This is a genomic window from Bacillus cereus group sp. BfR-BA-01355, from assembly GCF_022663675.1.
Classification (GTDB): domain Bacteria; phylum Bacillota; class Bacilli; order Bacillales; family Bacillaceae_G; genus Bacillus_A; species Bacillus_A thuringiensis_S.
The window spans coordinates 1-57671 of record NZ_JAKUFY010000016.1 but is presented as its reverse complement, the minus strand read 5'-3'; the positions used below and the strand labels follow the sequence as shown (position 1 = coordinate 57671).

The following is a 57671-nucleotide window of genomic DNA, read 5'->3' as shown; positions in this document are numbered from 1 at the left end:
AGCGACGATACGGATGAGCTTCCCTCTCTGCGTCAAAAGTTTTACAAACCAACTCTTCCCAAGAACAGTTACCAATATCTAAACGAAACGGCATCGTATTTATCATCGAACCAAGTACTTTTTCTGCATCTGGTTCCTCTGGCCTTCCACCGGCTACTACCCCTGTAACAACATCAGTTTGACCAGTAAGTAAGCTAACCACTTTTAAATGTGCTGCTAATACTACATCTTTAAGAGGTACCGATACTTTTCTAGAAAGGCGTATTAGTCCTTCAGAAACTTGCTGCGAAATTGGAAGCATCAACCTATTGTTTTCAGTTACTTTCGAAGCAGACGTTTTTAACCAACGTGGTACCTGCATAGTCGATACATCCTGTAGTTTGCTCTCCCAGAATTCATTGGCTTCTTTCGATTCTTTTGTCTGTTGTTCTAATTGTACATAGCGATTGAATTTAGCATTTAATTTTTTAGATTCTAATGTGTTAGGGTTTTCTGTCAAATCCCTATAATTGGTTAACAGTTCTGTAACCGTCGATGCAACACTCCAACCATCCAGTATAGGCTCACACATTGTAAATTGGAAGATTTCATCAGATAATAAGTGAACATGAAAACGGAATAATCCTGGTTTAGACCAATCAAATTTTGTGTGCTCCTCTTTACTCACAAAATCTTTTAAATACTTTTCTTGTTCTTCTCCATTCATATGACGAAGGTCTTGGACATTTAATTTTAATTCTGTATTCTCATGAACTAATTGTAGTGGTTTACTATAACTAGAAATATCAAATGAAGTTCTAAAAATTTCATGTCTTTTTACTAATCGATTAATTGCTTCGTTAAAAATATCTTCATTAAAATCAGCACGTAAACGATACGTTTCTAGATAAGATCTATACACTTCATTAACTTCACTGTGATAATAAATTGTCATTTGTATTGCTGGGATAGGATATGCATCCTCAATTCCATTAGGAATTATCCTTCTATCTTCTTCTGAGATTAACGAAAACGGTGGGACTGTTACGTCCTTATCTTCTATGCTGTTCTGCATATCTACTACTTTAGATAAATCTCTAATTGTTTGATATTTAAAAATTTGTTCTAAAGAAATATTTAGCCCTCTTTCTTTTGCAAGCGAACATATTTTAATACTTCTAATAGAGTCACCACCAATTAAAAAGAAATTATCATCTATTCCTATCTCTTGTATACCCAATACTTCTTCCCAAGTATCAGCTAAAATTTTCTCTATTTGTGTTTCAGGTTCAATATATTTCGCTCTTTCAACCGCAAACATGTCTGGAGCAGGTAATGCCTTTTTGTCTACTTTTCCGTTAATTGTTAATGGGAATTTATCCAATAATACAAAAGCACTTGGTACCATATAATCTGGTAGCTGTCCTGACATATAATTTCTTAGCTCGCCAATTGCAGTAGGCATCAAATTATCTCCAACAATGTAAGCTATTAGTTTTTTATCACCAGGAACATCTTCACGAACTAACACTATACCTTCACGAACTTTCGAGTATTGATTCAGAATAGCCTCAATCTCACCTAGTTCAATCCTAAATCCACGAATTTTTACTTGATCATCAATACGCCCTAAGTACTCAATATCTCCATTTGGTAAATAACGTGCTAAATCACCTGATTTGTATACTAGCCCTGCTTGCTCTAAAGATGGAATTTTCACAAAACGTTCTTCAGTTAACTCTTGTTTATTTAAATATCCTCTTGCAACTCCTGCTCCACCTATATACATTTCTCCAATTACTCCAATAGGTACATGCTGCAAATCTTGATTTAATATATATACCTGAAGATCGGGAATCGCTGTACCAATTACACTTGCTTGACTATCTAAATCAGCCTTTGATAAAGCTCGATATGTGACATGAACTGTTGTCTCTGTGATTCCATACATATTTATTAATTGAGGTTTTGCATCTCCATGTCTCTCAAACCATCCACCTAGACTCTGAATTTCTAATGCTTCTCCACCAAATATTACATATCGTAAATTTAATTCATGTGGCATATTTACTTTTTCATCTACGTGTATTAATTGACGAAATGCTGATGGTGTCTGATTTAAAACTGTTACTTTTTCTTTAATTAACAATTCATAAAATTGCTCTGGATCACGACTCACATAATATGGAACAACGATAAGTTTTCCTCCATATAATAAAGCTCCCCAAATTTCCCATACAGAAAAATCAAATGCATATGAATGGAACATCGTCCATATGTCCTTTTCATTAAAATTAAAATGGTTATCCGCTGCTTTAAACAATCGAACTACGTTCTTATGCGGTATTAAAACACCTTTAGGGTTACCAGTAGAGCCAGATGTATAAATAACATAAGCTAAGTTATCTTCTGTAATGTCTGAAATTAGATTGGTATCTTCCATCTCTCTAATCTCTTGCCAATTTGTATCCAAACAAACAATTTTTGTTAGGTCATTTTGTACATTATTAACTAAATTTTTTTGTGTAAGAACAATTGGCACATTTGAGTCTTCTAACATATACTGGATTCTTCCAGCAGGTGCATGTGGATCAAGTGGAATATATGCTCCGCCTGCTTTTAAAACACCTAGAATACCCACAATTAAATCTATGGAACGTTCCATGGCGATACCAACCATTACTTCAGGACCTACTCCCAAATTTGTTAAATATCTTGCTAATTGATTGGCACGTTTATTTAACTCTTCATAAGTTAAACTTTGATTCATATATCTCACAGCAACAGCATTACCATGTAAGTTAACTTGCTTCTCGAACAGTTGCGGTATTGATAAATGTGTAGAATACTCTACTCTTTTTTTACTCCAATCATTTAACTGTAGTAACTCTTTCTCAGTTAAAATAGGTATTAAATTTATAGAATTATCTGGGTTTTTTATTATACTGTCTATTAATATTTCAAAATGATTTATCATACGTTTTACTGTGAACTCTTTAAACAGCTCTGTATTATACTGGAAATTAATAATTAATCCCTCATCAGATTCTGCAACTGTTGTAGTGATATCAAATAACGATGAATTATCCTCAAGTGGAAATAGGCTTAAACTAGCGTTATCGAAATCAATCTTTGTAGTTTCACACCCTACAGTGAAAGGGGCGAGAGTTTTATTATAAACACCCACATTTTGCATTACGAAAGCAGTTTGAAAAACCGGTGGTCTGCTTGAATCTCTATCAATTTTTAAGTTTTTTATTAATGATTCAAAAGGATAATCCTGATTACGATAAGCTCCAATTACTTTATGATTTGTTCGCTCAATCATTTCATTAAATGTTGGATTCCCTGCTAGGTTTAATCGTATTGGAACAGCATTAGTTAAATATCCTACTAAATTAGCAAACTCTTTCTTCACTCGCCCTGCCATATAAGAACCAATGATAATATCATCTTGATTTGTATAACGATACATTAAAACACCATATGCTGAAAGTAACGTATTATATAATGTTACTCCTCTATTTTTAGAAATCTCTTTTAGCTTGTTGTGTATGGATTTATTTAAACGTAACCTTAAGTTTGCTCCTCTATTCGATTGTACTGGTGGACGTTTATAATCAATTGGTAAGTTTAAAATTGGTAACTCACCCGATAGTTCCTCTTCCCAATATTCCAATTTACTTGCACCTTCTGAACTATTAAGCATTGCATTCTGCCAATTTACATATGAGCTATAATCATAATCATTGGTTCTTAATGTACTTACATCCCCTACTATTATTCTTGTATATAATGTCTTCAACTCATTAAATAAAACATCGATTGACCAATAATCAATTACGATATGATGGAAAGACCACAACATTACATATTGGGATTCATTACGTTTAAGAACATATACACGCATAGTATTACCTTGTTCTAAAGTGAAATTACGACTAGATTCAACATTCAAAAACTCATTCAACTTTTCTGTTTTCCAATTACTTACATCCATTAATTGAAAAGATACATCCTTTTGCTTTGCTATATTTTGAATCAATTCACCCTCATATTCATAAAAAGATGACCTTAATATACAATGCCTATTAACTAATTCTTGAAAACTCTTCTGTAGGGATGTTATATCTAGCTTTCCTTCAATATTAAAAGCACGTGATACATTATAAGCAGAACTATTTGGAGCTAATTTATATAAAAACCATAATCCTTGTTGTCCACGAGACATCGGTATTTCTCCACTTTTTATCTGATCAATTTCTAGTTTAGTAGTCAAATATTTTTCTCTATACAATTGATTATTCATCTCTTGTGCTATTTGTAATATACTCGGACCTTCTAATAAAAAAGTTGGTTCTAGTACAATTTCTAAATCTGTCTCTATATGACTCTGTAATTGTATTGCTGTTATTGAATCTAAACCTAAACTATTTAGTGACTGATTTACACTAATATTAGTAACAGGTATCTTTAAAGATACACCTACTTTCTGAAGTAAGTATTTTTCTAATTTAATTTGCCTTTCTTCTTGAGTTAACTTTACTAGCTCTTGTCTATTAAAAAGAATTTCTTCAATTTCAAATTCTATATCTAACCCACTTGTTTTTTGTACAACATCTTCCCCAATTAATTTAAGTTCTTCGTTTAAATATCCGTTACGACAAGCGTGTCTTTGGATCTTTCCACTAGATGTTTTAGGTATACTTCCAAACTGTAGAAGCAATACTGAATGTACTTGTATTCCGTGCTCCGCAGTTACTGCTTGTCTAATTGCACTAGCAACCTCTTGAACATTAACATTACGGTATTGGCGACTAATTTCTTGTGCCACAATTAACCGTTCTTCACCTTCTTCTATAACAGAAAACGCAGCGGTTGCATTTTTCCTTAAACTTTCATGACTGTTCTCTACTATTAATTCGATATCTTGTGGGTAATAATTTCTGCCTCGAATAATAATTAAATCTTTTATACGCCCTGTAATATATAACTCTCCATCATATAAAAAACCTAAATCCCCAGAACGTAAGAATGGTCCTTTTTTATTAGGCAGAAAAGCTTGGAATGTATCAATTGTTTGTTCTTCTCGACCCCAATAACCTGTTGCTGCACTTTCGCCTTTAATCCAAATTTCACCGATTTCATTACTAGAACATTCTTGACCAGTATCTGGATTAACAATACAAATCTCTTGTTCTTCTGCTATAATCCCACTGCTTACAAGATTACGTACCTTCCCATCTTTACTTAAAATGGAAACTACATTATTTTTCATATCATCAATTGAAAAAGAATGTATTACAGGCTGGCTTTTACTTTTTGCACCAGAAACCAATAATGTATTTTCAGCTAACCCATAGCAAGGATAAAAGGCTTCTTTTCGAAAACCAGATACACTAAATACTTTTGAAAACTCTTCAATAACTTCAGCACGAACAGGTTCTGCACCGTTAAATGCTAGTCTCCAATTACTTAAATCCAACTCAGCTCTTTGCTCCGGTGTTGTCTTTTCAATTAAGAGTTCAAAAGCAAAGTTTGGCCCTCCACTTACAGTAGCTTTATACTTCGATATTGCTTCTAACCAGCGTATTGGTCGCTGCATAAAATCAATTGGTGACATAAATATTACTGGAAACCCTACAGCTAATGGCTGAAGCAATCCTCCAATTAATCCCATATCATGATATGGAGGCAACCATATTACCCCAATATCGTCTTCAGTGGTCTTAAATGACTGCTGAATTAATTTTGAATTGTGCAGTATATTGCCGTGAGTTACCATTACACCTTTTGGTGTAGATGTAGAACCCGATGTATATTGTAGAAACGCAATTGTATTTCTATCTACCTCTGGAAATACCCAATATTCCTCGCAACCTACAGGAACTTCATCTGTATTCAAATACTCTATTGCACAATTATTAAAGTACTCAGATTTTCTCATACGTGCACTAACTTTTGTCTGTGTCAATATATATTTTGCCTCTGCATCTTCTAAAATTACTTTCAAACGTGGCATTAACCTATTTGAAGATGGAGGATATGCTGGTACTGCAATAGCGCCTGCATATAAACATCCAAAAAAGGCAGCTAGATAGTCGATTCCAGGTGGATATAGTAATAAGACTCTTTCATTTTTTGCTCCTCTATCCTGTAACCATGCTCCTATAGCTCTTGCTTTCAAATCTAATTCGCCATAAGTTAATGAGATTTTATCCTCTTCACCATCTCTTAAAAATTGAAATGCAGTTACATCACCTTGTTCTTTAGCACGATATTGCAATAATTCTACAAGTGATGTCATTTCTAAAAGTAATGTATTTTGAAATAATTCCACAATTACTCCACCTTTCACATCTATTTACTTGGTTTAAGTTTTACTTTCATTTTGGAATTCCTATATTGTTCTGGTTTAAACTTTTGAATTTCTAATTGTTGATTCACATATAGTAAAGATTGATCGTCATACCAATGACTTAAAAAATTACCAGATTGCCCCGGCGCATTAATATCCATTCCCAGACAATCTTTCAAATCTACAACCATTCTCCATGGTGCACCATCAAGAATATGACCAGTTTTCCTATCATAAGATGCTAATGCTACCGTTACATAGCTACCTCCAATAGGAATTTTCCCCTGGGGATTTATTAAATTCCCTATAAATTTATTCTTCTTACCAAACGGGTGCTTAGTAATAAAATGATGGAACTCTCCCCACTTCCATTCATAAGGGTTATTTCCCTGTAAATCTATTATAGTAATAATAGATTTTTTAAAGCTTTCTATAATCACTTTCTCAAACCCGCCAGCATTATTAAACCACGTACTATCATTTCCTTGCGCCGCCTTGCGTATAAGCTCGTCAGTTATGTTCATCCGATCAACCATTTTCTCAAATAAAAACGTTCCCATTTTTTCTTTAAAAAGGGTACAACAAATTTCCCACCACCAAAAATGATAAATTAATGGCGCTGCGTTATATGAGGTATCTTTACAATCCCATTTTTGCAAGATCCTAATACATTCCGTTTCTAATTTGTTATGTTTAACAGAATACAATACCGGTAAAAGAATATTTAATAGCTGTACTGCTTGTAAATTTAACGTATCATCTTGCATTATTTTTACATCTTCAATTACTAAAGGTGTATTTTCAGCTATACTTTTTCTTAACATCTGGTTAATTCTTTTTGCACGATATGGGGCATCCCATGAACTTGCAATCATATATGGATAATGATCACCTATAACCTTATTGTTTGCTGAAACAATAAACCCCTGTTTAGGATTGACTACCTCCGGTAATTCTTCAAAAGGTATAAATCCTTTCCATTCAAATTCATCATCGCATCCTGGTACCGGTAATAAACCATTCCCTTTATTACGTATCGGTATTTTACCACCTACTCGATAGGCAATGGTTCCATCTTCTGAAGCAAATAAAAAATTTAAAACCGGTGTACTATATTTACGCAAAGAATTACGAAATTCTTCCCAATTTTTCGAACGATTAATATCTAATAGAGCTTCTAAATCACATGTAGGATAATTTGCATTCCATTGTAAGGCTAGATTTTCCTTTAACTTTATTTGTTGGTTATTACCAATAACATCTGAAATAATAGGTCCATGGCGTGTAACAACAACCGGAAACGCAACATCTGCTTGGCCCTTAACTTTAATTACTTCTTCTATAACTTCAGCTTCTTCCCATTTCCCTTTATATTGAAATTGATTAGGATTACTAGGATTTCTTTTTTCTATAAACAAATCTTGGACATCTGCACGATTATTTGTTACTCCCCATGCTATTTTGTCATTATGGCCAAGTATGATCCCACATACACCAGGTAATGTTACACCTATTACATCCATATTTTCTGTTTCATTGTTCACTTTTAAATGCGTTTGATACCAAGTAGATGGTGCTTGCATTTCAATATGTGGGTCATTGGCCAGTATTGGTTTTCCTGATTTTGTATGCTTACCAGATATAACCCATCCATTTGAACCCTTAGTTACTTCGCTTGATAAATTCAATAATTCTGCTAAATGATCAGAAAAGAAATCTATATTATTTATTGTTTTTTCTGATGTTTGTTGTTTTATCTTTACATTCTCACCCATCATATAATCAGAAATAGTAATGGGTCCATCCGAAGGATAATTTGGTTTTATTTCCTCAAATAATTCATCATCAATTTTCTTTTGCAATTCAAATCGAAAAATTTCATTTGTAAAATTATGACTTAAACTATAGGATAATAATCTCCCTATACTTAACATATCTAGAATTGACCAAGGTTCAGGTTCGTAATCTAAAATTGTAAATTCTACTGGTAATCTATTCAGTTTTTTTGCGTGTTCTATATACGTATTTACTCCATCACAATAACTTTGCATCCATTCCAAGGTTTCTTCTGAATAAAGACTAATAGATTTTTGAGCAGATCTAAATAGTGAAAATGAACGAAAAAGTTTATCATTGTTTATTAAATCTGGACCTAATATCTCAGATAATCTTCCATTTACTAAACGTCTACTCATATCCATTTGCCATAATCTATCTGTAGTAGTTATAAAACCTTGTGCTTTATATACATCATTAAAGTTTCTGGCCTCAATGTGTGGAATCCCTCTATTATCCTTATAAATAATTACTTCTTCACTAAGTCCTGAAATAACATATTCCTTTTCCAAAGAAATGAAATGCTCTCGTAATTTCCGATAAACATTTTGATTACACGCTCTAATTGATCCATAAAAAATAACCTTTCCTAAATTCATAACTTTTTTAATTTTCGGAAAAGGTTTATAAACTCTAGCGATCTTTGCCCTATTATTTTTTTGTGGCTTGTATTGTATATAAAGCACCTACCTTTATAAATAATCTAAAGGGAAAATTATGTATTCTTTGTAAAATAAACTGAAATTACTAATCATAATGAATAATCTGAATTTCAAACTTCCCCCTTCTCCATTTGGTATTTCTCATGCTATCTTAAGTTCAATTTTTTGACAATACTTTCAATAAAAGAGAACTTTTATAAATATTATTCAGAATTATCAAAATAAAATACCATAACCAATGTGGTTATGGTATTAGTTCTACATTATCTGACCTAAATGTGTATCTTTTTTTTCTTTTTTATTGTAAATTTGTTTTCCTCTGTAAAAGAAATAAATACCAAGAAGTGAGATTAAAGCCATAAATAAGAACATTGTTGTCCCACCGTACACTGCTAAAAGAATTCCACCAAACCATGGGCCTACAAAATTCCCGAATTCTCCCAAACTTTGTGCACCATAATATGTCCCTCTTAATCCAGATGGCGTAATTTCATCAACTTGAGCATACTCAGCCGGGATTACTAATATCTCTCCTACTGTAAATACAAACATTGAAATTATGAAAGCAACCCACAATGTTGAGAATGCAAAACCCACTTCTCCTACAGCAAACAAAATACAGCCAAATGCAATTCTTTGAAATAAGCTAAAACGTTCTGCCCATCTGGTTAGTGGTATCTGAATCATAAGCACCGTAAGCCCATTAACACTCATCAATATTGCAAATAATTTAATTCCATCTAAAATATTTTCTTTTAAATATTGCGAAAGTGTAACTGACATCTGACCATGGACTGTTGTTAATAAAATACCACCAATAACAAAAAACATTAACGGAACGTCGCTACGTACTGCATTCCATATAAGAGACATACTAACTTTTTCATCATTCGTAGAAACATCCCTTTGCTCATTATAATTAGTAACTTTCAACATAATAAATAGTATTATTGCATAAAAAATATAAATAATTGCTGTTAATACAAATGCTATTGTACTACCACCAATTCCAAAGAAAGCTCCCAACATTGGACCAATTGATAATCCTAAATTAAATGCTAGATAACGATTCGCAAACATTCTGTACCTTTTGTCATCTGGGGTTAAATCAGCCATTAAAGCTTTTGAAATAGTTCCAAAGAATGCATTTGAAAGTCCCCTGATAATACTAAAAAGTACTAATAAAACCGGATTAAATGTAGAAATAAATCCTAAAAAAGCAATACTTAATCCAATTAAAGAAAAAATCATTAATTTTTTTCTACCTATAAAATCTGATAATACGCCCCCTAAAAGCCCACAAAATGTACCCGCTAGTGGGCCTATCCCAATAATGAATCCAATCGTTGCAAAATTTAACTCTGAAGAGTTACTTAGATGGATTGCTAAAAATGGCATACTCATTGAACTTGTTAAAGAAATTAAGACAGTACCAAATACTAATACGTGCACAATTGGATGATATTCTCGTATATAAGCTTTAAATTTATTCATGAAAATTTTCTTCCCCCTCAAAAATTGCCATAAATTTATTATTAATTTTAGAAATAGCTTCTTTTCTCAAGCTATAAAATGCGGGAATAGAACTTCCAATAAAATGACTTCTTATAATTCCTTCACGTTTTAATTTTGTAATGTGGTGATGCACCGTACTCTTAGCTAAATTCATGTGTTTATGAATTTCAATTAAAGAACGAGGACCTCGAGATAAAAATATTAAAATATTTAATCTAGTCTCATCTCCCAAACATTGCATAACCTTAACTAACTCTTTTGTTCCATCTTCATAGAAAGTTTTATTGATGGGATATAGGCATGTAGCAATTCCATCAAAATAATCCAATATGGTACTAGGGCTACAGTGATATTGTGGTACCAAAATAACTTTTCTCAAGTTATCCTGCTGTTCAATTCTTAATCCATTAGTAGCAGTTTCTATAATATCTATCGGTCTACTAACACTTAATTTTTCATTCAAAGAAATTGCATCCTGTTTTAATTGCATTTGAATGGTAGGATCTATACTTTTAAAATAATATTCGTTCCATTTGTATAAAATATCTACACTTCTATCCCTAATCACACTTAGGTCATTAGATATAGATTCTACCCAAGGAGCTAATCTTTCATAAATCTCTCCCGCTGACAGATTTTCAAACCAATTTAAAAATTCTGGAATGGAAGATTTTTTTTCACATTGAGAAATTAATAACACTATCCGATGTAATACCTCCCATCTTTCATCTTGTAACTCATTGATAAACCTTTCAGGTAACCGTAATTTAGTCTCTTCTAACCAGTTTCCTTTCAAATGAACTTCCTTCATCTTGTCATTATTTATATAGTTGTACAAGCTGATAATAAGTTCATAAGCAGGAGAATGTTCTATAACTATAGAATATTCTCTATCCATTCGATCACCATCTAACATAATTTAAATTTAACTTTATTGTAAGCTAAAGAATTATTAAAAACAATAATTTTCCGAATTTTTCATCATTATATCTGTATTCCCTTTCATTTTTCTTGATAAATAGAATAAAAAACAATATTTATTACCTGAATTTATACAATACGTGATATATTGCATATTGTATAAATTCTTTTGGAGGGATATAATGAAAAAAAATATACACTGTAAAGTAACTGGTTTTTGTTTAATAGTACTAGGGGCTTTATTGGGAAGTACCTCTGGAGCTCTAGGTCAACAAATTTTTGTCCAGAGTAATCTCTCCGTTGAATCAATTGTTGCAGTAAAATTATTGATATCTGGAATTCTAATTTTATTTATCTCGTGCTTTGGCAATAGACGTCTTGATATACTAAATATTTGGAAGTCAGTCCAAGACGCTAATAAAATCATTCTGTTTGGCACAATTGGTGTACTGGGCACTCACTATACATATTTTTCATCAATTAAAGAGGGAAATGTTGCCGTTGCAACTTTACTACTTTATTCAGCTCCGGTCTTTTTAGGTATATACTTAATTCTGATAAATGTTAATTCTCCTAATAAAAAAGAGTTGTTTTCATATTTAATTTTCATAATTGGAATTTATCTTTTCTTCACAAAAAACTCAATTTACCAACTAAATGTTTCTATACTATCTATACTTTGGGGAATATTATCTGGCATGTCGTTTGCATTTTACATAAATCAATTAGATGATCTATGTAAAAGATGGTCATTACGTATAGTATTAGGATGGGGGATGGTAATTGGAGGCATTGCATTATTAATTTTAAATACGCTTTCGACAAGTGAGTTTATCCTGCTTTCTACTGTTAAAACTCTCTCAATCCACACTTTATTATTACTATTTATTATTGTTTTTGGAACTATTCTTACATCAATTTTTTATGTAAAAGGTACAAATTATATTACTCCTAAAGATATTTGCTTATATTCCTGTATTGAACCATTGACAGCAATTTTAATTTCCGTATTATTTTTTAATATTTCATATACAGCTTCTGAATTAATAGGGGCTTTTTGTCTAATTGGAGTTTTTGTATTATTAACCCAACTTAATCCACCAATTAAAAGAACCTTATCACTGGTTAATGGGCAACAAACAAAACTTAAATAAAAACAGTTTTAATACCTTTTACTTTTCCGTTTTGTTCGAAATTTTAGACATTATAAAAAGAAAGGAAGTGTATTATCCTGCCTATACCTAAAAACTATAATAAACAAACGAGATTTTCAGCAAAAACTATTGTTTTAAATCAACTACAAGATTGGATCATTGAAGGTGTTTTAAGACCTAATGAGAAAATTAATGATACTGAACTAGCACAAGCTTTAGGGGTAAGTAGAACACCCGTAAGAGAAGCACTTCAAGTTCTAGAACTTTCTGGACTCGTCGAAATGGTTCCAGGACAAAAAACTAAAATTTCTCCAATCAACGTAGCAGATGTACCATTAATTTATGAAACTATTGCAAGCATACATACCCTTGCGGGAAAACAAGCTATTAATAATATTAAAACATCTGATATTAAAGCACTTACGTTAATAAATAAAGAATTTAAACAAGCTATTGAGAAAATGGATACTAGAAATGCATTAACACTAGATCTAAAATTCCACAACCTAATTGTTGAAATTTCAAAGAATAAATACATTGAACCATTTTTAGAAAACTTACATCTTCATGCCCTGCGTCTTGAGTATATTTTCTTTCAAAACGTAATTCATGATAGTCGATCTATAGATGAACACACTAATATTATCAAAGCATTAGAAATTGGTGACTCATCATTACTAGAAAATACTATGTCTAATAACTGGTTGCGTCCAATGAAAGATGTTCAAAATATATTAACTTCTAAAAATTTATAATTAATTATGTGAACTACTCACCACCCAGCAAAGTTTGATGTGGAGCTTCTCAGTTCCACGACGAAAGTAACCTTTCGTCTCCTTGAGCGTTACTTCGGGGTGTTCTTCCCCTAGATCTCCAACGTTTGGACGCTCTTTTGGTACGGTTGATATTTTATGCAGGAACCGAATGGGTTGGTTTTTACGCTCTATTTTCTTCCTGCATCCTCCTATACCAAGTTATCAAAGAACTTCATATAACTAGTTCATCAAAAAATTTTGGCTATGCCAAACCGAAATTCATCTACCACCTACTGCTTTTCTATCACCCTCCACACAGTTGATGAAGAAGAATTATTTCGGTAAAAATACTCATTTGAGTACTTTTATATTTAATAAGTAAATTTAACTTATATAAAAATTTATCATTATGATAAAATCCAATAAATATATCTAGTGAGTTTTATTTTAAAGTCATCATTTTTAAAGCACGTAATATATTGCATTCAATATATATTTGAAATTCTTTTCTGAAATTTAATGGAGGTGTTTTATTTGAATAAAGTTAATAAGGATCGTATTAAAGGTATGATTATGGTTGTAATAGGTGCTAGCTTATGGGGGCTATCGGGAACCGTCGCTCAACAACTATTCCAGTATAATGGTATTACCACAGAATGGTTGGTTACAATCCGCTTACTGATCTCTGGGGTTACATTGTTACTTATTTCACTTTTTAGTAAAAATAAACTCGAGATTGTTGCAATTTGGAAAAATAAATATGATGCTACTAAACTCATTATTTTTGGGATTTTTGGTATGCTAGGGGTACAATACACTTATTTTGCATCTATTAGTGAAGGGAATGCTGCAGTCGCAACAATTTTACAATATTTAGCTCCAATTTTTATTACTTTTTATCTGATTATCAAATTTAGAGCTTTACCTACTAAAATAGATGTTTTAGCAATAACTTTTGCAACCTTGGGTACTTTCTTATTATTAACCAATGGTTCAATAAATAACCTAACTGTATCAATCCCTGCAATTGTTTGGGGAGTTTTATCTGGATTATCTTTAGCTTTTTATACTCTTTATTCTAAAACTTTATTAGATAAATGGTCTTCCGCAGTTTTAGTTGGTTGGGGTATGATTATTGGCGGAATAGGCGTTACAATAGTTCATTATTTTTCTAAAAAAGAAATAATATTTTTAAAATCAATTGAGAACATTGATCTAAATACGCTATACCTTATTGCCTTTGTAGTTATTTTTGGAACATTAATTGCTTTCTATCTATTTTTAGACAGTATTAGATACATTTCGCCTAAGGAAACTACTTTATTAGGCTGTACTGAACCACTTGCTTCAATCGTTTCATCTGTAGTTATTTTGCATATTCCTTTCTTATTTTTCCAAATCATTGGGGCCATATGTATCATAATTGTAGTGATCTTATTAAGTAGAAAACCTGTAGAAAAACAAAAAAATATTAATGTACTTACTAATGAAAACCTTAATGTCCATCCCAAGTAAAATAATAAAAAATTTTATCTATTAATCATTTCACGGTGAGAATTAATAATAAATTCTGCTGCATATCCTCTGTACACGTGGTCTAAAGCATAAATTTTTTATATTTTGGTGCAAAATGAAAAGTTTCCTCTAATTCAATATTCTCTTTTTTACTTTTAAATTTAAATATTCCAAAGGAATCCTCATTAAACTGCAATTATAAATGTAGGGTTCTACTTATATTTGTGATTTATATAAATAATCTGATTTATTAACTTATCTATATCTTGACTTAAACTTAGCACCTGCTGATGTCTAAATCCATATTTATTTACAAGTTTAATTAATTCTACTTTCTTGTCTTCAATTAGTTTTTGTAAGTTTCTCATCTCCATATCTATTAGAACTCCTTTTTTACGATTTAGCAGTTAAATTATAGTATAGATATAAAAATAAAGAAACTGGAATTTTTGGAAATTGAAAGAAAGAAATTCAGATGTGTCTAAAATACAATTAAAATCATATATATGCATAAATGCATTTAAATTCTTCTATGTTAATGTTATAATAGAATTAACCAAGAAGCATCCAACAAATTATGATTAATCACTACATTTTCTTTCAGAACTAGTCAACATATAAAAAGACACTATGTATATTATAGTGTCTTTTTATATACTCTATAATATTAATTGAACATAAATATGTTTATGCAAATTAAATTACTAAAAAAACTTTAACAAGGGGTTGTACCACATCCCTATGTAGCTAAGAAAAGAAAAATACACAAAAGGATATATCTTACCATATATGATGGAAACGACATATCCTTTTGTTAAAAACCTACTCTTATCGATTTCTGTTATCATTAAGTCTTAATTAAACTTAATACCACACTCTAATCGATCACTGTTATCCTTAGGATTTAATGTAATTGGCTTTACAATGTACTCCATTATATTCACCTCCTTTCACTAAAAGTATATCTCAACTCTTTTATTAACTAGATTGTTTAATAACCTCAGTTTCCGGTACTTTTTGTTTATCGATAGGATTTTTTATGTAATATCTATATAATCTATCTTTGATATTATATTTTAATTGATCACATTCAAAATCTTGTTTTTCTAAACTCAGTTCAGGGCATCTTCCTTTACAAAGAGGCATAATATTACATGTCTTGCATTTGTTTGGCAATTCCCAATTCATCCATTTTGTTAAGGTTTGTAACGAAGTAATGCCTTCTGCTAAATTCCCTACTCTTAATTTTTTATTTCCAACTTCATGCCAGCATTTAAATAAATCACCGTAGGCATCCACAACAAAAGAGTTATTATCTACAGCTTGACAAACCCAACCACCACGATTTTTAGGATAAAGATTTCCCATATTGAAGCCAATCTTATCAGCGTATTCAATCAAATCTGTCTCCCATTTTGCAAACTCCCTTGTTACTAGACAGGATTCACTAATAGATTGACAAACGTCATTGTATGCCCCTACTGGAGCAAAATACACGGAAACTTTGTTGTTTAATCCTTGATTCATTAGAATAGGAAAAAGCTTATACACATCTGCAACGTTTTCTTTTGAAACATTTACACGAATTCCGACTTGTATAATATCTTGTATTTCTTTAATATTATTTAAAATTTTATTGAAAGAACCTTGCTTATTTCTTAAGATTCTAGTCACATCATGCGTCTCTGGGCCACCGTCCAATGTGATTTGTACATATTTAACGTTATTCTCTTGGACCAAATGTTCTGCAATTTTTTTATTAAGTAAATATCCATTTGAAACCATTTTAGCTCTAAATTGAATATTTTTTTCTTTGCATATTGCTAATATATACTTTGACATTCTATCTATAAGATCTTTTTTTAATAATGGTTCACCACCATACCACGTAACAGAAAATTCAGTCTTATTTCCTAAGTTATTTTGAATGAAATTTTTCAAATCTTCTTCTTTTTGTCCCTCAATATATTCATCTACATGATTCTCATAACAATATGGACAGCGAAAATTGCATTGTAATGTAGTTGCTATGGTTAAACCTAAATATTCACTTCCAAAACGGCTTTTATTAGTTAAATAATGGTAAACGCCGTATTCATCTAAAGAATTCTCTACTATAAAACCAGCCCTAGTTAATTCTTCTAAATGTAAATTAGGAATCTCATTATAGTTTTTTTTGCTAATTTTTTTTATAGTATCCGTATACTCATCAGAAATTTTAACAAACGCCCCTGTATGGCTATTATATAGAAAATTAATATTATCTCTTTTGAAAGGTACATTAAATTGTGATACCTTATACAAAATTATTCCTCCATTCTATTCGTATCCATATTACTAAAATGATGCAATTACTTATTTCTTGTAATATTAATTAATTGTTAAAATCTATTTTTCACTAATAACTTAACACAGGTATAGTAGCAATTGAATTGAGAATATATATACTGAATGTTTAGTATAGATATATAAACCTATTATGATAGTGTAAATAATTCGTTTCTATTGGATTATGTTGCTACATTTTTAGAAGCAGCAAATAAAGTGAATGAGTCAGAAAATCCTAAGAAATCTATAGTAAAATCAGGTAACTTGCTTTGCAAGTCACCCGTTAATCTTTTAATAAATAGAAAAAATCCCTAACCATTGTTTTGGATATTGTTAGGGATTTTTTCTATTTATATTTTGTATTAATCCACGTTGTCAGTAAATTAAAGATCGCATGGTTTTACAAAACAAAAATATGTTGGAGTTCGTATTAACGGATAAAATTTTCATTTTTGGGGTATTTACTTTTGTTAACTTGATTGCGATGTGGTGATACCCCTAATAACGGTGTATATTGTCCCTATAAGTTGGAAGAGACACTCAGAATCCCCTTATTGTAGTGGGTATGATTTTTGTATATACAATTTGGTACGTGAAATTATAAAAACTAAGTTATTCCTTTACTTTTCTTTTAAAACTCTTATAGCATTCTATACGAATTTTATGTTATTATATATATAGAAAATTTGTTTCCATTGTTTATACTCTATTGTACGTAGCGTGAAGGACAAACCTTACGCCCTATTAACTTGGGCGAGGTTTGTCCTTTTTTTATTTTAAGGAGGAATATACTATGAAAAAAGTCTACAAAATTGGAGCAGTTATCACAACTTTATGCGTTGCTTGTATCGCAATCTTTACTTTAACTAAAAATGAATCAGTCAAAACAGAAACTATAACACCAGAAAAAACAATTGTATCTGCTGCAGATGTAAAAGGATCACCTGAAAATATAAAAGATATTTCCAAAGAAGAATTAAAGCAAAAAATACAATCACATAAAGAGTTCATTGCGTATTACTATCAACCAACCTGTCATTTTTGTAAAAAAGCTGCACCGGATATCAATCGTATGTCAAAAAAGCATGATAGAACCATCTATCATATTGATATCTCTACACCAGAAAATCAAAGTGTCTTTCAAGAGTTCGATATTCCAGGTACTCCAGTTATCGTAGCTTATAACAGAGGTGAAGAAGTTGAACGTCTAGAAGGAGCCGTTTCAGCTGCTACATATGATGGATTCTTTGCAAGACGTAATTCGAGCGCTAGCTAGTATAGTGCTCGTTTTTCTTTGTAAGAAAGGAGAATTAGCATGCAACAAAACGCCCGTATTCATTCTTTAGACATAATAAGAGGCATCGCCATACTATATATTCTATTTGCGAATCTACCCACTATGACGGGACTAGATCCCTTTAATCAGGCAGGTTACACTGGTACAGATAAAACGATTCGTTTTTTAGTAGATTTGTTTATACAAGCAAAGTTCTACACTATCTTCGCATTCTTATTTGGAGTAGGATTTTATATCTTTATGAAAAATACAGAAGCAAAAGGATATCCTATGTATAAGCTATTTACCCGAAGACTATGTATTTTACTAGTCTTCGGTTTACTCCACTTCACCTTTCTATGGTATGGAGATATTCTACATGCGTATGCTTTAGCTGGATTTATTCTATTATTCTTTTATAAGCGATCTACTAAGCTTATTTTTATAGCTGGTTGTAGTTTCCTACTAGTTAGTTATGTATTACATATTATTGTATTTTTACGAACAAGTTCTTCTATTCTAGAAGTGCCAAACTACTATCAATATATGTTTACAGGCAACACTACCAATCACACGGTAAATCTATTTACACATTATTCACATCAAGTAAAAGCACGTCTTTTCTTTCTAATAACCCAGGAATTTCAGCAACTACTAATAGGAATTCCGGAATATATAGGGTTATTTTTAATCGGTTTATGGGCTGGTAAGAAAAATATTTTTAAAAGGGTACCGGAATTAATAAAGAAAATTAGATTTTTACAGTGGAGTTCGTTATGCATTTCATGTCTTCTCTCTTGTCCTATTATCTACTACTTTATAAAAACGGATGTCTATTACTCTCAGGATGTGCAACTATGGATTCTATTTGGAGGGAAAACGCTAGCTATATTCTATATTTGTACTCTACTTAGAGTTTGTGAGAATAAAAAATATATAGAATGTCTGCACCCCTTTATGAAAGTTGGCCAGTATGCTTTAACGAACTACATCTCTCAAAGCATACTTACGCTTGTCATTCTTTCGTGGTGCTTTAAAGATGTCTCACACGTGTATTACTGGCAACTATGTATCTTCGGGATTTTAATTATTTTTGTACAAATTATATTCAGCAAGATTTGGAGTAAATATTTCCGTTATGGTCCTATTGAGTGGTTATGGAGAAAAGGAGTTTACAAGAAATAGACTATTTTTTACCCGTTACATGCAATTAACTGAAAAAAATGTCAAAATATTATATGAAAGATTAAAGATATATTTTTGGTTGTAAAATGATGTTATTAAAATTAAAGTGGTTCAAGTCGCAGGAAGGCACCTGCTTTTAAAGCTGGAAAAGAATTAAAAAAAGCAGTGAAATAATTATACATAATTAAAGGGAATTGATATTCATATCAGCCCTTTTTTAATATCGTCAATTCAGTTGTCAATATTTTTTCTTAATTTAATTTAATTTAATACACTATTCAGATTTAAAAAGGAAGCCAACCATTATGAAAGAATATACTTATACTAATGAGTACACTTTTTCATAACAGATAAAACAAATTTAAAGAGCCTTGCTACCATATAAACGTAGCAAGGCTCTTATATTTTTATATGAAAATTAAATCACTTTATTATGAATTTAAATATACACTTTCATCAAAATTAACAAAATAATGATCTTTCCTATATGAAACTGCCTCCATAGTCGCAATTAGATTCTGCCCATGTAAAATATCAATTCGGTAGAAACCCGTACGATAGTTTCGTCTTATTTCCGTAGCACGAGCAACTAGTTTATCTCCTGCTTTAGCTGATTCAATAAATTGAATCGTTGTGGAAAGCCCTAATGATGTCTTTCCATAAGCGTTACAAGCGACAGAAAAAGCATGATCTGCTAAGGCATAAATAACAGCTCCATGAACAGTTTCATGAGTATTTAACATATGGCTTTGTACCTCTAAAGTCGCTTCTGCAAAACCTACTTTAAACCCTGTTAGTTGAATTCCTAAGGATTTTGCATACGGATCGTTCTTTACTTGTTCTAAAATTTCTTCATAGTGTTTTTCGTGGATTTGAAGTTCATCAATTCTTTTCTTCATGACTAATTCCCCTTTAATATATATTTTAAATGATACCCTATCGCTTTAATAATATGGTTCAATGATGAGGATATCATTTATTGACTAGTGTAAATATTCAAAATAATAACTGTACTAACACCATATAGATAATTGTGCCACCCGCTATGGACAACAACATTTGTCTCTTCCATAAATGAAGTACCATTACTAACGCTACGGCAATCAATTCTGGAATACCATGACTACCAGTGAATAATTTTACATCTTTAAAACAGTAAATCACCAAAAGTCCTATGACTGCTGAAGGTAGTACTCTACCAAGGTACTGAACATATTGTGGCGTAGGTCTATCTGAGGGGAACAACACAAATGGAAGGAATCTTGTAAGCATTGTTCCTAAAACAACCATGGAAATTGTAATGATTTGCTGGAATATACTCATCGTCATACGGAAGCCTCTTTTCTTATTTATTTTCTAAAAAAATGTAACGATGATAGAAACTGTAGCTATTTTAAATGACTTCAAAAAGAATGAATAACATTTATATAAATTACTTTAAATTTTGGACTTATTAACTTAATAAAAGCGAGGAAGTATTCTACATATATTTATTATTCCTTTAATGGAATTTCACTCGAATTAAGTTTATTTTTCTTCCGTAATACACTAAAAATATAACCACTCAAGCCACCTATAATAGATGGAAGTAACCATCCTAGACCTATACCGTAAAAAGGAAGATATTGGTCAAAGAATTCGTTGATTATTACAAAATTTAAGCCTGCAGAATTTAGGCCATCAAATATACTAATAACAAATGTGAATAACAAACTAACCCTATATACATTGGGGTTTCCATTAAATATTGGATGTAAGAACGTTAAGAAAATTAAGGAAATAACCATTGGATAAAGAGCCATTAATACAGGGACTGAAATTTTGATTAATTGTGTTAACCCTATATTTGCAACTAGTGTGCTAAAAATCGATAGGATAATAGCAATTTTTCTATATGAAACTTTTGGGAATAACCCATGAAAGAAAGTAGCACAAGAAATGATTAGCCCTACACTTGTAGTCAAGCATGCTACAGTAATTAATAAGCCTAATAAAATTGCACCATCAGAACCAAAATAATAGTTTGAAACTTTCGCTAAAATTTCAGCACCATTATTTAAATGACCTAGTTTTTCGACACTAGAAGCCCCCATATAAGAAAGGGCTGTGTATATAGAAACCAAAAGTGTGGTAGCAATAGCAGTTGCTTTTGCACAAATAGTCATTAACTGTTTTTTAGTAGTAGCTCCTCTTTCTTTTATTGCATTCACTATAATCATTCCAAAGACAAAAGCTACTAAAGCATCTAGTGTTAAATATCCTTCTTGGAACCCTTTAAAAAATACATATGACGTGTTATATCCTCCAGAAGGAGATTGTAACCTGCCCATTGGTTTAACAACGGATACGACTATAAGTAATCCAATAAACGTCAATTTAATAGGAGTCAAGAATTTCCCTACTATATCGATAATTCTTGATGGATTAAGTGATAACAAGCATGCTACGGCAAAAAACACTACTGTAAATATGGTTAATATAGTGGGACTTGCCCCATTTGATACAAAAGGATTAATTCCAATTTCGAATGATACATTACCTGATCTAGGAATTGCAAAAAAAGGACCAATTGCCAGATAGAGAACAGTCGTAAATACAATACCAAAAAGTGGATGAACACGACTGGCTAGTGATTGTATATCACTTTTTCCTGAAAAAACAAAAGCTGTAATTGCTAATAGTGGTAAGCCAACTCCGGTAACTAAGAAGCCAGCATTGGCTAGCCATACATTATTTCCAGCCATTTGACCAAGCATAGGCGGGAAAATTAAATTTCCTGCTCCGAAAAACAATGCAAATAACATAAACCCTAGCATTAGGATATAGGAAAAAGAAACTTTATTTGTCATAATAAATCCTCCAACTATAAAGTGTTATATAGTATCTTAATTTTGTAATAAAGCTTCTGAAGAGGAGAAATCCAGTACAGATTAAACCGATGCATAGTGTACATTTTTTTAATGTTTTAAGACAAACAATGTAATTGTGATGATCCTTTGGAGCATACAAATTACTATGCGGAAGCCTTCTTTTCTTTCTCAATTGGCTTTTTTAGAACAGTAAGCATTGCTACAATCATAATCATGGCAGGAATAATAAAATTATTTCCACCAAAAATAATAAGACTACTTATAGAAAGGATGAGTCCTATAAGAGCACTATGATGTTTCTTTTGTTCCATCCACTGTTCTATAAAAATAACAACAAAAAGAGCTGTCATAACAAACTCTAAGCCTTTTGTATTAAATTGTACTAATGACCCAAAAATGCCGCCAATTGTTGCTCCTAGTACCCAATAAGAATGGTTGAGTAATGTAACAAAAGTCATAAACCACCCTTTATCCACATTTTTCGGAATATCAACAGTAGAATTAATAGAAAAAGATTCATCACATAATCCATAAATAAGATAGAATTTTTTTCTCCCGGTGCCTTTATACTTATCCAACATAGAAATACCATAAAATAAATGACGTGCATTCACTGTTAATGTTAGAAAAAGTGCATTAATTGGATCAAACGTAACTAGTAATAAATTTGCTGCAATAAACTCCATTGATCCTGCGAATATAGCAAAACTCATTATAAATGGATATATTGCACTGAAGCCTAATGAGTTCATATAAATTCCATAAGCGATTCCTAAAAATACAAAACCAGCAAGAATCGGTGCTGTATAGGGAAAAGCTGCAAGAAATGCAATTTTTATTTGCTTACTATTTTTCAAATCATTCACATCCTTATCCAAAGCTTTATTGAATGTAAATTTAACACAACAAATCCATACAATGAACGAATTTATTGTATGGATTACAATTTTCATAAGAAAATGTGTGTTATTCTACTGATAGAAAATGTGAGAGTAATCTATTTTCATATTTGTTATATAGTTTGTACAAAATATAACCATCGAGGTGTAACATGCCAATAAATTCATTTGATAATTATTTTATGTCTTGGAAACCAGATAAAAATTTATTAAAGCGTCCTTTTTATTCCTCAATCGCCGCACTACTTGAACATGATATTATAAATGGTTTATTAGCCCCAGGAACAAAGTTACCACCGCAACGAGAACTGGCGGATTTTCTGGATTTGAACTTTACGACTATTACTCGCGCTTATAAAATTTGCGAAGTTAAGGGCTTAATTTATGCAATCACAGGAAATGGAACTTTTGTAGCGCCTAATGCTGCACGGTCAATTACCATATCAACAGAACAAATGACAAACAGTATCGACCTTGGCTTTGTAGCATCCTTTGAGAAATCTAATAATATAGTAGCCGAAGTTATTCAAACGGTCGCAGGTAAAAGTTATTTGGAACAGCTACTCAATTACAATGATCCAACTGGTCTTCCTCATCAAAAAATGGCAGGCTTAAATTGGCTGCGTTCTTTTGGCATTAATGTAACACAAGAACATATGGCAATAGTTTCAGGTGCGCAAAATGCCTTGGCCATTACATTGACTGCTTTATTTAAACCTGGCAATCGCATTGCAACCGATTTATATACATATTCAAACTTTATTGAATTAGCAAAAATGCTCCATATTCAATTAGTCCCAATTCAAGGGGATGAATTCGGAATGCTCCCAGATGAACTTGATAAGCAATGTAGTCAATTAGATATTCACGGGATTTTTCTAATGCCCTCTTGTTCAAACCCTACTACGATTATGATTGCAGATTTTCGTAAGCACGAATTAGCAGCTATCATTCGAAAACACCATTTAATTTTGATCGAAGATGATATACATGCATTTTTGACAGCTGGTATTATTTCTGATTATCAACAACCTATGTTCAATTTGCTTCCAGAACAAAGTGTTTATATTAGTGGAACTTCTAAATGCATTTGTTCTGGACTGAGAGTTGCTTATATGACTTTTGGAGAGCCGCTGCGCAATAATATTTTGCAGGCCATCTTTAATGTCAATGTTAAAACGTCTTCTTTAGACGGGGAGGTTATAACTGAGCTGATATTGTCGGGAAAGGCTCATGAAATCGTTAATCAAAAAAAATACCAAGCTCAAGCTGCAAATGAACTCTATTCAAAATATTTCCCTGACATCCCGTCTATTGGACATCCTCTGAGCTTTTACCGTTGGCTTCCTATCACAACTCATTCTGATGCTTTAAAATTAGAAACTGATTTACAAACGTTTGGTGTTCGAATTTTTCATTCTGATCGTTTTATTAGTGGGCAGACTACTCCTAGTAAATATTTACGTGTTGCTCTTTCTTCTACAAACTCATTAGATGAATTAGAAATAGGTTTAGAAATATTAAAACAATACCTCAGTTAATCCAATAGAAAAAAGGTCTATAGTATATACTACAGACCTTTTTCATTAATTAGATAAGAACCAGTTTTATTCTCCCAATTTTGTCCCCATATATTTTTCACTCCACTCTCTCATAATATCTAATAGAGGTCTAAAACTTTCCCCTTTTATTGCTAATGAGTACACTACTTTAGGAGGAACTAACTCATATACTTCTTTGTGAACCATGTCATTCTCTACAATTAAATATCTTAAAACTTTTCCATTACTATCTTTTTTTACTTTTAATTCCTACATATTTTCATGTTTTATCCTACAACTCTTCTCTCATTTGCAATATGTGGTAAATAGTGTACCAAAAGTTTTCTAGTACACTGTTAAACTCCATTCTTTATAAGCTAAAAAAAGCAAACCACTTTCTTTAGCTTACTTTAGCATAACAGAACGTTGTTGGGATATCACCAGCATTTCGAAAGATACCACGCTAAGCCAAAAAATACAATAAGCTGCCCATATGGACAGCTTATTTACATAATTATCGTTATTGGGAGTTACTTTTCAAGTATTAATAGACGGTCAAGTTCAGTTTCGTGATAACTCTACAAGCTTAAAGTGTTCAACTGTTGGAAATGGATCATAAAAGTGATGCAATAATGCTTTCCACTCTTGATATTGTTCAGATTGACGAAATCCTATCGTGTGGTCTTCTAAAGTTTCCCATTGCACAAGGAGCAAATATTTTCCTTTCTGCTCCATACAGCGTTGTAATTCATGACTTATGTATCCTTGCATGGAAGAGATGATTGAGGATGCTTGCTTAAATATTAATTCATATTCCGTCTCCATACCATCTTTTACTTGCAACATGACTGCTTCTAAAATCATTTTGAAGTTCTCCTCCTTTTCTTAATTGTACCATGTGGGAGGAACACTGATGAGGAGTTTTGATATATAACATATACACGTGAAGTTAACATAACGTCCTATTATTAGCAATCGTATATTCGTTAAAAGCTTTTTGGGATAGTTACGATCCTATTGGGAACATTAAATTTTATGAAGGTGATTGTAATGAATAATAACAAACAACCAAACAAAACTTCTGCAGGAACAAACGCTGCATCTAACAAATTTGGAACGGAATTTGCTAGTGAAACAGATGTACAAGCAGTAAAACAACAAAACGCTCAAGCGGATGCTAAAAAGAACCAACAATCTAGCCAACAATAAAGAGTTAACAAACAAAGAATATTTTCTATAATTGTGGAAAATACCCTTTGAGCAAAAACTATTCAAGATGCGATAAAGCATCATTTATTGAACCCAATTTGAACTGAACCCCAAAAATTAGACAAATATATTAAGCAGCTACTAAGGATTGAACTCTGTATTGCACAGGGGACAACCCTTTTAGTTTTGTTTTAATTCTTTTGTGATCGTAGTAATGAATATAAGTTTCTAGTTCTTGCTTAAATTGTTCCATACTTTCAAACTCTTTAAGATAAAGTAATTCAGATTTTAATAAGCCAAAGAAATTTTCCATGACTGCATTATCTAAGCAATTTCCCTTACGGGACATACTTTGGATAACGTTATGTTTTTTAAGCGACTGATGATATTGTCGCATTTGATAATGCCAACCTTGATCCGAGTGTAAAATAGGAGTTTCCTTATCATTCAAACGTTGAAACGCCTTATTTAACATTTTAGAAACAAGGGAATAGGCAGGTCTATGTTCTATATTGTAAGCTATAATTTCTCCGTTATATAAGTCTAAAACAGGTGATAGATATAGTTTTTTACCATGTAAGTGGAACTCCGTCACATCTGTTACCCATTTTTCATTTGGTTTTGATGCGTGAAAATTACGTTTTAAAATATTAGGAGCAAATTTCCCGACAGTCCCTTTATATGAACGATATTTTTTTAATCGAACAAGACATTTTAATCCCAGGATATTCATTAAACGTCGAACGGTTTTATGATTTAATACATGGCCTCGATTACGTAATTCCAATGTAATACGACGATAACCATACCTCCCAAAATTCTCACTAAAGATCTCTTTAATTAATTCTTTAACTTTCTTATATTTATCTGGACGTTTCGCTTGTTTCATCCAGTAATAATACGTACTACGAGCGATATTAGCGACTTTCACAAGGTCAACGACCTTGTATTTATGCCTTAATTCATAAATCAATTGCGCTTTGTCTTGGTCTGTGATGTTTTCTTCTTTTGAACTAAGGCATTCAACTTTTTTAAATAGTCATTTTCCATACGCAGACGTTCATTTTCTGCTTGTAGCGCTTCTATAGAACCTTCAAGAGATACTTCGTTTTGTTTTAAATGTTGTAGTTTAGCTTTTTCTTTGGCCATGGTTAGACGCCCCTTTTTCTTTGATTTTAGGGCATCTAATCCTTCTGTTTCATAAGCTACTTTCCATTTTCGGAGTGTTTCGCAAGAAGGAATATTAAAAAAAGCAGCTGTTTCTCTCAGAGATGTCCCATTTTCATTCATATAATGAATTACATCTAGTTTATACTCGAGAGAGTAAGTTGTATAGCGTTTTTCAAACGCCTTTTCCCCTGAAAATTCAAACCGTTTAATCCATTGATAAAGTTCTCTAGGATGAACCCCTATAGAATTAGCAATGGTTTTTCCACCTTCCGTACCTTCTAGATATCGTTTTACTGCTTGTATTTTATCTTTTGAAGAAAATTTAGCCATAAAAAATACACCTCCAATTGTTAATTATGTGTCTAACAATTGGGGTGCACTTCAAAAAGGTAGTCTTTTTCTGTTTTTAAGATGTATATTCTATTCATGTGAGGTTAACATAACGTCTCATTATTGGTAGCAAGGAAAAAGGAGGAACCTTACTCTCACAAGGGAAGCTCCTTTGGTGTCCTATCTACCTATACAATTTTTTATACATCCCTATTATAGTGCGGTTTTAGGTTTCTTGTTTGTTACTGAATCAGTCAAAAAACTGTATAAAATTGTTTATAATCTTAACGTGGAGGTTTTTAAAAATACTGGCGGTATTCTTTTGATTATAAAACAAAAAGTATCAATCGAAATATACAACTTAATATATTTAAATTTTAATATATTAAGATTTAAATTAGTGTTATACTTAGATTAACCAAGAAGCATCCAAGACTCTTTGATTAATCACTACATTTTCCTTAAAGCAATATCAACAAGAAAAGACACTGTATAGTGTCTCTTTTTTTATGTTTTGTGCCTTTACCAGTAATAAGAGGATATATATCTATGCCCTCTTATTACTGATTGGTGTTAGAATTTCTGCCCCCACAAGCAGAATATCTGAAAGACACTCATATAAGAGTGTCTTTTCTTTATGCAAAAATTATTTTTAAACAAAAACTCTTTATAAAAGAACGCAGGTTCGTATATAATGAGAACAAACGTTCTTTTTTTATTTAGGGAGGAATAACAGTGTATGACTATTCTATCTTACCGAATAGAATCATCTTATGTGTTGATTTACGTAGCTTTTACGCTTCAGTAAGTTGCATCAAAATGGGGTTAGATCCTATGTATACAAAATTGGCAGTAGTAGGTGATGTAAATAGAAATGGTTCAATCGTTCTAGCTGCCACTCCACCATTAAAAGCATTGGGTGTAAAAAAGATGGCCAGATTATACGAGATTCCTCGCAGAAAAGACATTCTTGTTGTAAATCCGATTATGGGAACATACATTAAATGTTCTAATTACATAACAAAGTTAGCCTTACAGTACGTTCCTATTGAGGATTTTCACCAATATTCCATCGATGAGTTCTTCATGGATATTACGGATAGTATTCATTTATTTGCTAACGATCCCTATGAATTTGCGTTGAAATTTAAACGTGAAATTTATACGAAAACACGGATTGAATGCACAATAGGAATTGGCCCTAACCCTTTAATGAGCAAAGTGGCTTTAGATGTGGAAGCGAAGAAAACTAAAGATTGTATAGCATACTGGAAGTACGAAGATGTACCCATAAAATTATGGCCAATACGACCACTTAGTAAGTTTTGGGGAATTTCAGGTAAGACAGAAGCGAAGTTAAACCGAAAGGAAATTCATTCAATTGGAGATTTAGCACAATATCCACTTAAATACTTAAAACAAAGCTTCGGCGTTATTGGCGAAGAATTACACTTACATAGTAACGGCATTGATTTTAGCCGTATATCAGAAAAATACGTTCCAACAACAACTTCTATTGGTAAAAGCCAAATACTTATGCGTGATTACACTATAGAAGAGTTTCCAATTATTCTACTGGAGCATATAGAAGAAGTTTGTTATCGAATGCGAAGGCAAAATAAACTAGCTCAAACTGTCCATTTTTCCATTGGTTATAGCAAAAATTATGCTGGTGGCTTCAGAAAAACTCACACTATGAACCGACCGACCAATTTAACAATGGATATATATAAGATTTGTACATATTTTTTACACGAGTTTTACACTGGAGAACCTATTAGATCCATAAATGTTTCTTTAACTAACTTAATCAATGCAGGCGAAGAACAAATCTCACTATTCGATAATGTAATACAACGAGAAAAAGAAATGAAACTAACGAAAGTAATGGACGAAATACGTACTAAATTTGGTAAGAACAGCATATTAAGAGGAATTTCGTATACAAATAGCGCCACAGCTAGATACAGAAATACACTAATAGGAGGACACAAATTATGAACAACGCTAATATGCCAAAAGGGCGCGGAATGGTGAAATGGGCTCCATTCGCAGCATTAACACCCCAATTTGATGAGAGTCGTGAAATCATTAGGGAACAACACAAAGTCACCCGTCCGATTTTAACAACTGACGAAAAAGAACGAATTGAAAATATGCTATTATGTTCCTTAGTATCAGAAGAAGAAATAATGATTACATTTTATGAGGACGGTTATTTGCTCTCTAGTTATATGACCGTTGTTGATATTGACCCGTCTAATAGCGCTGTTGTATGTACAGATGCTTTTTATAACAAGATGAAACTGCAATTCTCTAATATAATAGATGTTAAATAGAATAAGTTGATGTTATCAAGTTTAGTTCATTTAAAGGAGTGTAAAAATGCAAGGGAATCAGGTAAGAAAGAACGTAGCAGGAGCAATTATTCATAATGATATTAATAACTATCCCTTTCTAAATATACCTATGATTATTAATGAGGAAGACGGCATAATCTACGAAGTATTTAGCGTAGGTTTTCACACTAATAATTCACTAGGAATAATAACAACGGATGATTTTGCTACAACTAGGGTACATACACCAATCGCAACAGTAAAAAATGATGATTGCAGTTTTCAAACATATCGCTTACCCTTAGAACTGGAATATTGGGTGTTTTCTTGTTTACAAGCTGCTTCAGCAGGAAAAAATTCATTCCCGTGTAAAGTTGCTTTTGGAATCATTGACAATAAATTTTATGTAGAATTTATGTAAAAAGGAGCAAATGATAATCCGTACCCTTTGTAAAGGACATTTTGAAAAAAGTTAGGCAACATCAAGAAGATGATTTCTGTATCCAACAGGAGTCATCTTTTTTAAATCCCATTGATATCTATAATGATTATAATACGTCATATATTTCTTAATCTCTTGTTTCAATTCATTAAAGGACACGCAAGGTTTTATATGAGCTTCATCTTTCAGATGACCAAAAAATGATTCTTGTGGGGCGTTATCCCAACAGTTTCCTCTTCTTGACATGGATTGTCCAAGGTTTAGCTTTTGATAGGTAGGGCTTGTGTAGTGGGATCCTTGATTTGAATGAATATAAGCACCTTCAGTCAATCGAATCCGCGGATTCCTTTTTAGTTTATGGAGAGTTGTCGTTACGAGCTCTAATGTCATCTGTTCTGAAACATGGTAAGCTAAAATTTCATTAGTTGAGCCGTCTAAAATTGTAGATAAATAGGCCCTTTGATTCTTACCGTAAACTAAATAGGTGATATCTGTAAGAAGTGTTTTCCCTGGGGTATTTTGTTTAAATTCCCGATTTAATTGATTCGGTACTATTCGATGTTCTTTTGTAGCTTTAAGCATTCTTTTATAAGGATTCGCTTTAAATTGTAGACAACTTGAAACTGACCCGCCAATGTCATCTTTATCTGACGAGCCCCCTTGTTTCTATTTCTAAATCGAAGTGCTTTTAATATGGTTTCCTTCAAGATTTCATCTCGATCACTCTTTTGTTTCCGTTGTTCTTGAGATGAAACTGAAAAGTAATTATAGTATCCCGAACGGGATACACCAGCTACTTTACACAAATGACTGACCATATTCCTTAAGTTGTATTTCATGATGACAGAACGAATCAAGATAAATTTCTGACTAGGTGGTAGTGTTATTTCCTTCTCCTCCTCCCTTCCATAAGTTTGATTTTTTTTAGCAATTCGTTTTCCGCCTTTAGTAAGTTTCGTTCGGCTTCTAAACGGGCATACTTTTCTTCTAACGTAAGCTCTCTCTCAAGAGTTCTGCCAGCGTTTTCGATACGTGTATCCCTTAAACCCAATACACCATTTTTTCTATAAGCAGCACGCCATCTACTTCCCGATGACATAACTCGTTTCATTCCAATCATATCTATATCAAAACCACATTCTTCAAAAATATTTCGAGGTAGCTTTCCTTTTTCATTTTCCTCAATAAAAATATGCTTAAATTCCTCTGTATAAGTGATACCTTTCTGACTTACAGATTTTACGTATAGGTTATTTGATAGAATTTGAATTTCTCTTTCTGTAAATAGTTTTTTTGTCATTTTCAACATTCTCCGATCCGAATTTTCCTTTTATTATACAAGAAATACCCTATAGAATAGACTTTTTTCAAGTGTCTATTCTATAGGATATACTCCAATAGGAAAGGATGGCGTTTTTTATGTCTGTTTCTAATGAATTACAACAATTTGCTGAAGAGATTCAAAGTTTTTTATCTCCAAATACCTTACGGGATCTTGCTAGAGATGTTGGCTTTGTACAACGAACTAGTAAGTATCAAGCAAAAGATTTAGTAGTAACTCTCAGCCGACTTCACCTGGCTTCACACACTATTTAACTACCATTTATTAATGCATGCAGGATATTAAGAGAGAAGTTTCAACTCAACATGACGGTTTTCATTCCTTTTCTCGACACTTTAGTTCTCCTTCTGTATTCAGAAGTGCTCGTTTTCACGTTGTTAAACGCTTATACGAGAACGCGTCGCACACACATGGACATGGGTTATTCATCCCGATCATATCCCTTTTTCGTTGGAACATTTGCTAATGATTGTTTTCTCCCTTCTGCGGCTCCATCCCGATCAATTGTGCAAACATCTGTCTTTCCATTTGTAATCGCATCTTTAATATGTGCCACTGTTTCTGAATACTTATTTGATAGAAGCTCTATCACTTGTGCAATATTTTGTGATCCACTCGCTTGTTTTACAGAATTCGAATTTTGCATTGTGGAACATCCTGTAAATAATAAACCCACCGCTAAAAAGTTACCTATAATCCCTTTGAATTCCATTGTCCCCCCTTTATACTTAATTTTTTGGTACAACTTAAGCAAAATTTCCTAACTTAATTTGTGAAAATTTTAGAAAAAAGAAATGAAGAGCAGAATATTCACCGTTTTCTGTGTAATATTTAGAAAAGAATAACATTTATATAAGTGGTATGATGTATTCAATGAACTGTCCCTTCCATACTCTTACTGTTCATGCAAATGAGATAGATAACACTGATATTTCAAAAGGGGAAGCAGAAAAACATTATATGATATTTACTGCTTACTCTAATGTTAAAGTTCTTAAAATCCTTTTTTAAAAATGGGGGTCTTATTATGAATAAGAAAACATATTTAAGTGTATTTAGTTCTTTAGTAATATTGGCAAGTGGATCTATAGTAACATCGGCCGAAACTATTGGGAAAACCTCTTTAAATGTAAGTCAAGATCCTTCAAAGTTTTTGCCGACCTTACAATTTGACGGAACAGATTGGGCTGATTCAGGAGAACAAAATTTCCCACAAGCTTTTAGATTTCAATCTTATGATGAAAATATAGAGCACAATAAAGAAAATTTAATTAGATTTAAGATTGGGGAATCTGTATCAGGAATTGGTTCAACAGGTTGGCAAAATAGAGGACCCAATGATCAAAGGCCTGCTGTATATTTTCATAGTGTTACAAAAGGGGATTATGAAATATATGAGTATTGGCTATATTATGCAGATAATGATTGGATAAATGATCATGAACATGATTGGGAAAAGTATTTTGTTTATTTAAAAAATGGAGAACCTACGCATTTACTTATATCTAACCACAATAGTTATAAAATGAAATCGTGGTCAGATGTTCCTAAGGATGATGGTCATCCTCTGATTGGTGTAGATGGTGGTTCACATGCAATGAAGTGGAAATTAGAAGATGGTGTGCAAATTCGTTATAGCGGGGAAATCTCTAAAAATAATGGTCGTTTAGATGAGGGAGATAATTCCATTCAGCCATGGGTTATATATAGTAACGACTCTTTAAAAGAAACAATACCATTTTTAAATAAGCCAGATATTTTTTATTATGGTGATCCAGAGTATAAATTGAATTCTAATGAAAATGGTGATCCAAGGGATGCTCCATGGAAAAGAAATGAATGGAATAATCCTCCACTTCCATAAATAATTTATAAGGATTTTGTTTTATTTATATTACATGAAAATTTTTTACTTTCTTTTATTCTACTCTTTAGATTCATTTACCCTATTAGAGGGTAAATGAGGTATGGAATAAAGGTAAATTATAAGACTTTCATCTTAATAATATGCATTTACAACTATTTGAATCTGTTTAAACTATAACTCATTGAGCCTTTTAATAAATTATGGTTAACTTTAAAAAAAGCAGATGCTCACCTGGACATTAATCAGGGGACATCTGCTTTTTAAATAGAATTCTCTATTGTCTTTTCATAGTTTCAATTGCATTAATAACCTCTGAAGTTATTCGTGCAGCTCGGTTTTTATTATAGTTTCCATCATACCCAACATGGATAGCATATACCTCTCTTCTATAATCGTATACTGGAGCACCGCTTTGTCCTCCAAACGTATCTACATTATGATATGCTATATTACCAGTTGACCATTCAATTGAACCTACACCTGTCCACATTTGACCATAACTTTTATCACCTGGGTATCCTGTGACAGTAATGCTACCATTAGGTAATCCTGAGTTATATCCAAACCAACTTGTTTGATCTCCTAAATTTCGATTAATATTTATAACCGCCCAATCATCACCCGGATTTTCAGTATTAATATAGTTTGGGGAGATATATACTTGGCTTATTTTTGCTGTTCCGTAAGGATTACTACCTCCATTTTTACCTGGTGATACGGTCATTGATGTTGTACCTCCATTAACACAATGTGCAGCCGTTACTAAAGTTTTGGGACCTACCATCCATCCTGTACAGCCATATTCACCAGTATTAGATAATACCCCATCCAAATGAACAATAGCACTATTTGGATAAGATGCAGTATTTGTTACCTGTGTTCTAATATCTGAACCTAAAACTTTTGCAAAAGTGCTAACACTAAAACTAGTTGCAACTAAAATAGCAGTTAAAAAAATAAATAGATATTTTCTCATAGCTTTCCCCATTTTTATCCACCTCATGTGTAAACTAATTTGTATAAGGATTAATTAACGAAATGATAATATAGATGTAGTACGTTTATTTGTAGAGAGCATAAACACTAACATTAAAGTCACTAAATGCACCTGATGGATTTGCAATATAATAAGACCTAGAAGTTGGATAGGATGTTGTTGTTCCGTCAGAAACATTAGAAAATACAACAGGGTCTTTACCACCTGATACATCTCTCATCACATTAAAATATATTCCTGGTGGTGCAGTCCATCTCAATGCATATGTTCCAGATGGTAAACTCTCAACAGAAAAATTACCGCTTGAACGATTTTTTTGTCCTCCTTGAGGGCGAGCCTCAGAAGTTACAGTAGCGATTAACCTTGAATTTTCAGCTAACGTAGGGATTAATTGATTTGATTTACTTTTGTCTAAATAAATGATACCAGAAGACATTTTTTGTTCGCTTTGAATTAATTGATCCGCGGCAAAAGTGGATGCTCCTCCAGTTAATACAATCCCGGTTGCCAATGCGCCTACTACTAATTTTTTGAACATAAATCCATCCCCTTTATTCTTTGTTATTTTTTGATGCAACTTAAGCATATTCTCCCACATTAATTATGTAAACATTTAGAAAATTTAGAAATAAATAACGGAATATTCACTGTTTTCTGTGTGTTATTTAGAAAAAAACAACATTTGTGGGATTGGTATAATATATAAGGTTCTGATGCAAAGTTTTTTAATAGATAAAAGGTTGGTATACTTGCAGTTGGATTACACTTAAAAATATATGTTTCAAATTTTCTCCAACTGTATCGACATGTGTCAAATGTAAATAAGTTGTATTTTTGAAATGAAAAATTCTACATTTTTAGCTGTGTCACAAAGTACACTTTTTGACATTACGTTTAAATTTCTTATGAATTAAACTTATTCCCCTTTTTGGGGGGATGGGCAAAGTTACCCAAGTAGGGGATAAATTTGCCTTCCAGCCGTTTTCCTTAATCGTTCCCACATGATAAAAACCCTCAAGACCTTCAGTCAACATTAAATTCGAAGAAACGATGGGAAATACGAGATTTTTTAAGACCTGGGGGAACTACTCATTAAGATAGAGGAATAAATAAGGGGATGGATGGTAGAGTAGGCCTTATTGCTGAATTTGGTTTTATACATTGGATATAGTACGTGAAATTTTTGATGTAGAGATATAACGATGATCAGGAGTTTCTGTTATAATCAATTGTGCACAAGTGCAAAATCACATGGAACTCACCTACGGAAATAGGTGGGTTATTTTATATTGGTGAGTTAATACAAGTATGATAGAATAAGAACAACTGTATATTGTAGGGTGGGCGGTTGCGATCCTTTCTCTTATTTAGAGGGAAAGGAGGTGACCGAATGGACATTCTTTTTCAAATATTATTAGAAGTATCCAAAACTATTGTCCGAGAGATTATAGTTTTTGGATTTAAAAAAATTACTTCTAAAAAACAGAAGAAGACCACCCGTCAGCCGGCAAAGCGTGGGCGGTCTTCTAAGAAACGAAGAAAATAAATCTTAGTAACCACTCACCTTGCGGTAGCAGTTACCTGAAGAGATGTTAGTAGCATCTCTTCTTTTATTATATACGTACAGAAACATTGAAATACCTTTAAGGAAATTATAACAAATGTAAAAACAAAAGAAAAGCCCACTGAATTTCCGTAACAGTGGGTTGTTGGTTGGGTATTTCTATCTCATTGCACAAAAGGGAATTTCTATTAAAATTATAGCATGCATTTATAACTCTTATATTGAGAAAAAGAAAAGACACCCTAAGGTGCCTTCCTCCGACTTGATAATTATATTTTATGTATGAAACCATCACTGTAGTATCTAAGATGAGAGTAAGCAGTTTATGCTTTCTTGCTTAGGACGGTAAAGAATTACTTGTTGATAGTAAAAATTTTGCTTTGATAGAAGTTGCCGTCGATATTAACAACAGCAATATAATTACCTGGCTCGTATGCTGATGTGATATCAGCGTACCATACAGCTTCATTAATTGTGCCATTGTGAGCTGGGAATGGATACATAGTTTTGTAGCGAACTAATGAGTTATTATCCATAACACGATAAATCTTCATTGGATTACCGTCTACTCCGTTGTACCAACCCATTTTAACTTGGAAAAAGCCACCTGTCTTGTAACTAGATTGAACATCATCTGCTAAGTAATGTGGGAAATCCCAAGCAAATTGTGCTAAATCAAATAATGAAGTTGGATCGCTCCAAGTTGTTGATGCTGCTTGTACTTTTTCAGCTGCTGCCGCTGGCTTTGCGTCTAATGATGCAAAACCTGCTAAACCACCTAATGCTAATGCGCCGGCTAATGCTAATTTTCCTAATTTCATAAAAAAATCCCCCTAAATATTTTCATAATTATAATTAATTACTATACAATGATATGTTATTTTGTATAATATTTCAAATAATTTCAAAAAAGTTATAAATACAAAAGAAAAGACACCCTAAGGTGCCTTCCTCCGACTTGAACCACTTTAATTTTAATAATATGTATTGGAATCCCATCCAAGTATTATTTTACCACATTAAGTAATTTCATTTATTGAGAAATAATAAAAGCACTCTTTCGATTAATTACAAATAAAGGCACCATTTTCCCCGAACCATATCTTTACGCACATTATATATCGGCAAGAACCACTATAGACCTTGCTGATATATTTATTGAAGAACCAATACGCAACTTGGGGTTAGGAAGCATATTAATGAAACATTTACTACAAATAGCAGTAGAATCTCAGGTAGACAAAGTAACCGGTCATATGGTTAGTGACGATAGTCAACATAAAGCCAAACAAATTAATTTTTATATGAAACATGGATTCCAGATATCTGGTAATCTTCTTTTATGGAAGCAAAGCACATAAAAATCAAAAATAGTAAATTTACAAAAAGAGGATGCTATACCTTTTATTGAGTATAGTATCCTCTTTTAAAACATCCTATTTCAATGTCATGTGTGCAAGCACAACATTTTTATCAAGAAATCTGAAGTATGACAACAATTAAGTTCATACTAGCATGAACAACAAATGATACTAGTAACCTATTGGTACGCATATATACTACAGCAAGCACAAGTCCTATTAAAAAATATCCAAAAATAAATGGAAAATCAAAATGCATGATAGAAAAGAACAATGAGCTTATTAGTATGCTCCAAGTTTGCTTAAACTTAGACATTAAAATGTTTATGGCCGCATAACGAAAAACAAACTCTTCTACTAAAGGCGCAAGAAGAACAATTGAAACAAGTGCCACAGGAGATATTGCTGCAGCAACGACTGTACTAGACGTATTTGCTGATTGCGTAGTTAACTGAAATACACTCTTATCTAAAACACTACCAACCATCTGCGCAAGAAATACTACTATGATCCCAACTAAAATCCATACAAATGAATTTCTTGATAATTTAATCGATAACTTGGGATCATTCATTAGTTCTTTACTATATATAAGAAAAATGATTATTAATGTAAGTGAAAATCCAATTAGTTCCCAATGCACAAGAAGTTGTTGGATTGCTTGCTGTTGGTTTCCCTGGATATCATACCAACCTGTCTTCGCTAACAATTGTACACCTATTATCCCTACAAATTGTGTCATAACAAAATAAATCAAAATGACGAAACCCGATTTATATCTAATACCACTACTCATATTCTTTTTTTCCATCCTCCACTTTCATTATGTTCTCGCTACTGCTGATTGTAGTAGCAATAAATACAAAAATACTTTTATAAGTGTTTTTGTATTTTTCGTAACCTTTTTTAAAAAAATTCATAGTCTATACTGGGCGGGATGATAATACACACATACACCTACTTTATTCGATCAACTCTACACACTCCGAGAAAGAGCGTTGTTCAATAGCGCTCTTTTTTACTTGCCCCAAAAATATCCGTTCATAAGGTAAGAATATTTCTTTCATTATGATTTTTACATCCGCTATGCTAACAGCATTTCTAATATTTATTTCTCAATATCTGGAACCTAGAATTAAATTACATTCATTGATAATATATAAATAGTCATTGTTTTCCTCTTATGCACTTTTGTAGAAGGGCCTGTTGTCCATTTCAGGTCCTTTTAATTTTTATTAGTATTTCAAAATCAAAATATCGCATTTTCATATTCATTTCTAATGGAATTTTAAAATAACAATAAACTTCTGACAGATAAAGTAATCTATAGTCAAAAAGGAGTAAAACTTGAGAATTATAAAATATATCGCTCTAATAGTTGGTTGGATTATATTAGTTGCATTTTGGTATGCAATATTCTTTTTATAATCATTTTTCGGCTTCCTCTGCATTACAATAACACTCTTCTTCCACCTCATTCCTCCTTTTCGATTAAACTGTTACTTCTTCCTCCACCCTTTTTAATGGTATATATTGATTTAACAATTACACTTCCACAGATATGTATCAAACCTCATGCAACCTTCAAATGCTTTAATCCCATTTCAAGCGCACCAGTTCCACCAAATCCCGGATTAAATAATAGTGGGACATCATACTTCTTTGCATACTCTTTTGCTACATCAATAGATACATGGCCACATGCACCTTTTTGAATGACAATAACATCGCATTTTTTTATAACACTTCGAAAGGTTTTCTTTACGCCTCCGTGATTTTTCCCATCATGGAAAATAACCTGGCAGTCTCTTTTTTTGGCCAACTTCTCTAGCGTTCTTCCATTTGATCCACCTAAAACTAGAATTGTACTCATTCCCACTCATTCTCCTTATTTTTCTTCTTTATATACGTACTTGGTGATGTTAATAACACAAGTGTACAAGCAACAATATTCATTAAAACGAAACAAACTATTATTAAAATAATAAAAATCGGGGACAACAAGATAAAAATAAAGCCATTTACTACCAAACAGATAAAAATGAAGCCGTTGCTCATGTCTTCGTAACCATCTAGCCCTTGTACAATATTCAAACTATGCATCCATACTGTAATACTATCCCAATTTTCTATTAACAGATAGCCACCACCCAACAGAAAAGCCCAGCCAAGCAACGTTCCTAATAATCCAGAATTTCTTCCTATATAATACCCCGAAACAAAATTCGCAGCTGTTCCAATTAACATCCTCATTTGTATTCCCCTATATCTATATCATTTTAGCGTTATATGCAAATTTCATTTAACTATGTTTTTATTACACTAGAAAATTATGAATATTTAATAAATATTTTTAGGTACTCTTTATTTTTTTATAAAAGGGGTGTGTTTTTTCTTCCACAACCCTCATTTCCTTCTTAATCCACAGGTACTTCTTCTTGTCCATGTGGAATTTGTGCAATTGGTGTTACAATTTGTGCATATTTATTTACCTGCACTTTAAATTGTCGTGGTTCTAAGAAGTTTACCTGTTGAATTAAAACTTCAATATGAAACGTATCTACTTTTTTCCCACGGTCAATTTTAGTAATTCGCGCATTGTAAAACTGATCCCCATTTAGGAAGTATCGTTGTACAGCTTCTGTAGCCAGCATACGCTCATTACTTGTCATTTTCATTGGTTCAATACCAAATCCAGCCTTTGTAAACAAGTACGGTACATCATAACTACTATTAGAAATTTTTCGTAGTAAATCCTCTACAGTTTTTGTCTTCGCGATATATTCCTCTTCTTTTGTATCAAATCCCTTCGGCTTATCTCCAAGCATCTCGATTTCATCTTGATTTACTTGCTCTTCCTCTTGTACTTGAGATTTCATCATGTAACGATGAATCGTATTATAGGTAGCAACACCTACTACTAACACTATAATTCCCAATATAACTAAGTACTTACGAGGCAGATTCGCTAACACATTCATGACTTTCTTCATTTCTTCACATCCCAAATCAGTCTATAACATTACGGATTTGCGTCATATGTTGTCCTCTCGCCGTATAGTTTAGACCTGTAATTTGTACACCCTTATTATCACCAATATGAATCATTTTCTGATTTCCTAAATAAATAGATACATGGTTCGGATTTTCATAGAAAATTAAGTCCCCTGGCTGTGCACGACCGATATCGGGTACCTGTTTTCCCTGTCCAATTTGAGCACCTGTCCAATCTCCTAGTTGGACACCTATACTGGTTTTAAACACGTATTGTGTAAATCCCGAACAATCGGCACTACCTGCAGCTGGATTTCTAGCACCGGATACATAGCTCACTTTCCCTTGTCCAAGCCATTTTTTCGCTTCTTCCAGTACCTTTTGTCGTTTAGCATTTGTCATTGTAGGAGAGCCACCTGATGATAACCCTGGATCATCATTTTTCTTAAAGAATTTCATTGGATCCATTGGTTGGTCGTTTATACGAATTTGGAAATCTAAATGGACAGCGTATCCAAACATATTAAGAACACCACCAACATAGTTAGAACCACCCATTTCCCCTATAATCTGTCCTTTTGTTACCATAGTTCCTGGTGCAACTAAGATTTTACTCAAATGTAAGTAACGAGATACAACGCCATTTCCATGGTCAACATAGACCCCTAAACCACCGTTGTTTACATTTCCCGTTTTATCCGTAACCATACCAGCTTCCATCGACCATACGGGGTCTCCTGGTTTTCCGGCGGTCATGGCCCCAATATCTACAGCATTATGCGGTTTGCTAGCATGAATTTCATCAAATGTACCTGTAATACGCCCGCTTTTCGTTGGCCATTTCCAACCTTTATCAGAAATCCATTCTCCAGATACATCCGCAACACACCCCAAATCCTTGTAATATTTCAAAACTTTGGAAACGTAAGTGTAGAGTAAACATCCAGCGCCTTATTACATTCCTGTGATAGGTTTCCAAATGTTCCTCCCCGAACCGGACTTACATCTCTCAATGTATCCGGCTCTCCATCTGTCTTCTGCATTTTATATCTCGCCCTTGTGTCTTTTCATATGACACTCTTTACAGAGTGCGATAGTCTTTCGATTTCTCGCTATCATTTGTTGTTCAAGATATGATTTATTTGACTTTGCTCGTAGATTCTTTAATCTCTTAATGTGATGCATATGTATCACAACATTGCTAGCTCCGCATAGTTCACATGTTTCCGCCTTGATTCTATCTGACAATTTAGTCGTACTCATTACATGCCGAGTATTTGGTAAAATGTCTTTTCCTTCTAGCGATAAATTTCTTGTCATTGGAAACTTTCTTTCAATGAAATGAACTTTATTCATTCCCTTCTTTGTCTCATACTGTACAGTAAATTGTCCGTCCTTTTCGTATTTCTTTCGAATTTGTTTCGTACGTGTTCTGTATTTTGACGCAAAAGTTTTTAACATTGAGTAATACATGAAATATGCAAAGCGGTGCATGTGATTGCTCACATTTTCAGCTAGTCGATAGTAATTATATAACCCTCGAATTTCGCTATTATATTGCGTGATAATCTCTAAATCTTCATTGTGTTGGAAATATCCTCTTGGCTGAGGTTTCCAAGTGCCATCGGCACACATTTTAATAGCTTGATACTTTTGAAGTTTCTTTATCCATGCCTCATGTGGCATTTTTAATTGAATTTTACCGTTAAGAACCCTAGAAGCTCTCCCAAGACTGTTAATGCGTGTTGCTTCACTTTTAAACACTTTAATTTCAAATCCCAGAAATTTAGCGTGTTTCTTGAAGGCATTTGTTATCAGAGTCTTTTCCATAGATAATTCTAGTTTTAGCTCTTCTTTCAAAAATGAAGCTATCTCATTTTTAATAAGAATTGCATCCTCTTTAGAACCTATTACTCCAATAAGAAAGTCATCCGCATATCTTACATATTTGAGCCTTCTATAATTTTCATCCATTGGATTATTATAAGGTGTTTGTAACAACTTCCTTTTCAAAACTTTTTGTTGTTCTTTTAGTTCCGTAATTCGTGTTACTTCTCCATTTAGATAAGCAGTATCGATTTTCTCTTGAATCTTCCGTACTTTATACTGTAAATTACTATACTCTTTATTTATTTGTCGCTTTTTCCCTGATCCAAATCTATCTTGATACTTTTTCATATAAGCATCTAATTCATTTAGATAAATATTAGAAAGTATTGGACTAATGATTCCACCTTGAGGTGCTCCACTATAGGTATTATGAAATTTCCATTCTTCTAAATATCCAGCCCGTAAGAATTTCCAGATCAACTCTATAAACGCCTCATCCTTTATTCTTCTTTTAAGAATTGTAACTAGAGTATGATGTTCAATATTGTCGAAAAATCCTTTAATATCTCCTTCGATAAACCATTTACTACCTGTAAATGTGCGCTTTATCTCTAATAACGCACTATGGCATCCCTTGCCTTTTCGGTATCCATGTGATGAACTAGAAAAGCTTGAATCGTATATTGCTTCTAGTATCATACGTATAACTTCTTGGACTAATTTATCATAAAAGCTAGGAATTCCTAATGGCCTTTTCTTGCCATTTTTCTTTTCAATATAGGTTCTTCTAGATGGATATGGTTGATAGCTTTTACTTTTTAAAACACTTATCAAGCCTTCCACTTCCTTCATAGAAAAACCATCAATAGACCTTTGGTCTACTCCTATTGTTAATGCGCCATCATTTTTACTTAGATTATCGTATGCTAATAAAAAGAAATCTGGGTTATATAAATTACGATAAAGTCTTGTATATTGATATTCCTTATTAAGACTCTTCGTTCGCAGATTGCTTAGTACTATTTTTGGACATTGCATAGTGCCTTTCGCACCTCCCCAATTTGGTAATAAGCTAACAGACTGCCTTCCTTCGCCCTGTACTAGGCTTTCCCTAGCTCTGACTACTACGAAGGCTCCGTTGTCATATTAGATATTCATGAGCCATACTTCTTGACTGTTACATCTTGAAGTTATCCTCAATAGCCTCGCAGGCATTCTAACTTAGACAATCCCCATTTAGTAAACAAGGAATTTGCATGTATAGTGTCGGATGTGACATTCACACGTTTCTTCCATATAGAAGTGGGCAACAAATAACCCTATTCATATAAGATGACTCACACTATCTTTATGATATCTGTTGAATCTCGTTTATAAACATCTTTCGAGACTAGTTACGGTGGCCTCCCTTGTGCTATCATTCAAGCAGTTTAGCCTTCATCCTTATCTATACTTTATATCTTGCCGCTCAGTCTTGACTTGATGTTTAGCCAACTTACGGCTTTCTTGGCATGCTGTTGTCCCCCTTCAGTTTCCCTCCAAGGTTAGCCAAGTGATACTAGGTCTTTTAGGGTTGACCTAACAGCTTGCAATCACTGTGTTTCCTTGCTCCCTTATGGGCGCACGTAATCCCCATAGCACGCATTAACCTTTGTCCTGAAGTTATTCGGATCCTTACAACCATCTGGATTTAAATGATTCTTACTTCTTGAGAACTCAATAGCTGTTTCTTCTGAATAGCCACCCTTTGCTAAAGCATAACTAATAAAACCTTCACCAAAATTGTAAGACTGTAAGGCGAGAGCAATGTCACCATTGGCCTTTCCTAGTACATCTTTAAATTCCCGTACACCTGCTTCTATAGAAATATTGGGATCTTTAATACACCCTACACGAGCATTTCCCTTTACACCTATACAAGATGAGCTCATGTCTCCATATTGCCCCTCTGAAGCCTGCATCGGGTCATTTCCTGCTCCACCTGATTCCTGCATCATTTGGGCAGCCAAAATACCAACATATTGAGCAACACCATGTTTTTCTGCCATTTCTTTAATTTTAGGAAGGTATCCTGTAACTTTTGCATTAAGGTTAACAGGCTCCCCGCCAGGACTCACATTACCTACACACATACCACCAATAAATCCACCAGTAGTAGGAGCAAGATGTCCATACATTCCTTCTAACATCCCGGCTTCTAATATCTCACGCGCACGCTCTTTTTGACTTTTACTAAACTTTGCGAGTTCCATAGCTTTCTCTAGCCCATGAGAAGATGTTGTCACTTTTTTGCTTCCACTTGCATTAATCTCATCTATTTTTTTCTTAAAATCTGTATCTCCTAATATCTTTTTTACATCTGGTCCGGAGTAACTTTCAGATTTTGTTTTTTGCATCTCTTTTTTCTTTTTTTCACAAGGACCATTCGGTCCCGCCTCACATACCTCTTTTTCCGTATATTCTTCATATTGGATATCCAAGAAATATGATATAGCATCATGCGGATCTTTACCAGTTAAATCATTATCATATCGTGCCATGTCAAAGGCGACAACCTCTTTCCAATCCACATTCAGAGCCATTGAGACTTCCATATATTTTTTTACTTGTTCCTCTGTCTTATCTTCATCATCGGTAAAAGGTACAAAAGAGACTAAAATCACACACACAGCAATAATTACTCCCATAATCAAAGCGGCAGGTACTCCAATCACTGCCACAACAGCACCCACAATTTTTAATATACCTGCTTTTAGCATTTTGGCAGCAGCTTTCGCTGCCGCCCTTCCTGCTTTTCCTGCCAATTTTGCCAGCTTCCCGCGCGCTTGCATCCCTTTTTTCTTAATAAAGTGGGAAGCTACATCTTTTAAAGGGTTACTTTTTTTCTGTTCGTTTGGATCGTTAGGGTTTTGACTCATAGACTAATCACACCATATTTTCCATTTTGAGAATTTCTTCCTCTTCGCTGTGCTAAGCGAGGATTTGGCGCAAATGGAATCAGATTTTGCGGGTCATGTTCTGATAAATTCAGATGTGTCTCTGTACGAACAACTTCGTCCTGTGTATGTGTTACTAACATTTCTTCTCTTGGCTTAATACTACTGTCTTTCACTTCACAAGCTCTTTCAATCCTTTGGTTTGCTTGTAAACGCGTATCTCCTTTTCCGAATGGCGAAATACGTGACACTGTACCGTCTGTTGTTGTCGCAACCATGTAACTGCGATCTCTTTCTACAACCATTTGTACATTCTTATAGCCACCTTGGTCTAAATCAGACATATAGAAGTGACCATTGTCTACCTTGTGATTTACCGTAAGTGGTGGTTCATTAAATACCGGTTTCTGTTGTAACGGTCTTTGATTTTGGTTTCCTACTAATTGATTTGGATTTACATTGATCGAGCGATTGATATTGATTTTGCTACCACTTGAATCTTGTATATAGGCTGGAGATGCTTTCGTACCATTACGATACTGCGTTAATTGTCCGTCTGAAATATTTAAGTCCTGATATACCACTTGTCCAGAGCGTATACTACTATCTCCACTACCATAACGAGATACCACTTGCGTCATACCACTCGAATCTTTTGCTTCAATCCAAGATTTATTATTTGTCGTCACAAGACGTACTGCACCTTTTACAACCGATTGCGCTCCTGTATGATCTGTTGTCGTCGGTACCATCTGTTGAATTTCCTGAATCTCTTTTGCTTCTGTACGAACTGCACTGTTATACGGATTATGTTTACTTACCATACGTGCAGTCGCTTGATAAGCACCTGCACCACCAATCACACCTGCGGCGTAACTTAAGCCTTTTGTCACATTATAATGACGCTCTGCTGCATTCCCACCTAATGATGTATTAACAGCAGCAGTAGTCCCACTTATCACTCTTTGTACTGCATTCCCTCCGGATTGTTGTACAGCACTCGCGGCACTAAAGTATGCATTTGATACCGTATCAATGCGATCCGCAAGCATAAGGTGTTTCGTACCTTCCATTACACTCATGCCAAGTTTTGTACTTTGCTGCGTCATACGTCCCACTGCAGATGTTGGGATAGACATTTTCCCAGCACTTTGTGCAATGTTCGCTACACTTGTGGATGCATCTGCATAAGAGCGTTCAATTTCCGCAACGGAAAGATCTCCTGCACGTGCGATACTCGCTTGCGTTTGTGTCGCTGCATATACAGCTTTATTGATTGCGCCACCTGTTGCAACGCCATGTGAACGAACACCTTGAATCGCACTAGTAATTCCAGAACCTACTTGCTGACTCACCGTTCCAAGACTTGCATGGCTTTGTAATCCTTTCGTTAATTGCGAAGAAAAGGCATCTTTATTAATATACGATTGATTATGTAGACTCTTACCACTCGTATCTTTTGCCTGTACAGGCATCGCTCCCGCTTGTACTGCCGCTTGTTGTGCGACTGCTTTAAATTCATTTCCTTTTTCATTCAGGTGAGACTGCCAAGCTTGCTCTTTTTGTGGTTGAGACATAGTTGGGGACAAGTTTTTCATAAAGCTTGCCTGTTGTTCTGCTGCATAGCCTTGTTTAAAGGATTCTGTAGAGGCTTGTACCAGGTTCCCAACATTACTTACTGGTTTTGCTTGCTGACTTCCTGTTCCACTTGTCAAACCGTGCGTTTTCACACCGGTGACTGCCTGCTGAATGCCTGCTGTACTGGATATCCCCATTGCATTTAAGCCAGGATTTTTTTGTAACTGTTGTGATAAATGAGAAGCGAAAGCTTTTTTATTCGCATAGTTTATACCGTCTTTTTGCTGTACAATACCAGCTGATTCCGCCGCTTGTTGCGCATGATTTTGAAATCCTTGTACTTTTTGATCCAAATGCTTATTCCATGCGGCTTCTTTTTCTTGTTGCGGCATATCTGCAGGGAATTGTTTCATAAATCCTGCCTTATGGTCTGCACTATATGCTTTCTTAAATGCAGCAGTAGAAGCACCGACAAGAGCACCGACTTGTCCCATATTTTGATGGCCACTTTCTAACGTTTCTCCTTTTACATCCTCGACTGCTTTTCCGACTTTTCCTAATGCAAGCCGAGAAGCAAACGCATCTTTATTCACATAGGACTTATCAAACAGATTGTTCCCTTGTTTGTCCTTCGCATCAACTGGCATAGCTCCTGCTTTTGTTGCCGCTTGTTCTGCGTGGTTTCTAAATCCTTGTACTTTTGTGTTCAGATGGTCGTTCCAGTGTTTCTCTTTCTCTTCCGCTGACATATTTTCTGGTAACTGACTCATAAACGTATCTTTATGGTCTCCCTCATATCCCTTTTGGAATGCATTCGTTGCAGCGTTAACTAAGTCTCTAGCGTTACCATATGGTGTAGCGGTTTTCTTCATATTTTGTAAATCTTGTTTCCGCTGATTTGAGAAACGAGACATTTGATCACTATTTGTTTTCGCTACTTTTTTAGCAATCTCTGCATCGGAAGCACCAGGGAATGCTTGTTTTAAACGACTTGCAACTGCAGAATCAGGATTATCTGCTTTCCAATTTTCAAAGTCTTTTGTAGCTAAATCCTGTGCGATATCTTCATCGGTTAATTCCGGATACGGTTCGCCATTTAGATTTGAATAGGTATCCGCACCCTTCTTTACACTCGAACCAATATGTTTTCCTAAGGCTACAGCCCCTTCACCAACTGCAGCAACACTTCTACCAGCCACTGCACCTGGAGCACTACCTAATGCACTTCCAACTTGAGATCCTGCTACCATCGCTCCCGGTCCAAGACCAGCTCCCGCTGCCATACCTGCAAGTCCTGTCGCTGCTTTACCAATTGAACTTCCAATTTGACCAGCTTTTAACATACGAGCTGCACGAGATGTTGTACCAACATCTGTCCCTAAATTCGCTCCTAATGCATCTTTCGGGTTATCAGCATCTTCTTTTGTCTTTTCTTTATCCCCTTTATCGTCAGGTTTTACTTTTGAATTACGGTAGTCATCACGAACACCTTTAACCAGTCCAGCCACACTTGCTAAAGCACCCATACCCATCATCGTACCCGCTCTATGAATACCCGCAGATGCATTGGTGCTAAGTCCAATAAAACTTTTCACGATTTCACCAACTGGGATAAACATCGCAAGTAATATTAATTTTATAATAGGATTTTGCGCACCCCCAATAAGTGTAATGACTAACCATAGGGTAATTGCGTGAATCGCTTGAATTAATACTGCACCCATAAGTTCACGAATCCAATATAACGTCTGTTGTTTCTTTTGTGGGAACATCCACATTCCTACCATTACAGGGCCTAGTAACATTAATACATATAGTGTCACAGCACGCATTAAATAATAAAAGTTTGCCCATATCATTAATCCAGCTTCAATAAATAGTCCGAATATGATAAACATATAATCATTTTTATGGTCTTTCATTGAAAGTTCTGTAATCGTCTTATTGTCTGCCAGTCCATTTTTTAATAGAGGTATTTGCTGATCTGGGTTAAAATTCCCTAACGCCTCTTTAAACTCTAATATAATCCAAGAATTTAGATCAAAAATAAAATTATAAAAGAAATCTAAATGCCAGAGGCAAATCGAGATAATCATTAAGTCTTTTGCATATTCAATTAATGCCGTGCGATTATTTGGATTCAGAGTCGTTGCTGAATATTTTGCTGCTGTAATCACTACACTGATGAGGACACAAAAAGCAACAAGTTTAAACATGACAGGCATACCGGTATCTAATACATTCGTAACTGCATTCTTTGCATATAAAAAATCTAGATTAGATTTATCTCCACCAAAGACTAGAACTGGAATAGTATCCATAAATCCATAAATAGGCGCTAGTAGGGCCTTTACCATATGGATAACAAGGCCACCGACCCAATCTATTATTTTCTCAAGCATAATTTCACCTTCCTTTACAAAGGTACGCTACTATCCTGCGTACCCTTGTACTTTCTTCATATTGTTTAGAAGCTCTTGAAGTACCGCTTCATTCGATTCAATAAACATCATTTCTTTATCTGATGGATCTGTTTGAATCCAAACCGAACTATCTCCGACACGGAAAATCCCTTCTCCTTTTCCTGGATTGTTGAGAATAATATCAAGCTCCCCAGCAGTTAAGTTAAAGTTCTCCTGGATCTTTTTCTTATCAATCTTATTTTGTTCTAAGAAGAAATAAGAGAAAGTAGATTGCAAGATACCACGCGCTTTCACATTTTCTAAAATACGAACAAAGTCCTGACTCGCCCAACACATACCAGCATTTCTTTTACGTGAACGACGTGCTACTTTTTCTAAGAAGTTAACCGTTTGTTCATAATCGATAAACTGCCACATCTCATCCACATACAGTACTTTTCGTTTGATAGCGTGTTCTGGACTCTTGATCCAATGCTCCCAGATATAGTTCAAGATAACGTGGAAGGCGATTGGTTTTAAGAACCCTTCTTCTAAATGACTAATGTTAAAGTTAACAACACGTGATTCATTTAATTGTGTTTCTACACCACGACCAAAATGACTTTGTCCATCAAATAATGGTTTTGAACCATCACGTAAGAACGGACGAATCGCAGCGATTAACTCTTCTGCCTTCACATCGTCTCCATGATGTTCTACTATGACATCGTAGATTTCTTTTAACTCCAGCTCTGGCTTTCTTACTTGAGACTGAATTAATTGTCCATCCACCTTCTTCACTTCATCTGTATATAAAGAAGAAGGATGTGAAGTAATACCATGTTTATCAAACACTTCACGGATTGCATCTTCTAGCATCGTACGTTGGAATACATTTAATCCTGGTTGATCAAAGTCTTGCCCACGAATAATAATGTCAAAGAATCCTAGTATTTCATTGATTTTCTCTAAAATCGGTACAAATCTTACATACTTCACGCCATCACGCTCTACAAGTTCTTTCTTATCATATTGTTCAAGTGCTTCTAGCTCTTCATCTTTATCCGTAATCTGAAGTTCTGTTACAGCGATTGCACAAGGGTTGATAATGATATTACTTTCAGGTGAAATATTTAAATTAATGCCACCTAGACGTTTTGTAATTTTTACGAATTCTCCTTCTGGATCGATAATCATTGCATGCGTATCTGCAAGTGACGTTTCACGAGCAAGCTTCATTTTTAAAAGTAAACTTTTTCCGGAACCTGAGATCCCTGTTACACCAATGTTATAGTTTGGCGGGCGATAATCTGCATTCCCGAATGAATTTAAAAATTCTACTTGCCCAGTAATTTTGTTCTTTCCTATTGGTATACCACCGTTAAATCTCCCGGATCCTGATACAAAGGGTGCAAATGTACATAGAGCACGTCTATCGATATTTCGATAGGTATCTTGTAAGGTATTTGGTGCGCCTAATGGCATAACCGCTTTCAAACCACTCTTCACACGGTTCCAAGTACTCGCTATCTTAAAGTGAGATGCTTGCATTTCATCTTCAAGATATTCACATAAAACGTCTAATTCTTTCTTTGATTCGGCATACGCAACAGCCATCGTACTCACCATATAGGAGTCGTTTTCATTGAACTGGATTTCATCCATTAAATTGTTTGTATCTTGAATTTTTGCATCTAAGTCTTTTTCTTGGTCAATGTTTCCTCGTGTACGTTGGAAAGAAAGATTCGAACGTAACATCGTCAACTGCATATCTAATGATCGCATTGCTTTAGCTTTTGGTTCTTTATGAATATCGATCATGACATCCACTTCTCCAGCCGAAGTTAACATGTTGAGCCAATTGGTTTGCATCATACGTGGGTATCCATCACGCGGAATATAAAATGGACGGAAAAACGTATTACTTCCTAAAGATTGTTTAATAACTCCATAATCTTCTGCGTCAATTTTCATTCCTTCTGGCGCAATAACATCAAACACTGTTGTTTGATTGTCTAATTGCGTCGGTACTTCTTCCAGCTCTTCCTCCTCTAGCTCCAATTCATCCTTCTCTTCGGCTTCTACTTTTTTCTTTTCTTTTTTCTTTTCCTTTTTCTTTTTTCCGAATAACTTCATGTTTATGCCACCCCATTATTTGATTTTTCTGCTTTTTCTTCTGCTAGCACTTTCTTCATTAACTCTAGTTTTCTTTCATTTGTTTCCCCTGTTGAATAGAGCGAGAAATTCTCGTTTTCAATTAAATCCTGGAAACGAGCTTTTACGGCTTTCCGACGGTTAAACGCTACATATAAAAGTTCTATTAATTTATCTTTCGTTAACATTTCTACATTAATTTTTGCTTTCGATAGTAGATTTCGAGAAGCATTATAACGGCGATATAATTCGTTAAACGCCTTATCCACAATCTTTTCTTCCAACTCTTCCTCTGTATCAGCCGTAATCGTACTAATATCAACCTTGTATGGGTAAATTAAATAACGTTTTTGTTCATATCGAGGTTGCGAACGTTGCCAGTACTCTAAGTTATCGATAACTTCTTGTCCATATAGAACCGTCTCTGGTGTAAGGTCCTTCGCACCTTTCATCGTTTCTGTCATTTTTCGTACAGGATCTGTTAAATCTACGAACTTACTTTGAATATATACTTTCGTATTAAACTCTAATGTGGTTAACCATGATTCAATTTTGATATCAATCGCTTCTTGTTCCATATTGGAAAGTAAGTAATAGTTAACCGGATGCGCTTCCGCAATTAGGACAAATGTGTCATCATGATACCGAATCATATGATTATCAATTTCTTTAATGTCTTCTACAAAATCTCGAAAGAAATCAACATTATCCTCATCAATTTCCGATTCAGCAGGCGTATTCTTTTTGTTTTTCTTTCCAGATTTTTCAGCAGTATGTTTCTCTATTCCACCTTGCTTTTTCCCCTTTTTCTTAGAACCAAACAGCGGTTTCCCATTCATTTTCCGATAAAAGAAAAACCCTACAATGGCTATCGCCGCAAAATATATCATTTCTAACATTTACAAATTCTCCTTTGCCCATGTAGTTGGCTCGTACCCTTTTCTCCACTTGCCTTTTTCGGAGCGGCTACGCATTTTGATAAGTAAAAATCTATCTAGATACATGTGTTGTTTTTCTTTATAAATAAAAGCAAACGCTATAACACCTATTACCGTTGGTAGTGCTAAAATTAAGCAAATAAAAAATGCTACTACCGCATCAATAGGTGCAAATAGTCGCCATAAAAATGGTACATATAAATAAAGGGATGCTCCGCCACCCAATAGATAAATCAATTGGCGTTTGCTCAGCACACCTAATAGTGTTTTTTGTTCCGAAGTCATATCAACAGGAACGGTTACTTTTCTCATTCTTTTTCCTCCCTTGTATAAGAGAAGCTCTCCCCACATCGAGGAGAGCTTGTACAAACTCTTATGTTAGATTGTCGTAACCCAAGCAGCGATATCGTACGCTTTAATCATGACAAAGCCTCCAATTGCCGCGCAAGCTAAACCAATCATAGCTTGTGTACGGTTTTCAGGGTTCTTCCCTTGTGCTCCAGATAGTTTAATAGCTGCAAACACAACGCAAGCTGCTACCCAAATTCCCCCAAAACCAATTAAGGTTTTCACCAAAGTGTTCATGCTTTTTTGAACGGTTTCAGCATTGCCGCCACCACCATTACCACCAAGCCCTTTCGAAAAACTACTTTTTGCCAGTAAGAAATCTCCTACTGATGTTGTCATAAGTTTTGCAGACAACCAATTCAACATAATTCCTGCACCTCCGGGTGTTTTTGCTCGCAAAACGCAAAAAGACCCCAATACACGCACACGTCCCCTAAGGACATGGCGCATATTGAGGTCTTCTCTTATATGCGAACTGATTAATTTTATATTTTATTGTAAAATCTTATTACGTTTATATTATAGCAATACGATATTTAAAAAACAAGTCCTTGTTTACACCTTTATTTCTTTGTATCCTCTTTGTTAGGATCGTACCATACTATTTGACTTAATAAAATATCACTGTCCGTAAGAGCTAAAACATTCATTTCTTCTTTCAAGGAGCGCGATGGTTTTATTTTTACTGATTTTGTACTTTTGTCTCTAAGTGTATACACATGTACATAATAAGCTTCTTTTTTCTTTTGCCATAATAACCTCCATTTTACTGCAGTATTACAAATCATATATCTATATAAAAATTACACAATTATTTATTATATTATGGAGTAATATACATTGATTAATCGAACTTCTCCCTTGTTCACAAATAATAAAGTTGTTAAAAAAAGTGGTATTAATTGGAATTAACTCCCTTAATCCTGTATGATGAAAATAGTAATATTTTAATAACCTTATAGTTAATAAAAAGAGTATATAGGAGGAGTTTTCATGAAAAACTTAAATACGGCTATGACATTGGTACAATCATATCTTAATGAGAATGAAATTATTGAAAATAGCCTATATGGAATGTTTCAATATCAAGTATTTGGTATGGGTGGTCAAAGAAAAGGGATATTGGTCGCTACAAATGAACGTATGTGTTTTTATACAAAATATTTAGAAAGTGAAACGTTTAGAGTATTTAATTATGCCAAAATTGATTCGATAGAGGTAGAAAAAGGATTATTAACAGGAAAGAAAATCATTTTTTTCATGATGGCGAACGTGAAGTGATGAATTTAATTGAAGAAGGTGACCCAGCCGGTTTTACAGTATTTGTAAAAGAGAAAATTATGATCTTGAAATAAAGAAATTTATTTTTAAAATTTTCTCCTCAAATTAAACAACATTTTTATTTACTAAAATCCTCTTCGAAATATTAATTACAATGGGAGAAAATAAAAAAGCAGGTAATTGCATATATAAAGCAATTACCTGCTTTCACGACTATCCTCTACTATTTATTTTGTAAAATCTTATTAACCTCTTTCACACTTAATTCAGTGGCTTCTGCTATTTTCTCTATAGGTACACCAACATTAATTAAATTGTGAATCATCTCTATCTTAGTTGCTATTCTAGCTTCTTTTGCTGCTTCTTTTGCTGCTTTTTCCGCGGCCTTTTCTTCTGCCGTCTCTATCTCTGATATTCTATCTTTTATTGCCTTCTCTCTCGCTTCATATAAGCGTAAAAAGTCCTTATCACTACTTAGACGCTCCCAGTCCTCTATTGCCTTTTTCAAAACTGGATCTTTTTCCATCGCGATTCCCTCCAGGATTGTAGTTAATTTCTCATCTTCATAAGCAGGAAATAATAATAGCCAACGTGCTAATATATCCTCCCATGGATCCATTCGATCTTCTTGCCATTCTCGAATTACTTTTGGAATCTCAAGAAAGTGCAATTGCATATTCTCTGAAATTATGTGCACCGATTTTTTGTTCATGACTACACCGACATTATGAAAGTCCTCTTCTCCTGGAAACAGAATGAAATCCACTATATTAATACAAATAGTTGGTCTTAATTCTGTATACTTCATCCCCTGAGTCATTTGAGAATAATACATGCCAGCCCAGTAGAACAAAGATCGCTCGATCATGTCTTTTTTGTCGCGAACCTGTATCTCTATATTTAATTTTATACCACTATTAAGGGTAGCTCGCAAATCTAAAATAGACAATTTATCATCCTTTTGTTCCCTTGGAAGATGTGGATCATCCAAATGCAAAGAAATGATTTCCTCATCTAAAGAGGATTGTAATACCGCATTAAGAAAACCAATGAGTATCTCCTCGTTTCCTTCTACTCCAAACAAGCGCTTGAAAGCAAAATCAACTCGTAAATTTACTAGGTTTTTTTCATAGATGTATTCATATTCTCTTCTACCCTTCTTTTAGTTAATTGGATATAAGAAAAAGATAGAATTAAAAACTCTATCTCTTTCAATCTACCTATTTATGAAAATATCAACCTACTTTATAACTTTCACAATCTCTGAAATACAGGTTTAAATCCCGCTTGCATTGTATCATCTAGCCCCTTACCTTGCGTTGGGTTCCATGCAGCTATGATTACGTTATAACCCACTCGCTTTAACTCTGTCGCAAAGTCTATAAGAGCTTTCCTTACTTTTTGATTCTCTACTAAATCCGCATCAAACGCTAAATAGACTTTTTCTACACCCATATCTTTTAATACAGGCACAGCACATTTACACCAGGGTTCTTACCGCCTTGCCCGCCCTACTATGCGGTATACGTTACCGTGACATTCTCGCATAAGAACGTTTCACTTATAGGTGTACTAACCCTCTTCGATATGTGGTTGTCAAAGGGGTTGTACATTAAGAATACCGTTGATTTCATTATAAAAATTCTCCCTATTTAGTCCCCATTTTTGTCGACATTTTGTCGAAGTTTTCAAAAACATAAACATTCCAATTTATTATATTTTTTCTTTTTTTAATAATATTTGTATCCAGTTCAGGTAATAATATTATATAATTAAAATATTATAATTATATACAAGTAAGGATGGTTAGACATGACTGTACAACAAGAAAAAGTAACAAGGCGCGTGGTTTGTAGGAAATGCAAATCAGATCAAATAGTCGGTAATAAGCGTGGTTATAATTTCAAAAGGGCGTTTTTTATTCTGTTTCTTCTGTTAGGTACACTTATAACTATTGGAATAGTTTCAAATTTTTTATATGTTATAGTTCCTCGAAATTCTATGGATGGAGTTGTTGGACTTTCTGCAATTGTTGGTCTTCTTATTATACTTCTAGGACCACCGATAACTTTATTCAGTGGATTTGTTGGTAGAAAAAATATTGTTAATGGTTGCATGAATTGCGGACATACATGGATGCCTAAAAAATAAAACATAAAAAGCCAAATGGATAGTTAATTACAAACTGTTAATTTGGCTTTTTTTGTATTATTAAATCATCCCTAAAGATGTAGCGATCAATCGAATCGCATTTTTCTTCTTATAATAGAAGTGATCTTTCTTCATCGATAATTCAGTGTAAATAAAGCTGTCTTTCGGTTTATCTGCGTTTAAGTACTTTTTCTTGATGGTTTCTGCCTCGTCATAGTCTAAAACGTACTGTAAAGCCTTACCGATCTGCTTGAACTTGATATTGCTAATATGTCTCGTGTCTCTAATCTCCGGAAACAAACTGATTCCTTCGTGTTTTAGCTCCACTTCATTTTCAAAACGAGTTTTCAACGTGCGGTATTCCTTTAGTATTTTCACTACTTCTTTCTGAACTTGTTTCTCTGTCTCTCTATCGATAGCTGGTAATAAAGTTAATTGTCTCTCCATGAAGGAATCCACCTATTTTTGAATTTGTCTTTTTAACATCACGTAAGATACGTGAAATTTTACTATCTCTTTATTGAATAAGGGAAACATGCTTAGTAAAGTAGCCCCCACCAATCTACTCTGCATGGTTCCATTATTCATTAAGCTTTTAATAATTTGTGTTTCCTGTTGGCCATCTTCTCTTTTGCTGTTTCAATGTTATTTGCTACTTTCTTATGATCCTGATCAAACTGAATCATTCCATCAAACATAACTGACACTACTGCTTCATCAACGTATTGCAAGTAATCCACTGGTGCTCGCTCTGTCTGTTCTACTACATATCCATAAATATCAAAATCTGCTTTTGGTATAGACTTCTTGCCTTTAGGTTGATGAGACATCCTTACATAAGATTGAATGACTGATAGTGGTACCACGAATACTGACTTGTCCTTGCTAAACTCAATAAGGAAGAAACATATTGCTCCCATCTTCTCCGCTTTCTCCAGGTAATCCAATTGATGCTGTGCAATGTTCTTCAAATCAAAACGTGTATCTTTCTCTGTAGACTTCGCTTCAAATGCGATAGCTCGTCCCTTATACACACCTTCATAGTCAACTGTACTTTTAGCTTCATAGAATCCATTTAGTACACGGCCACCTTTACTTTTTAACACCTTCACAGGAGTCGGACGCTTGTTTATAAGCGCCACTCCCCCCTCTTTGATACATTTCGTTCGCTAGATTGATAAGCATTTCAAATACCATTCCGCGGTTTCCTAGTCCCATTGTTATTCCTCACTTTCTATTAAAAGTATTATTTTGTTAAAAAATTCATTTCGATTTATAATCGCTATCTTTTTCTTTAATTTTCCAGTAAAATCAAACGTAAATATTTTAATTACATAGGAGAAAGCAATGAAACATAACATCAATCTATGGTCCTTTATTTTTTCTTTTATTTGCATTGGTTTATTCCTCTTATATCTTGAAATTGGTTCGATAGCCTCATCTGAAACGAAAATGTTTATTATGAATTCGCTACCTATCCACCCTTTATTTTTTTTACTAGTTTTAACAATAGGTACTTTTTTTGCTGGTATGAAAGGTTTTTCTAAAATAAATAATTGGGTTGCGATGCTTAGAAGCATAGCAACCGTTCTACTAACACTTTTATTATCAGTGTTTTTAACACTAACTTTGATCGTTGGCTAT

The 57671-nt window shown here is 33.7% G+C and carries 46 protein-coding genes and 6 pseudogenes (1 of these 52 running past the window's edge); 17 read left to right on the top strand and 35 right to left on the bottom strand.

Annotated elements, in window-relative coordinates; genetic code table 11:
• From MR167_RS07925 to MR167_RS07910, 4 genes are all read right to left on the bottom strand, one after another.
• Positions 1-6319, bottom strand: the 5' portion of a protein-coding gene (locus MR167_RS07925) for a non-ribosomal peptide synthetase (protein WP_242314321.1). It extends 2264 nt beyond the left edge of the window; 6319 of the gene's 8583 nt are visible here — the first part of the coding sequence; the start codon lies at positions 6317-6319; its stop codon lies off the left edge, out of view.
• 20 nt (positions 6320-6339) lie between these two features.
• Positions 6340-8859 (bottom strand): penicillin acylase family protein, encoded by a 2520-nt coding sequence (locus MR167_RS07920; RefSeq protein ID WP_242314319.1) that lies wholly within the window; start codon positions 8857-8859, stop codon positions 6340-6342.
• 234 nt (positions 8860-9093) lie between these two features.
• Positions 9094-10329, bottom strand: a complete 1236-nt coding sequence (locus MR167_RS07915; RefSeq protein ID WP_098236863.1) for an MDR family MFS transporter — start codon at positions 10327-10329, stop codon at positions 9094-9096.
• Positions 10322-11248: an ArsR/SmtB family transcription factor gene (locus tag MR167_RS07910; protein ID WP_241846100.1), complete on the bottom strand. Its 927-nt coding sequence runs from the start codon at positions 11246-11248 to the stop codon at positions 10322-10324. The genes MR167_RS07915 and MR167_RS07910 overlap by 8 nt, the downstream gene beginning before the upstream one ends.
• Positions 11249-11453: 205 nt before the next feature.
• Here MR167_RS07910 and MR167_RS07905 point away from each other — a divergent pair, with 205 nt between their 5' ends.
• The 3 genes from MR167_RS07905 (at position 11454) to MR167_RS07895 (ending at position 14695) form a co-directional block, all read left to right on the top strand.
• Complete coding sequence (locus MR167_RS07905) at positions 11454-12425, top strand: DMT family transporter (protein ID WP_063549485.1); 972 nt, start codon at positions 11454-11456, stop codon at positions 12423-12425.
• A gap of 77 nt (positions 12426-12502) precedes the next feature.
• Complete coding sequence (locus MR167_RS07900; RefSeq protein WP_043316473.1) at positions 12503-13180, top strand: GntR family transcriptional regulator; 678 nt, start codon at positions 12503-12505, stop codon at positions 13178-13180.
• A 519-nt stretch (positions 13181-13699) separates the two neighbouring features.
• Positions 13700-14695, top strand: a complete 996-nt coding sequence (locus tag MR167_RS07895) for a DMT family transporter (protein WP_078994923.1) — start codon at positions 13700-13702, stop codon at positions 14693-14695.
• A gap of 212 nt (positions 14696-14907) precedes the next feature.
• Here MR167_RS07895 and MR167_RS07890 read toward each other — a convergent pair whose 3' ends face one another.
• Together MR167_RS07890 and MR167_RS07885 are read right to left on the bottom strand one after the other, a co-directional pair.
• Complete coding sequence (locus tag MR167_RS07890; protein WP_000425966.1) at positions 14908-15069, bottom strand: aspartyl-phosphate phosphatase Spo0E family protein; 162 nt, start codon at positions 15067-15069, stop codon at positions 14908-14910.
• Between the two features lie 604 nt (positions 15070-15673).
• Positions 15674-16999, bottom strand: coding sequence for a radical SAM/SPASM domain-containing protein (locus MR167_RS07885; RefSeq protein ID WP_000278933.1), 1326 nt, complete (start codon positions 16997-16999; stop codon positions 15674-15676).
• Between the two features lie 817 nt (positions 17000-17816).
• On the opposite strand from MR167_RS07885, the gene MR167_RS07880 reads away from it, so the two are divergent.
• Together MR167_RS07880 and MR167_RS07875 are read left to right on the top strand one after the other, a co-directional pair.
• On the top strand, positions 17817-18299 hold the full coding sequence (locus MR167_RS07880; protein ID WP_016078510.1) for a thioredoxin family protein: 483 nt from the start codon (positions 17817-17819) through the stop codon (positions 18297-18299).
• A gap of 39 nt (positions 18300-18338) precedes the next feature.
• Entirely contained in the window at positions 18339-19484 is a 1146-nt protein-coding gene (locus MR167_RS07875; protein ID WP_242314317.1) for a DUF418 domain-containing protein, read from the top strand.
• Between the two features lie 431 nt (positions 19485-19915).
• On the opposite strand, the gene MR167_RS07870 is transcribed toward MR167_RS07875, so the two are convergent.
• From MR167_RS07870 to azlC, 4 genes are all read right to left on the bottom strand, one after another.
• Positions 19916-20383: a hotdog fold thioesterase gene (locus MR167_RS07870; RefSeq protein WP_074790869.1), complete on the bottom strand. Its 468-nt coding sequence runs from the start codon at positions 20381-20383 to the stop codon at positions 19916-19918.
• Between the two features lie 97 nt (positions 20384-20480).
• The gene (locus MR167_RS07865) at positions 20481-20813 is read right to left on the bottom strand and encodes a branched-chain amino acid transporter permease (protein WP_086397812.1); all 333 of its coding nucleotides are present in this window, start codon (positions 20811-20813) and stop codon (positions 20481-20483) included.
• A gap of 164 nt (positions 20814-20977) precedes the next feature.
• Entirely contained in the window at positions 20978-22333 is a 1356-nt protein-coding gene (gene brnQ, locus MR167_RS07860) for a branched-chain amino acid transport system II carrier protein (RefSeq protein WP_242314315.1), read from the bottom strand.
• Between the two features lie 164 nt (positions 22334-22497).
• Positions 22498-23232 carry an azaleucine resistance protein AzlC gene (gene azlC, locus MR167_RS07855; protein ID WP_086397821.1) on the bottom strand — a complete coding sequence of 245 codons (735 nt, stop codon included), beginning with the start codon at positions 23230-23232 and terminating at the stop codon, positions 22498-22500.
• 173 nt (positions 23233-23405) lie between these two features.
• On the opposite strand from azlC, the gene MR167_RS07850 reads away from it, so the two are divergent.
• Positions 23406-24794, top strand: coding sequence for an aminotransferase-like domain-containing protein (locus tag MR167_RS07850; protein WP_086397814.1), 1389 nt, complete (start codon positions 23406-23408; stop codon positions 24792-24794).
• Between the two features lie 66 nt (positions 24795-24860).
• Here the strand turns inward: MR167_RS07850 and MR167_RS07845 are convergent, their stop codons facing one another.
• Together MR167_RS07845 and MR167_RS07840 are read right to left on the bottom strand one after the other, a co-directional pair.
• Complete coding sequence (locus MR167_RS07845) at positions 24861-25001, bottom strand: winged helix-turn-helix transcriptional regulator (RefSeq protein ID WP_081359174.1); 141 nt, start codon at positions 24999-25001, stop codon at positions 24861-24863.
• A 354-nt stretch (positions 25002-25355) separates the two neighbouring features.
• Entirely contained in the window at positions 25356-25658 is a 303-nt protein-coding gene (locus MR167_RS07840) for an antibiotic biosynthesis monooxygenase family protein (RefSeq protein ID WP_086397815.1), read from the bottom strand.
• 171 nt (positions 25659-25829) lie between these two features.
• Here MR167_RS07840 and MR167_RS07835 point away from each other — a divergent pair, with 171 nt between their 5' ends.
• A complete protein-coding gene (locus tag MR167_RS07835) occupies positions 25830-26003 on the top strand; it encodes a gamma-type small acid-soluble spore protein (protein WP_097913692.1) in 174 nt (57 codons plus the stop codon).
• A 130-nt stretch (positions 26004-26133) separates the two neighbouring features.
• Here the strand turns inward: MR167_RS07835 and MR167_RS07830 are convergent.
• A protein-coding gene (locus tag MR167_RS07830) for an IS3-like element ISBth167 family transposase (RefSeq protein WP_242314313.1) occupies positions 26134-27503 on the bottom strand; the annotation gives its coding sequence in 2 pieces (ribosomal slippage) (positions 26134-27038 and positions 27038-27503; 1371 coding nt in all).
• Between the two features lie 735 nt (positions 27504-28238).
• Between MR167_RS07830 and MR167_RS07825 the strand changes: the two genes are divergently transcribed.
• The 3 genes from MR167_RS07825 to MR167_RS07815 are packed head-to-tail and all read left to right on the top strand — an operon-like array spanning position 28239 to position 30263.
• Positions 28239-29504, top strand: coding sequence for a Y-family DNA polymerase (locus MR167_RS07825; RefSeq protein ID WP_086397818.1), 1266 nt, complete (start codon positions 28239-28241; stop codon positions 29502-29504).
• On the top strand, positions 29501-29842 hold the full coding sequence (locus MR167_RS07820) for a YolD-like family protein (RefSeq protein WP_242314311.1): 342 nt from the start codon (positions 29501-29503) through the stop codon (positions 29840-29842). Before MR167_RS07825 ends, MR167_RS07820 begins: the two co-directional genes overlap by 4 nt.
• A gap of 46 nt (positions 29843-29888) precedes the next feature.
• On the top strand, positions 29889-30263 hold the full coding sequence (locus MR167_RS07815; protein ID WP_242314309.1) for a hypothetical protein: 375 nt from the start codon (positions 29889-29891) through the stop codon (positions 30261-30263).
• A gap of 51 nt (positions 30264-30314) precedes the next feature.
• Here the strand turns inward: MR167_RS07815 and MR167_RS07810 are convergent.
• Positions 30315-31593: pseudogene (locus MR167_RS07810) on the bottom strand (IS3 family transposase).
• A gap of 110 nt (positions 31594-31703) precedes the next feature.
• Between MR167_RS07810 and MR167_RS07805 the strand changes: the two are divergent.
• Entirely contained in the window at positions 31704-31880 is a 177-nt protein-coding gene (locus MR167_RS07805; RefSeq protein ID WP_170951601.1) for a hypothetical protein, read from the top strand.
• A 170-nt stretch (positions 31881-32050) separates the two neighbouring features.
• On the opposite strand, the pseudogene MR167_RS07800 reads toward MR167_RS07805, so the two are convergent.
• Positions 32051-32338: pseudogene (locus tag MR167_RS07800) on the bottom strand (NucA/NucB deoxyribonuclease domain-containing protein); the annotation flags it as partial.
• A gap of 315 nt (positions 32339-32653) precedes the next feature.
• Here MR167_RS07800 and MR167_RS07795 point away from each other — a divergent pair.
• Positions 32654-33490, top strand: coding sequence for an NPP1 family protein (locus MR167_RS07795; protein ID WP_193674346.1), 837 nt, complete (start codon positions 32654-32656; stop codon positions 33488-33490).
• A 277-nt stretch (positions 33491-33767) separates the two neighbouring features.
• Here the strand turns inward: MR167_RS07795 and MR167_RS07790 are convergent, their stop codons facing one another.
• Together MR167_RS07790 and MR167_RS07785 are read right to left on the bottom strand one after the other, a co-directional pair.
• Positions 33768-34481 (bottom strand): trypsin-like serine peptidase, encoded by a 714-nt coding sequence (locus MR167_RS07790; RefSeq protein ID WP_046956915.1) that lies wholly within the window; start codon positions 34479-34481, stop codon positions 33768-33770.
• Between the two features lie 73 nt (positions 34482-34554).
• Complete coding sequence (locus MR167_RS07785; protein ID WP_229145194.1) at positions 34555-35067, bottom strand: hypothetical protein; 513 nt, start codon at positions 35065-35067, stop codon at positions 34555-34557.
• A gap of 813 nt (positions 35068-35880) precedes the next feature.
• Here MR167_RS07785 and MR167_RS07780 point away from each other — a divergent pair.
• Positions 35881-36036: a hypothetical protein gene (locus MR167_RS07780; RefSeq protein WP_242314307.1), complete on the top strand. Its 156-nt coding sequence runs from the start codon at positions 35881-35883 to the stop codon at positions 36034-36036.
• A gap of 371 nt (positions 36037-36407) precedes the next feature.
• Here the strand turns inward: MR167_RS07780 and MR167_RS07775 are convergent, their stop codons facing one another.
• Positions 36408-36875, bottom strand: a complete 468-nt coding sequence (locus MR167_RS07775) for a DUF5065 family protein (RefSeq protein WP_074790833.1) — start codon at positions 36873-36875, stop codon at positions 36408-36410.
• A 222-nt stretch (positions 36876-37097) separates the two neighbouring features.
• Between MR167_RS07775 and MR167_RS07770 the strand changes: the two genes are divergently transcribed.
• On the top strand, positions 37098-37415 hold the full coding sequence (locus MR167_RS07770; protein WP_346657768.1) for a GNAT family N-acetyltransferase: 318 nt from the start codon (positions 37098-37100) through the stop codon (positions 37413-37415).
• Between the two features lie 112 nt (positions 37416-37527).
• Here MR167_RS07770 and MR167_RS07765 read toward each other — a convergent pair whose 3' ends face one another.
• The 13 genes and pseudogenes from MR167_RS07765 to MR167_RS07705 form a co-directional block, all read right to left on the bottom strand.
• Positions 37528-38211 carry a CPBP family intramembrane glutamic endopeptidase gene (locus tag MR167_RS07765; RefSeq protein WP_242314339.1) on the bottom strand — a complete coding sequence of 228 codons (684 nt, stop codon included), beginning with the start codon at positions 38209-38211 and terminating at the stop codon, positions 37528-37530.
• A gap of 777 nt (positions 38212-38988) precedes the next feature.
• On the bottom strand, positions 38989-39288 hold the full coding sequence (locus tag MR167_RS07760) for a DUF2325 domain-containing protein (protein ID WP_021728160.1): 300 nt from the start codon (positions 39286-39288) through the stop codon (positions 38989-38991).
• The gene (locus tag MR167_RS07755) at positions 39285-39668 is read right to left on the bottom strand and encodes a hypothetical protein (protein ID WP_242314303.1); all 384 of its coding nucleotides are present in this window, start codon (positions 39666-39668) and stop codon (positions 39285-39287) included. Before MR167_RS07755 ends, MR167_RS07760 begins: the two co-directional genes overlap by 4 nt.
• A 164-nt stretch (positions 39669-39832) precedes the next feature.
• Positions 39833-40408: a hypothetical protein gene (locus MR167_RS07750; RefSeq protein ID WP_033699716.1), complete on the bottom strand. Its 576-nt coding sequence runs from the start codon at positions 40406-40408 to the stop codon at positions 39833-39835.
• Between the two features lie 16 nt (positions 40409-40424).
• Positions 40425-41342, bottom strand: a pseudogene (locus MR167_RS07745) (NlpC/P60 family protein); the annotation flags it as partial.
• A 111-nt stretch (positions 41343-41453) separates the two neighbouring features.
• Complete coding sequence (locus MR167_RS07740; RefSeq protein ID WP_242314301.1) at positions 41454-43277, bottom strand: reverse transcriptase/maturase family protein; 1824 nt, start codon at positions 43275-43277, stop codon at positions 41454-41456.
• 587 nt (positions 43278-43864) lie between these two features.
• Positions 43865-45157: pseudogene (locus MR167_RS07735) on the bottom strand (lysozyme family protein); the annotation flags it as partial.
• Positions 45154-49155 carry a type IV secretion system protein gene (locus MR167_RS07730; protein WP_242314299.1) on the bottom strand — a complete coding sequence of 1334 codons (4002 nt, stop codon included), beginning with the start codon at positions 49153-49155 and terminating at the stop codon, positions 45154-45156. The gene MR167_RS07730 and the pseudogene MR167_RS07735, both read right to left, overlap by 4 nt.
• A 30-nt stretch (positions 49156-49185) precedes the next feature.
• The gene (locus MR167_RS07725) at positions 49186-51291 is read right to left on the bottom strand and encodes a VirB4 family type IV secretion system protein (RefSeq protein ID WP_242314298.1); all 2106 of its coding nucleotides are present in this window, start codon (positions 51289-51291) and stop codon (positions 49186-49188) included.
• A gap of 2 nt (positions 51292-51293) precedes the next feature.
• On the bottom strand, positions 51294-52208 hold the full coding sequence (locus MR167_RS07720; RefSeq protein WP_000891999.1) for a hypothetical protein: 915 nt from the start codon (positions 52206-52208) through the stop codon (positions 51294-51296).
• Positions 52209-52559 carry a PrgI family protein gene (locus MR167_RS07715; RefSeq protein WP_021728120.1) on the bottom strand — a complete coding sequence of 117 codons (351 nt, stop codon included), beginning with the start codon at positions 52557-52559 and terminating at the stop codon, positions 52209-52211.
• 66 nt (positions 52560-52625) lie between these two features.
• Positions 52626-53045 carry a hypothetical protein gene (locus MR167_RS07710; protein ID WP_044798332.1) on the bottom strand — a complete coding sequence of 140 codons (420 nt, stop codon included), beginning with the start codon at positions 53043-53045 and terminating at the stop codon, positions 52626-52628.
• Positions 53046-53158: 113 nt separating this feature from the next.
• Positions 53159-53383, bottom strand: coding sequence for a hypothetical protein (locus tag MR167_RS07705; protein ID WP_053512473.1), 225 nt, complete (start codon positions 53381-53383; stop codon positions 53159-53161).
• A gap of 205 nt (positions 53384-53588) precedes the next feature.
• Here MR167_RS07705 and MR167_RS07700 point away from each other — a divergent pair, with 205 nt between their 5' ends.
• Positions 53589-53876, top strand: a complete 288-nt coding sequence (locus MR167_RS07700) for a PH domain-containing protein (protein WP_228527592.1) — start codon at positions 53589-53591, stop codon at positions 53874-53876.
• Positions 53877-54099: 223 nt separating this feature from the next.
• Here MR167_RS07700 and MR167_RS07695 read toward each other — a convergent pair whose 3' ends face one another.
• Entirely contained in the window at positions 54100-54960 is an 861-nt protein-coding gene (locus MR167_RS07695) for an Rpn family recombination-promoting nuclease/putative transposase (protein ID WP_255786799.1), read from the bottom strand.
• Between the two features lie 170 nt (positions 54961-55130).
• Positions 55131-55358 (bottom strand): annotated as a pseudogene (locus MR167_RS07690) (DUF3854 domain-containing protein); the annotation flags it as partial.
• Between the two features lie 330 nt (positions 55359-55688).
• Between MR167_RS07690 and MR167_RS07685 the strand changes: the two are divergent.
• Positions 55689-56027, top strand: coding sequence for a hypothetical protein (locus MR167_RS07685; protein ID WP_016083187.1), 339 nt, complete (start codon positions 55689-55691; stop codon positions 56025-56027).
• Between the two features lie 60 nt (positions 56028-56087).
• On the opposite strand, the gene MR167_RS07680 is transcribed toward MR167_RS07685, so the two are convergent.
• Together MR167_RS07680 and MR167_RS07675 are read right to left on the bottom strand one after the other, a co-directional pair.
• On the bottom strand, positions 56088-56474 hold the full coding sequence (locus MR167_RS07680; protein WP_043939374.1) for an ArpU family phage packaging/lysis transcriptional regulator: 387 nt from the start codon (positions 56472-56474) through the stop codon (positions 56088-56090).
• A gap of 140 nt (positions 56475-56614) precedes the next feature.
• Positions 56615-57245 (bottom strand): annotated as a pseudogene (locus MR167_RS07675) (Holliday junction resolvase RecU).
• Between the two features lie 129 nt (positions 57246-57374).
• Here MR167_RS07675 and MR167_RS07670 point away from each other — a divergent pair.
• The coding region (locus MR167_RS07670) for a hypothetical protein (RefSeq protein WP_242314296.1) at positions 57375-57671 on the top strand (297 nt) is incomplete at its 3' end.

Coding starts and splice junctions, on each gene's coding strand:
- MR167_RS07915 (WP_098236863.1), bottom strand. CDS start 10,329: ATGAATAAATTTAAAGCTTATATACGAGAATATCATCCAATTGTGCAC.
- MR167_RS07910 (WP_241846100.1), bottom strand. CDS start 11,248: ATGGATAGAGAATATTCTATAGTTATAGAACATTCTCCTGCTTATGAA.
- MR167_RS07905 (WP_063549485.1), top strand. CDS start 11,454: ATGAAAAAAAATATACACTGTAAAGTAACTGGTTTTTGTTTAATAGTA.
- MR167_RS07895 (WP_078994923.1), top strand. CDS start 13,700: ATGGAGGTGTTTTATTTGAATAAAGTTAATAAGGATCGTATTAAAGGT.
- MR167_RS07890 (WP_000425966.1), bottom strand. CDS start 15,069: ATGGAGATGAGAAACTTACAAAAACTAATTGAAGACAAGAAAGTAGAA.
- MR167_RS07880 (WP_016078510.1), top strand. CDS start 17,817: ATGAAAAAAGTCTACAAAATTGGAGCAGTTATCACAACTTTATGCGTT.
- MR167_RS07875 (WP_242314317.1), top strand. CDS start 18,339: ATGCAACAAAACGCCCGTATTCATTCTTTAGACATAATAAGAGGCATC.
- MR167_RS07870 (WP_074790869.1), bottom strand. CDS start 20,383: ATGAAGAAAAGAATTGATGAACTTCAAATCCACGAAAAACACTATGAA.
- MR167_RS07865 (WP_086397812.1), bottom strand. CDS start 20,813: ATGACGATGAGTATATTCCAGCAAATCATTACAATTTCCATGGTTGTT.
- brnQ (WP_242314315.1), bottom strand. CDS start 22,333: ATGACAAATAAAGTTTCTTTTTCCTATATCCTAATGCTAGGGTTTATG.
- MR167_RS07850 (WP_086397814.1), top strand. CDS start 23,406: ATGCCAATAAATTCATTTGATAATTATTTTATGTCTTGGAAACCAGAT.
- MR167_RS07845 (WP_081359174.1), bottom strand. CDS start 25,001: ATGGTTCACAAAGAAGTATATGAGTTAGTTCCTCCTAAAGTAGTGTAC.
- MR167_RS07840 (WP_086397815.1), bottom strand. CDS start 25,658: ATGATTTTAGAAGCAGTCATGTTGCAAGTAAAAGATGGTATGGAGACG.
- MR167_RS07835 (WP_097913692.1), top strand. CDS start 25,830: ATGAAGGTGATTGTAATGAATAATAACAAACAACCAAACAAAACTTCT.
- MR167_RS07820 (WP_242314311.1), top strand. CDS start 29,501: ATGAACAACGCTAATATGCCAAAAGGGCGCGGAATGGTGAAATGGGCT.
- MR167_RS07815 (WP_242314309.1), top strand. CDS start 29,889: ATGCAAGGGAATCAGGTAAGAAAGAACGTAGCAGGAGCAATTATTCAT.
- MR167_RS07805 (WP_170951601.1), top strand. CDS start 31,704: ATGTCTGTTTCTAATGAATTACAACAATTTGCTGAAGAGATTCAAAGT.
- MR167_RS07795 (WP_193674346.1), top strand. CDS start 32,654: ATGAATAAGAAAACATATTTAAGTGTATTTAGTTCTTTAGTAATATTG.
- MR167_RS07790 (WP_046956915.1), bottom strand. CDS start 34,481: ATGGGGAAAGCTATGAGAAAATATCTATTTATTTTTTTAACTGCTATT.
- MR167_RS07780 (WP_242314307.1), top strand. CDS start 35,881: ATGGACATTCTTTTTCAAATATTATTAGAAGTATCCAAAACTATTGTC.
- MR167_RS07775 (WP_074790833.1), bottom strand. CDS start 36,875: ATGAAATTAGGAAAATTAGCATTAGCCGGCGCATTAGCATTAGGTGGT.
- MR167_RS07765 (WP_242314339.1), bottom strand. CDS start 38,211: ATGAGTAGTGGTATTAGATATAAATCGGGTTTCGTCATTTTGATTTAT.
- MR167_RS07760 (WP_021728160.1), bottom strand. CDS start 39,288: ATGAGTACAATTCTAGTTTTAGGTGGATCAAATGGAAGAACGCTAGAG.
- MR167_RS07755 (WP_242314303.1), bottom strand. CDS start 39,668: ATGAGGATGTTAATTGGAACAGCTGCGAATTTTGTTTCGGGGTATTAT.
- MR167_RS07750 (WP_033699716.1), bottom strand. CDS start 40,408: ATGAAGAAAGTCATGAATGTGTTAGCGAATCTGCCTCGTAAGTACTTA.
- MR167_RS07740 (WP_242314301.1), bottom strand. CDS start 43,277: ATGCAATGTCCAAAAATAGTACTAAGCAATCTGCGAACGAAGAGTCTT.
- MR167_RS07730 (WP_242314299.1), bottom strand. CDS start 49,155: ATGCTTGAGAAAATAATAGATTGGGTCGGTGGCCTTGTTATCCATATG.
- MR167_RS07725 (WP_242314298.1), bottom strand. CDS start 51,291: ATGAAGTTATTCGGAAAAAAGAAAAAGGAAAAGAAAAAAGAAAAGAAA.
- MR167_RS07720 (WP_000891999.1), bottom strand. CDS start 52,208: ATGTTAGAAATGATATATTTTGCGGCGATAGCCATTGTAGGGTTTTTC.
- MR167_RS07715 (WP_021728120.1), bottom strand. CDS start 52,559: ATGAGAAAAGTAACCGTTCCTGTTGATATGACTTCGGAACAAAAAACA.
- MR167_RS07710 (WP_044798332.1), bottom strand. CDS start 53,045: ATGCGCCATGTCCTTAGGGGACGTGTGCGTGTATTGGGGTCTTTTTGC.
- MR167_RS07705 (WP_053512473.1), bottom strand. CDS start 53,383: ATGATTTGTAATACTGCAGTAAAATGGAGGTTATTATGGCAAAAGAAA.
- MR167_RS07700 (WP_228527592.1), top strand. CDS start 53,589: ATGAAAAACTTAAATACGGCTATGACATTGGTACAATCATATCTTAAT.
- MR167_RS07685 (WP_016083187.1), top strand. CDS start 55,689: ATGACTGTACAACAAGAAAAAGTAACAAGGCGCGTGGTTTGTAGGAAA.
- MR167_RS07680 (WP_043939374.1), bottom strand. CDS start 56,474: ATGGAGAGACAATTAACTTTATTACCAGCTATCGATAGAGAGACAGAG.